52 protein-coding genes and 1 pseudogene (2 of these 53 cut by a window edge) are annotated in these 57,671 nt (G+C 50.5%); 32 read left to right on the plus strand and 21 right to left on the minus strand.

What is annotated here, in order from left to right; genetic code table 11:
- Positions 1 to 613 carry the 5' portion of a haloacid dehalogenase type II gene (locus H8L32_RS18605; RefSeq protein WP_186948912.1) on the minus strand. Its footprint begins 71 nt before the window's first position, so only the first 613 of its 684 coding nucleotides appear in the window; it begins with the start codon at positions 611 to 613; its stop codon lies beyond the left edge, outside the window.
- Between the two features lie 163 nt (positions 614 to 776).
- On the opposite strand from H8L32_RS18605, the gene H8L32_RS18610 reads away from it, so the two are divergent.
- From H8L32_RS18610 to H8L32_RS27600, 5 genes are all read left to right on the plus strand, one after another.
- Entirely contained in the window at positions 777 to 1,682 is a 906-nt protein-coding gene (locus H8L32_RS18610; protein ID WP_186948772.1) for a LysR family transcriptional regulator, read from the plus strand.
- Between the two features lie 428 nt (positions 1,683 to 2,110).
- On the plus strand, positions 2,111 to 4,699 hold the full coding sequence (locus H8L32_RS18615) for a DUF6531 domain-containing protein (protein ID WP_186948773.1): 2,589 nt from the start codon (positions 2,111 to 2,113) through the stop codon (positions 4,697 to 4,699).
- Positions 4,696 to 6,204: an RHS repeat protein gene (locus tag H8L32_RS18620; protein ID WP_186948774.1), complete on the plus strand. Its 1,509-nt coding sequence runs from the start codon at positions 4,696 to 4,698 to the stop codon at positions 6,202 to 6,204. Before H8L32_RS18615 ends, H8L32_RS18620 begins: the two co-directional genes overlap by 4 nt.
- A gap of 100 nt (positions 6,205 to 6,304) precedes the next feature.
- A complete protein-coding gene (locus tag H8L32_RS18625) occupies positions 6,305 to 8,860 on the plus strand; it encodes an RHS repeat-associated core domain-containing protein (RefSeq protein WP_186948775.1) in 2,556 nt (851 codons plus the stop codon).
- Between the two features lie 43 nt (positions 8,861 to 8,903).
- Entirely contained in the window at positions 8,904 to 9,185 is a 282-nt protein-coding gene (locus H8L32_RS27600; RefSeq protein WP_222619415.1) for a hypothetical protein, read from the plus strand.
- Between the two features lie 229 nt (positions 9,186 to 9,414).
- Here the strand turns inward: H8L32_RS27600 and H8L32_RS18630 are convergent.
- Positions 9,415 to 9,560 (minus strand): annotated as a pseudogene (locus H8L32_RS18630) (IS5/IS1182 family transposase); the annotation flags it as partial.
- An 88-nt stretch (positions 9,561 to 9,648) separates the two neighbouring features.
- Here H8L32_RS18630 and H8L32_RS18635 point away from each other — a divergent pair.
- From H8L32_RS18635 to H8L32_RS18670, 8 genes are all read left to right on the plus strand, one after another.
- Positions 9,649 to 10,440 (plus strand): hypothetical protein, encoded by a 792-nt coding sequence (locus tag H8L32_RS18635; protein WP_186948776.1) that lies wholly within the window; start codon positions 9,649 to 9,651, stop codon positions 10,438 to 10,440.
- Positions 10,441 to 10,675: 235 nt separating this feature from the next.
- On the plus strand, positions 10,676 to 11,179 hold the full coding sequence (locus tag H8L32_RS18640) for a hypothetical protein (RefSeq protein ID WP_186948777.1): 504 nt from the start codon (positions 10,676 to 10,678) through the stop codon (positions 11,177 to 11,179).
- Between the two features lie 199 nt (positions 11,180 to 11,378).
- Complete coding sequence (locus H8L32_RS18645) at positions 11,379 to 11,816, plus strand: hypothetical protein (protein ID WP_186948778.1); 438 nt, start codon at positions 11,379 to 11,381, stop codon at positions 11,814 to 11,816.
- Between the two features lie 40 nt (positions 11,817 to 11,856).
- Positions 11,857 to 12,312 carry a hypothetical protein gene (locus tag H8L32_RS18650; RefSeq protein WP_186948779.1) on the plus strand — a complete coding sequence of 152 codons (456 nt, stop codon included), beginning with the start codon at positions 11,857 to 11,859 and terminating at the stop codon, positions 12,310 to 12,312.
- A 66-nt stretch (positions 12,313 to 12,378) separates the two neighbouring features.
- The gene (locus H8L32_RS28370) at positions 12,379 to 12,483 is read left to right on the plus strand and encodes an Ig-like domain-containing protein (RefSeq protein ID WP_186948913.1); all 105 of its coding nucleotides are present in this window, start codon (positions 12,379 to 12,381) and stop codon (positions 12,481 to 12,483) included.
- Positions 12,480 to 12,782, plus strand: a complete 303-nt coding sequence (locus H8L32_RS18660) for a hypothetical protein (RefSeq protein WP_186948780.1) — start codon at positions 12,480 to 12,482, stop codon at positions 12,780 to 12,782. Before H8L32_RS28370 ends, H8L32_RS18660 begins: the two co-directional genes overlap by 4 nt.
- Before the next feature lie 194 nt (positions 12,783 to 12,976).
- On the plus strand, positions 12,977 to 13,423 hold the full coding sequence (locus tag H8L32_RS18665; protein WP_186948781.1) for a tetratricopeptide repeat protein: 447 nt from the start codon (positions 12,977 to 12,979) through the stop codon (positions 13,421 to 13,423).
- 823 nt (positions 13,424 to 14,246) lie between these two features.
- Complete coding sequence (locus tag H8L32_RS18670; RefSeq protein ID WP_186948782.1) at positions 14,247 to 14,930, plus strand: hypothetical protein; 684 nt, start codon at positions 14,247 to 14,249, stop codon at positions 14,928 to 14,930.
- Between the two features lie 352 nt (positions 14,931 to 15,282).
- On the opposite strand, the gene H8L32_RS18675 is transcribed toward H8L32_RS18670, so the two are convergent.
- Positions 15,283 to 16,566, minus strand: coding sequence for a DEAD/DEAH box helicase (locus tag H8L32_RS18675; protein ID WP_186948783.1), 1,284 nt, complete (start codon positions 16,564 to 16,566; stop codon positions 15,283 to 15,285).
- Between the two features lie 198 nt (positions 16,567 to 16,764).
- Here H8L32_RS18675 and H8L32_RS18680 point away from each other — a divergent pair, with 198 nt between their 5' ends.
- Both H8L32_RS18680 and H8L32_RS18685 read left to right on the plus strand, forming a co-directional pair.
- Positions 16,765 to 17,292 (plus strand): GNAT family N-acetyltransferase, encoded by a 528-nt coding sequence (locus H8L32_RS18680; protein ID WP_186948784.1) that lies wholly within the window; start codon positions 16,765 to 16,767, stop codon positions 17,290 to 17,292.
- Between the two features lie 25 nt (positions 17,293 to 17,317).
- Positions 17,318 to 17,737 carry a VOC family protein gene (locus H8L32_RS18685; RefSeq protein WP_186948785.1) on the plus strand — a complete coding sequence of 140 codons (420 nt, stop codon included), beginning with the start codon at positions 17,318 to 17,320 and terminating at the stop codon, positions 17,735 to 17,737.
- 172 nt (positions 17,738 to 17,909) lie between these two features.
- On the opposite strand, the gene H8L32_RS28015 is transcribed toward H8L32_RS18685, so the two are convergent.
- The 4 genes from H8L32_RS28015 to H8L32_RS18705 form a co-directional block, all read right to left on the minus strand.
- On the minus strand, positions 17,910 to 19,622 hold the full coding sequence (locus H8L32_RS28015) for a methyl-accepting chemotaxis protein (protein WP_186948786.1): 1,713 nt from the start codon (positions 19,620 to 19,622) through the stop codon (positions 17,910 to 17,912).
- Between the two features lie 233 nt (positions 19,623 to 19,855).
- Positions 19,856 to 20,059, minus strand: a complete 204-nt coding sequence (locus tag H8L32_RS18695) for a cold-shock protein (protein WP_007878889.1) — start codon at positions 20,057 to 20,059, stop codon at positions 19,856 to 19,858.
- Between the two features lie 275 nt (positions 20,060 to 20,334).
- Complete coding sequence (locus H8L32_RS18700) at positions 20,335 to 21,120, minus strand: enoyl-CoA hydratase/isomerase family protein (RefSeq protein WP_186948787.1); 786 nt, start codon at positions 21,118 to 21,120, stop codon at positions 20,335 to 20,337.
- 70 nt (positions 21,121 to 21,190) lie between these two features.
- Positions 21,191 to 21,670, minus strand: a complete 480-nt coding sequence (locus H8L32_RS18705) for a thioesterase family protein (protein WP_186948788.1) — start codon at positions 21,668 to 21,670, stop codon at positions 21,191 to 21,193.
- Between the two features lie 215 nt (positions 21,671 to 21,885).
- Here H8L32_RS18705 and H8L32_RS18710 point away from each other — a divergent pair, with 215 nt between their 5' ends.
- From H8L32_RS18710 to H8L32_RS18725, 4 genes are all read left to right on the plus strand, one after another.
- On the plus strand, positions 21,886 to 23,088 hold the full coding sequence (locus H8L32_RS18710; RefSeq protein WP_186948789.1) for an acetyl-CoA C-acetyltransferase: 1,203 nt from the start codon (positions 21,886 to 21,888) through the stop codon (positions 23,086 to 23,088).
- A 24-nt stretch (positions 23,089 to 23,112) separates the two neighbouring features.
- Positions 23,113 to 25,266 carry a 3-hydroxyacyl-CoA dehydrogenase NAD-binding domain-containing protein gene (locus H8L32_RS18715; RefSeq protein WP_186948790.1) on the plus strand — a complete coding sequence of 718 codons (2,154 nt, stop codon included), beginning with the start codon at positions 23,113 to 23,115 and terminating at the stop codon, positions 25,264 to 25,266.
- 101 nt (positions 25,267 to 25,367) lie between these two features.
- Entirely contained in the window at positions 25,368 to 25,898 is a 531-nt protein-coding gene (locus H8L32_RS18720) for a hypothetical protein (RefSeq protein WP_186948791.1), read from the plus strand.
- On the plus strand, positions 25,895 to 26,902 hold the full coding sequence (locus H8L32_RS18725; protein WP_186948792.1) for a CapA family protein: 1,008 nt from the start codon (positions 25,895 to 25,897) through the stop codon (positions 26,900 to 26,902). The genes H8L32_RS18720 and H8L32_RS18725 overlap by 4 nt, the downstream gene beginning before the upstream one ends.
- Before the next feature lie 39 nt (positions 26,903 to 26,941).
- On the opposite strand, the gene H8L32_RS18730 is transcribed toward H8L32_RS18725, so the two are convergent.
- Positions 26,942 to 27,265, minus strand: a complete 324-nt coding sequence (locus H8L32_RS18730; protein ID WP_186948793.1) for a 2Fe-2S iron-sulfur cluster-binding protein — start codon at positions 27,263 to 27,265, stop codon at positions 26,942 to 26,944.
- Between the two features lie 123 nt (positions 27,266 to 27,388).
- Here H8L32_RS18730 and H8L32_RS18735 point away from each other — a divergent pair, with 123 nt between their 5' ends.
- Complete coding sequence (locus tag H8L32_RS18735) at positions 27,389 to 27,727, plus strand: hypothetical protein (protein WP_186948794.1); 339 nt, start codon at positions 27,389 to 27,391, stop codon at positions 27,725 to 27,727.
- A gap of 181 nt (positions 27,728 to 27,908) precedes the next feature.
- Here H8L32_RS18735 and H8L32_RS18740 read toward each other — a convergent pair whose 3' ends face one another.
- From H8L32_RS18740 to H8L32_RS18755, 4 genes are all read right to left on the minus strand, one after another.
- Positions 27,909 to 28,205: an SCP2 sterol-binding domain-containing protein gene (locus tag H8L32_RS18740; RefSeq protein ID WP_186948795.1), complete on the minus strand. Its 297-nt coding sequence runs from the start codon at positions 28,203 to 28,205 to the stop codon at positions 27,909 to 27,911.
- Between the two features lie 70 nt (positions 28,206 to 28,275).
- Complete coding sequence (locus H8L32_RS18745) at positions 28,276 to 28,929, minus strand: class I SAM-dependent methyltransferase (RefSeq protein WP_186948796.1); 654 nt, start codon at positions 28,927 to 28,929, stop codon at positions 28,276 to 28,278.
- Complete coding sequence (locus H8L32_RS18750; protein ID WP_186948797.1) at positions 28,922 to 29,725, minus strand: HAD family hydrolase; 804 nt, start codon at positions 29,723 to 29,725, stop codon at positions 28,922 to 28,924. The genes H8L32_RS18745 and H8L32_RS18750 overlap by 8 nt, the downstream gene beginning before the upstream one ends.
- A complete protein-coding gene (locus tag H8L32_RS18755; RefSeq protein WP_186948798.1) occupies positions 29,722 to 30,663 on the minus strand; it encodes a CysB family HTH-type transcriptional regulator in 942 nt (313 codons plus the stop codon). Before H8L32_RS18755 ends, H8L32_RS18750 begins: the two co-directional genes overlap by 4 nt.
- 333 nt (positions 30,664 to 30,996) lie before the next feature.
- On the opposite strand from H8L32_RS18755, the gene H8L32_RS18760 reads away from it, so the two are divergent.
- Both H8L32_RS18760 and H8L32_RS18765 read left to right on the plus strand, forming a co-directional pair.
- Complete coding sequence (locus H8L32_RS18760; RefSeq protein ID WP_186948799.1) at positions 30,997 to 31,422, plus strand: patatin-like phospholipase family protein; 426 nt, start codon at positions 30,997 to 30,999, stop codon at positions 31,420 to 31,422.
- 69 nt (positions 31,423 to 31,491) lie between these two features.
- Positions 31,492 to 33,213, plus strand: a complete 1,722-nt coding sequence (locus H8L32_RS18765; RefSeq protein WP_186948800.1) for a patatin-like phospholipase family protein — start codon at positions 31,492 to 31,494, stop codon at positions 33,211 to 33,213.
- Between the two features lie 18 nt (positions 33,214 to 33,231).
- Here H8L32_RS18765 and H8L32_RS18770 read toward each other — a convergent pair whose 3' ends face one another.
- Entirely contained in the window at positions 33,232 to 34,398 is a 1,167-nt protein-coding gene (locus H8L32_RS18770; RefSeq protein WP_186948801.1) for an ABC transporter substrate-binding protein, read from the minus strand.
- 59 nt (positions 34,399 to 34,457) lie between these two features.
- Positions 34,458 to 35,444: a fumarylacetoacetate hydrolase family protein gene (locus H8L32_RS18775; protein ID WP_186948802.1), complete on the minus strand. Its 987-nt coding sequence runs from the start codon at positions 35,442 to 35,444 to the stop codon at positions 34,458 to 34,460.
- A 242-nt stretch (positions 35,445 to 35,686) separates the two neighbouring features.
- Between H8L32_RS18775 and H8L32_RS18780 the strand changes: the two genes are divergently transcribed.
- The gene (locus H8L32_RS18780) at positions 35,687 to 37,450 is read left to right on the plus strand and encodes a methyl-accepting chemotaxis protein (RefSeq protein WP_186948803.1); all 1,764 of its coding nucleotides are present in this window, start codon (positions 35,687 to 35,689) and stop codon (positions 37,448 to 37,450) included.
- An 82-nt stretch (positions 37,451 to 37,532) separates the two neighbouring features.
- Here H8L32_RS18780 and H8L32_RS18785 read toward each other — a convergent pair whose 3' ends face one another.
- Positions 37,533 to 38,627 (minus strand): VCBS repeat-containing protein, encoded by a 1,095-nt coding sequence (locus H8L32_RS18785; RefSeq protein ID WP_186948804.1) that lies wholly within the window; start codon positions 38,625 to 38,627, stop codon positions 37,533 to 37,535.
- Positions 38,628 to 39,085: 458 nt separating this feature from the next.
- Here H8L32_RS18785 and H8L32_RS18790 point away from each other — a divergent pair, with 458 nt between their 5' ends.
- A complete protein-coding gene (locus H8L32_RS18790) occupies positions 39,086 to 40,930 on the plus strand; it encodes a DUF885 domain-containing protein (protein ID WP_186948805.1) in 1,845 nt (614 codons plus the stop codon).
- A gap of 304 nt (positions 40,931 to 41,234) precedes the next feature.
- Entirely contained in the window at positions 41,235 to 42,119 is an 885-nt protein-coding gene (locus tag H8L32_RS18795; RefSeq protein WP_186948806.1) for an HDOD domain-containing protein, read from the plus strand.
- Between the two features lie 80 nt (positions 42,120 to 42,199).
- Here the strand turns inward: H8L32_RS18795 and H8L32_RS18800 are convergent, their stop codons facing one another.
- The 6 genes from H8L32_RS18800 to prpB form a co-directional block, all read right to left on the minus strand.
- Positions 42,200 to 44,089 carry a propionate--CoA ligase gene (locus H8L32_RS18800; RefSeq protein ID WP_186948807.1) on the minus strand — a complete coding sequence of 630 codons (1,890 nt, stop codon included), beginning with the start codon at positions 44,087 to 44,089 and terminating at the stop codon, positions 42,200 to 42,202.
- Positions 44,090 to 44,332: 243 nt separating this feature from the next.
- Entirely contained in the window at positions 44,333 to 45,517 is a 1,185-nt protein-coding gene (gene prpF / locus H8L32_RS18805; protein ID WP_186948808.1) for a 2-methylaconitate cis-trans isomerase PrpF, read from the minus strand.
- A 77-nt stretch (positions 45,518 to 45,594) separates the two neighbouring features.
- Entirely contained in the window at positions 45,595 to 48,189 is a 2,595-nt protein-coding gene (gene acnD / locus H8L32_RS18810; protein WP_186948809.1) for a Fe/S-dependent 2-methylisocitrate dehydratase AcnD, read from the minus strand.
- A 68-nt stretch (positions 48,190 to 48,257) separates the two neighbouring features.
- Positions 48,258 to 48,731 (minus strand): GNAT family N-acetyltransferase, encoded by a 474-nt coding sequence (locus H8L32_RS18815; RefSeq protein WP_222619416.1) that lies wholly within the window; start codon positions 48,729 to 48,731, stop codon positions 48,258 to 48,260.
- A 29-nt stretch (positions 48,732 to 48,760) separates the two neighbouring features.
- On the minus strand, positions 48,761 to 49,909 hold the full coding sequence (prpC, locus tag H8L32_RS18820) for a bifunctional 2-methylcitrate synthase/citrate synthase (protein WP_186948810.1): 1,149 nt from the start codon (positions 49,907 to 49,909) through the stop codon (positions 48,761 to 48,763).
- A 96-nt stretch (positions 49,910 to 50,005) separates the two neighbouring features.
- Positions 50,006 to 50,896: a methylisocitrate lyase gene (gene prpB / locus H8L32_RS18825; RefSeq protein ID WP_186948811.1), complete on the minus strand. Its 891-nt coding sequence runs from the start codon at positions 50,894 to 50,896 to the stop codon at positions 50,006 to 50,008.
- Positions 50,897 to 51,244: 348 nt separating this feature from the next.
- Between prpB and prpR the strand changes: the two genes are divergently transcribed.
- The 7 genes from prpR to H8L32_RS18860 form a co-directional block, all read left to right on the plus strand.
- Positions 51,245 to 52,861 carry a propionate catabolism operon regulatory protein PrpR gene (gene prpR, locus H8L32_RS18830; protein ID WP_186948812.1) on the plus strand — a complete coding sequence of 539 codons (1,617 nt, stop codon included), beginning with the start codon at positions 51,245 to 51,247 and terminating at the stop codon, positions 52,859 to 52,861.
- 169 nt (positions 52,862 to 53,030) lie between these two features.
- Complete coding sequence (locus H8L32_RS18835; RefSeq protein WP_186948813.1) at positions 53,031 to 53,396, plus strand: response regulator transcription factor; 366 nt, start codon at positions 53,031 to 53,033, stop codon at positions 53,394 to 53,396.
- The gene (locus H8L32_RS18840) at positions 53,393 to 54,004 is read left to right on the plus strand and encodes a chemotaxis protein CheC (RefSeq protein WP_186948814.1); all 612 of its coding nucleotides are present in this window, start codon (positions 53,393 to 53,395) and stop codon (positions 54,002 to 54,004) included. Before H8L32_RS18835 ends, H8L32_RS18840 begins: the two co-directional genes overlap by 4 nt.
- Positions 54,004 to 55,035 carry a GGDEF domain-containing protein gene (locus tag H8L32_RS18845; protein WP_186948815.1) on the plus strand — a complete coding sequence of 344 codons (1,032 nt, stop codon included), beginning with the start codon at positions 54,004 to 54,006 and terminating at the stop codon, positions 55,033 to 55,035. The genes H8L32_RS18840 and H8L32_RS18845 overlap by 1 nt, the downstream gene beginning before the upstream one ends.
- 126 nt (positions 55,036 to 55,161) lie before the next feature.
- Positions 55,162 to 56,043 (plus strand): putative selenate ABC transporter substrate-binding protein, encoded by an 882-nt coding sequence (locus H8L32_RS18850; protein ID WP_186948816.1) that lies wholly within the window; start codon positions 55,162 to 55,164, stop codon positions 56,041 to 56,043.
- Positions 56,044 to 56,090: 47 nt separating this feature from the next.
- Complete coding sequence (locus tag H8L32_RS18855; RefSeq protein WP_329605202.1) at positions 56,091 to 56,927, plus strand: phosphonate ABC transporter ATP-binding protein; 837 nt, start codon at positions 56,091 to 56,093, stop codon at positions 56,925 to 56,927.
- Positions 56,928 to 56,932: 5 nt separating this feature from the next.
- Positions 56,933 to 57,671: the 5' portion of a PhnE/PtxC family ABC transporter permease gene (locus H8L32_RS18860; protein WP_186948817.1), read on the plus strand. The gene runs 101 nt beyond the window's last position; only the first 739 of its 840 coding nucleotides appear in the window; the start codon lies at positions 56,933 to 56,935; its stop codon lies beyond the right edge, outside the window.

A 57,671-nucleotide genomic window follows, 5' to 3' on the forward strand; every position in this document is an offset into this window, starting at 1 on the left:
CCAACTGTTCCAGCGGCGCATTTTGCCGGTTAACCCAGAATGTGGTGTAACCAAACCAGGTGGCGCAACAGGCATCCCAGCAATTGCTGGATACAAACAGGATATTCTTGGCCGGCACACCAAATACATCAGGTGCCATCTGGTAGGCTTCGGGCGCTGTCTTGAATTTTTTGACGACTTCAACCGACAGCAAATGACTGAACAGACCCTGCATGCCAGCCGCATCAACCGCTGACTGTAGCATGTGCAGATTACCGTTCGATAAAATCGACATCTTCAAACCCTGCTTGTGCAAATCTTGCAGTACGGGCAGGTTTTCAGGGAAGGCTTGCAGGCGCGCATACTGGCCCATCAAGGTATTTTGTGCATCCAGACTCAGTTCCAGCCCCAGCTTCTGGCAACAGAAAATCAAGGCATCCTGCGTCACTTCCCAAAATGGCTTGTACATGCTGCACATGGTACGCAGACGTGTGTATTCAATCTGCTTGTCACGCCATAATTCTGCCAACAGCTGCCCCTTGCCGGGAAACAGCTTGTCTGCCTGTTCACTGATGGAATACACATCGAACAAGGTACCGTAAGCGTCAAAAGCGATGGCTGATATGGGCATGATTTTCAGTTAAGGTATCAAGAATGCATTAAAAGTAGCGTTTCAAAAATTTAATCGCCATTAACATGAAAGCAGTATATTCAATATAAAATCACATAATCATCGAATTTCATCACTACATCTTTTCATTTTAGTTGCAAATGGAAGATTAACCAGCCAGGTTGCCATGGATCAGTTCAAACAAATCTCGACTTTTGCCGAAGTGGCAACACGCGGCAGCCTGTCAGCCGCAGCAAGGGCCGAAGGCGTCGCCCCCGCCATGATAGGCCGCCGCCTGGACGCGCTGGAAGAACGCCTGGGCGTCAAGCTCTTGCAGCGTACCACCCGCAAGCTGGCACTGACGAATGAAGGCGAAGCCTTTCTGGAAGATTGCCAGCGCATACTGGCTGATCTGGAAGCGGCAGAAGGCGCCGTGTCTGAACGTAGTGCCCGCGCCAGCGGCACGTTGACGATTTCAGCCCCGGCAGGTTTTGGCCGCCAGCATGTGGCGCCACTGATGCCATCTTTTCTGAGTGAGCATCGCGATGTCAAACTGACGCTGAGCCTGAATGACCGTGTGGTGGACTTGATCGGTGAAGGCATAGACGTGGCGATACGCATCGCCGCCCTGACCGATTCCAACCTCATCGGCGTCAAGCTGGCGGACAACAAGCGCGTGGTAGTCGCCTCACCTGCCTACATCAAGCGCCATGGCACACCAAATACGCTGGATGAACTCAGCAAGCATAACTGCCTGGCTTTCAGCGCCGATGGCAGCCAGCGCGGCTGGACCTTTCGCCAGAACGGCAAAAATGTCACGCTGAAGGTGGAAGGCAATATGGTCTGTAATGATGGCGAGGTCCTGCATGACTGGGCGCTGTCAGGCAAGGGCCTGGCCTGGCGCTCGATGTGGGAAGTGGGGGCAGAAATTGAAAGCGGCAAACTGGTCACCGTACTGGATGAATTCAATGCACCAGGCAACGATATCTACGCCATATTCGCCCAGCGCCGCCACCTGCCCCTGCGCATACGCGCCTTCATCGACTTCCTGCGGCATGCCTACAGCCAGCCGAATTACTGGAAGAAATCGTGATGCCACTTTTATTTTTCTGGCACTAACAGCGCTCACATATTTATATCGAAACCAAGGGATTGAGTAAATTGAGTAAGCCAGATCAAGGCCATGAGAATCAGGCCAGACGGACTTGCGACGAGCAGTTACGAATAGCCTGCATCAACACATTCATCAATATTATCTTTACACCATCAAACAATCCCGAATAAATACCGCACTGCAAAATTTTTGTAACAAATATTAACATTGAAGACTTTTTCATAATATAATTGTTGCGACTTTTTATAGCAATTCGGGCGCAAATGTAATCATGGTTTTGCGCGTGCGTGTCTTCAATCCCCTCCTGCTTGGCGGTGTTGATCTACATCGCCATATCGATCAAGTTCTAATGATCATGCATCCTCGATGTATGAAACCCTTCTTGTGTCAAATTTTTAAATTCTGGTATGCGTAAACTTATATTCTTCATGTTTTTGCTGTTGCTTCAGTCTGTCGCGTTTGCACTTGGTTCGACTGCACCTGGTCCCAAAGTTGGCTGGGCGGATGTAGATGGTCACGATCCTCTTTTCGGGACGGCTGAGGCGTACTGCGCCTTTAAAACTAAAGACAATACCAATCCGCTACGTGTATTTGGTATTGCGCCAGTGGGAAGTCCATACCCGAATACTGACGAGCAGAAGACTTGTGTAGAGCATGAAATAGATGCTCAGGGCAATCCAATTGGATTGGCGAATTATTTGTTCTATGTACTTAAACTTAGAATTTGTCCAGGCGGTAGTCAGTTAAGTGAAAGCAAAACCTCATGCAATTGCCCGACACCAGCAGTGTGGGTCGAAGCCAATGCCTGGGCGCCAGCAGGTTGTGTAGTCCCCAAACCCAAACAACCGGAACCGAAAAAGAAACCGGATTGCCCAAATCCGCCACCTGAACCAGAACCCAATCCAGGTCCTGAAGCGGACCCCAATCCTGGTTGTGGCGACCCCATCTACCCAGCAACCGGAAGCGTTACTGAAAATGAAGTTGACTTCACCGTGAACACGTCCGGGTTTAACTTCATGCGTTCATATAGCAGCAATCGGACTGACGTTGATGACTTTACCGTGCGCTTGTTTGGACGTCACTGGGTAAGCCGTTTCGATTCACGCATTGTGCAAGAGCCTGCGCGGGCCGCCAATACCACAGATAATTCTTACTGTTTTTCTGGCGCTGACGGTGGTATTTTTTGCCCTGATCAATCGCAAAAACTAAGCGGCTTGACTATACCCGACACAGTATCCGTAGCCAGGCCAAATGGTAGTCGCAATGTATTCACCATGGTTAATGGCGTGGGGGTAAGTGACTCCGACATAAACAACCGACTAAGTACAAGCCTTGATGCCAATAATAAAATACTCTGGACTTTTGTTAATACTTCAAATGATCAGGTTGAAAAATATAGTGCTGATGGCAAATTGCTTTCTATTACTTCACGCTCAGGTGTCACGCAGACGTTGACATACAGCACGGGTGTCAGCAATGACACTACTGTGTCACGCTTCCCTGCAAATGCACCTGCCTGTAGCAATGTCTCAACAGGCCCCATTTCCCCCGCAGATCGTCTGTTATGTGTCACAGATAGCTGGGGCAAGCAAATCCAGTTTGAATATGACATCACAGGACGTATTGTTAAAACAATTGCGCCAGACAATCAAGTCTATACATATGCGTATGACGGCCCATCGGGTGGATGTGTGACAGTCAACAACATCAACCCCGCTTGCGCTGCAAGCAATTTGACCAGTGTGACTTACCCGGGCGGCAAAACCAAAACATATCACTATAACGAATCCGCATTGATTAATGCAGGCACCCCTTGCCGGGTCGAATTGGTCGGCAATGGTTTTGGCAGCTTGATGAACTCCTTGACAGGCATCACCAATGAAGACGGCGTTCGTTCTTTGTCATGGGGCTATGACTGCAGTGGCAAGGCCGTGATGTCCCAGCATGCTGACGGTATAGAAAAAGTCACCATCAACTATTCCTACAGTGAAGACGGCTCCAACGACGTGCATAGCCTTAAGTTTTTTGGGGGAACTACTGCAGCGCCCACCGCTAGTGAAACGAATTGGGTGTTCAAGAGCGTGCTTGGCGTTTCACGTTTTGTTGGTACCTACGCCAACTGCTCTGGTTGTCCTGGAACAACGGGCTACTCGTATGACGCCAACGGCAATGTGATCAGTTTCAGTGATTTCGTGAATACAACTACATTTGAATTTGACCTGAATCGCAACCTGGAAATAAAACGCACAAGGGGAGCTGGTTCGGCACTCGCGTTAACTACAACAACCTCCTGGCACCCCACTTATCGCCTTCCGGTACAAGTGAATCAACCTTTGCGCCGCATCACTTATACCTATGACGCAAAGGGAAATATACTCACTCGCACCGAACAGGCAACCAGTGACACCAATGGCAATCAAGGCGCCAATGCCGCAGTCGTTGGCGTTCCTCGTACATGGACCTATACCTACAATACCCTTGGTCAGGTTCTCAGCCTTACTGGCCCGCGCACGGACATTACCAGCAAGACTGTGTATAGCTATGACAGCCAGGGCAATCTGGCCAGCATTACCAATGCACTTGGTCATATCACTACCTTGTCCAATTATGATGCAAATGGCCGTTTAGGCAGCATCACCGACCCGAACGGCGTCGTCACCAATCTGAGTTATTCACCGCGCGGCTGGCTGACCCAGCGTGCGACGACTGGCGGTGGCATCACTGAAACCACAGGCTATCAATACAACGGCGTCGGCAAGATTACACAGATTACCTTGCCCGACCAAAGCGTCATTACATTGACCTACGATGCTGCCTCACGCCTGATTAAAATCAGCGACAGCCTGGGCAATAGCATTAACTACACTCTCGATATCAGGGGCAATCGTACCGCCGAAACCGTTACAGATACCGGTGGGAACCTGACACGCAAAATTAATCGTGTGTTCGACCCATTTACAAGTGACCTGACGTCGATTTCAGGAGGTGCGCAATGAACCAACTGCGGACATTTAACATGAGCACTACTCGCCATCAACAAAGCAATCAATCCAAAGCATTTGGAATGATCAAAGGCCTGACCCTGGCCATTGTTGCCATCTGCAACACGGCCCATGCCGACAGCCCAAGCATGACTTATCAGTTTCAGTATGATTATGCGCATAAGGTGACCAAGATAATTAATGGAACTGGGGCAGCAACCACATACCGTTACGATGCTTTGGGACGCCTTGAGATACAGACTGAACCTGTGGCAATTACTACCGGCAACTATGCGATGCCGCTAATCAGCTATGGCTATGACGGGCAAAATCATGTCACAAAGATTGCCAACTTAGGCGTGAGAGAAACGCTTTACACAGTCGATGGCCTGGGTAACCAACTTGCAATCAATAGCGCAGAAACGGGAAGCACCACGTTTACAGTAGATGCAGCCGGCAACGTGCTACGAAAACAAGATGCGAAAGGCCAGCTTACCACCTATAGTTACGATGCAATAAACCGCTTAAGTCGCATCGTCTACAGCGATAACACGTCCACTGAATATAGCTACGACCAGGGTGTCAATGCCAAAGGACGCCTTACCCAGATCAGCGATGCCAGTGGCACAATTCAATACAACTACGATAGCCGCGGCCGGATACTCAGTGAAACACGTAGCATGCCAACAAATGCTGCCGCAGGCCCCAGTACCACAAGCTACACTTACGACAGCGCAGGACGATTGAAAACATTAACCTATCCAAATGGACGGGTTGTGACGTATACACGCGATTCAATTGGCCGCATCACACAGATTGATAGCAGCAAAGATGGCATGCTGGCGACAGTGGCAAGCCAAATCACATATCGCCCCTTCGACAGTGTACAAAGCTATCGCAATAGCGCAGGACAAACCTCTACTCGCGGCTTTGACCTTGACGGAAGAATTTCAAGCTATACCTTGAACAACCAGGTGCAGGAAATTACTTACGATGCAGCTAACCGCATCACTGCCATCAACGAAATCAATAGCGCGGTCCGCCAGGCCACGTATGGTTATGACTTGCAAGATAGACTCACTAGTTATGTAACTCCACAGAACAGCCAAAGCTTCAGTTTCGACGCTTTTGGCAACCGTAAAACGAAAAGTACGGGCACTGCCAACACCACATATAACTACGGCAATAACAATGATCGTCTGGCACAGGTAATCGATAGTCAAAGCAATACCATTGGCACCGACCCCAACGGAAGCATCACCAGCAATGGCAATAATCAATTTAATTACGATGCCAGAGGACGCATGATCTCTGTGAACACCAGCGCTGGTGTGGTGCAATACCTGATTAACGCTTTGGGTCAGCGCATTCAAAAAATACGTCCTGCAACCAGTACCAGTGCGGCCACCACTACCATGTATTTTTACGATAAAAATGGAAAGCTGATCAGCGAACGTACCGGCCAAAGCGACATTGACTACATTTATCTAGAAGGTGTGCCTGTAGTCGTAGCCAAATAAACGGTGATCGCGCACAGTGGTAAAAATAACTTGTTGCCATAAAAAGCGTTGATAAAGTTGGTAAAAACACTTTCGTTAAAAGTTGAAGATAATCAAAAACATGATGCACTCATCAAAGTTTCTCCGTACGGGATTACGGAACTGGCAACTGGCCATACTGGTTGCCGGCAGCCTGCTTGCAGCAACTGCTGCCCCCTCATCACACGCCGCTATCACAAAGCCTGTTGGCATTATCATTGTGCCCGGCGGTGGCGGCACCACACCAGTCGCAACAGGCGGCAGCATATTTAATGTTTTTGATGGCGGTAAAATTACGCTGGGTGATCTGCAAAATACCCAGGCTTTTTGCAACCCCAGCTTTTACGATTCTCCAAAACTGAATGTTGCCACTGAAAATTTACTGGGCACCACACAATGTAAAAACAGCAGTTCGACCACATCTGACGCAGCTACATTCATTGCAGCCACGGGTACCACGTCGCCCCGCATCAGTTTGCCAACTTATCTCAGCACCACCAACCTGCTGGATGTGAACTACGCCAACAGCGCCCAGGTCATCGCCAACAATGGCAGCACCAGCACCACCCTTAATGGTGCCGGGCAACTGACCGTCACCAGCAACAGCGGCGGCACCACAGCATCACAAACCCTGACCCTCAAAGTACAAAGCAGCGTACTCAGCCTGCCTGCCGGAGAATATGCCAAAGTCGCTAGCCAGGCTGGTGGTGTCCTGCACTTCCAGGGCGGCAGTGTCGCCACCCGCATCAAACAACTCAGTGTTGCCAACTGCAACGGCAGTACCATGGAGTTTGAACCGGGTGATTACTATATAGAAACTGCCAGCTGGCAACAAAGCTGCCACCTCGCAGTCAGTCCTGCTGCCAGTGGTAATACTGCCACCAGCGTCAACCTGTATTTTAAAAACGCCTTCACCCTCAATGCCGGCCCCACCTGCTGGAACATCAGCGGCACCTGTGGCAGCACCATGGGCAGCACCCAGATCCAGGCCCAGCAACCGCAAAAGCTCAAGCTCTACGTATATAACGGCAACTTCACCACCGTACAAGGGGCACAGATTGCGGCTGGTATCTATGTAGACCAGGGCGATGTCAGCCTCACCAGTGCCAACAACTTCGCCATCATCGGTGAAGTCTTCGCCAAAAACATTCGTACCACCAACGGTGGCGTAACCGCTTTTGCCTATCGTCAGGTGCTCAGCACCACAACAACGGGTGGTGGCAGCAATCCAGGACCAGGCGCAGCACCCAACATCAGCCTGACGGCTCCGCTAAACAACACCAATTTCAGCGCTCCTGCGAATATCGTGTTGACAGCCGTAGCAGTCCCTCAAACACTGGACGGTAACAATGGCCCTATCGGCCAGGTCCAGTTCTATCAGGGCACGACACTTATTGGCACCGCTAACGCTCCAATAGCACCCGACAGCACCAGCTATAGCATTACCTGGAACAATGTGGCGGTGAACAGCTACAGCATCACTGCCAAAGCGATTGATACCAAAAACAATATTGGCACCAGCACGCCGGTCAATATCAGCGTCGTCAATAACAACGCGCCTGCAGTTGGCCTTACGGCCAGCCCTGTCAATGCAGTGGCACCAGCCACCATTATCTTGAATGCGAATGCAACGGACAGTGACGGCACAATCGCCAAAGTAGAATTTTTCAACGGCACCAATCTGATTGCAACCGTCACTACTGCGCCCTATAGTTTTAACTGGACTGAAGTACCGGGCGGTAATTACAGCCTGACAGCCAAAGCCACAGACAATCTGGGTGTCAGCACCACATCCGCACCAGTGACTGTTTCAGTGACTGCGCATGTCGCAAAATTCTATGACATTCACAGCGATCATCTGGGGACGCCACGGGTCATCACCGACGACACAGGCAGTGAAGTCTGGCGTTGGGACAGTACACCCTTTGGGGAAACGCTGGCCAATGAACAACCAGCTTCCTCTACCAAAAAATTTACTTACAATATCCGTTTCCCTGGGCAGTACTTTGATGCAGAGACGAATCTGCACTATAACTACTTCAGGGATTATGATCCACAGACAGGAAGGTATATTCAGTCTGATCCGATTGGGTTGGCGGGGGGATTAAATACTTATGGGTATGTGGAGGGAAATCCGGTTCGTTATTTCGATGCGTTGGGTCTTGACAAACAAATCGGTGTTAGCGCAAGTGGCACTATATTTGCAGGATTCATTGGTGGTGGTGGCGGTGCTACTTTCGGCATTACGACGGATGGAACAATTTCAGGAACATCTCTTTTTCTTACGGAGCAAGTGAATGCAATGGTTGGTGTAGGCGCATATGCAGGCGTAGGGGCTGCTCCATATGCTGGTCGTACCGATGGCCCTATGACATCTAGTTCTGGCAGCGTGTCAGGTTATGCTGAGGCAGATTTAGGAACTGGACCGGCAGCATTTTCTGGTGCAGTTGCGGCAGATAAAGATGGAAATTGGGGTGCGAACGGCTCAGGACCAGTTAAAGCAATTCCTGGCGTTGGACTTGGTGCAGCAGTTGGAGTCGGAGTATCGTATTCTTCAACTCAGGTGTCACCGAGTTTTGGCGAAATATGGAAAAGAATACGTGATTTAGGGAAAAACAAATCTAAACAATGCAAGTAAATGAAAAATTAGTGTATTTTCAAGAAAAACTTAAGGAAGTGTCATGACTCTATATATTTTTGTTGCTGGAACTTGTTTATTGCCCTTGATATTTTGGTTTCCTGATGCGACAAAATATGTACTTCTTCTGGTAGAAATTTTATGGGGTACTTCTTATTTTCTTGTGGTTAATCAAAACTATAGAAAAAAGCTACCTATACATACACGTGGTGGGATGGTCAGTTATACAGATAGCCCCAGACAGTATAAAATTTCATACGCAGTAATGTATTTTATTGGGATAGGATTTCTGTTCACAAGTTTGATCATTACGCTATTTTCTTAATGAACAAGCACTATACATTTTCCGGCTAAACTGATGGGTTCATGCGCCCATCCAGATCCGAGCTCAGTCAGGTCAAGGCTCAGAAAATTATTGATCGATGCAGGTGGAGGCGCAGGTCAACTGCACCATTCTGTGAATTATGGAGCTCAAAACTAATTTTCTGAAGATAAAGTATATGTGCCAAACCTTATTGAAACTGAAAAATATTGTATTAGGGGCTGTTGACGTTTCACATAGGCAACCATAAAAAAGCGTAGGCCATGGCGACAGGGCTTTCATAATTGCGTTTAATTTGTTGAATCTTGTCGCCAAAACCCAAAACTGTTTTAGCCGTGCAAACACATTCTCGACGAGTTGACGGTATCGATTTAAGCCAATCAGGTGATTAGCTATTTGCATTTGCAATTAAATTTTTAATTTCTTTTTTAACATCCAAAAAACATACTGTACTCATAACTCCAATATGCGTCTGCTCATTAATATTTTCCTGGTTTTAGGACTTTTCAGTTATTCAGCAATTGCAACGGCCGATTTGTCGGATAGTTCTTTAGCGTCTAAAGAGGAACAGAAATTTGCCAAAGAATATTTGCAGCGTATTCATAACAAAGATTTTGCTTTTGTAAAAAGTAAGATGGATGCTGAGTTACAAGCAAAAGTCACTGACGAAACCTTGTCTCAGCTCGCAAGTTTTTTCCCTCATGGAAAAGTATTGTCTACGGAATTGATAGGAGCACAAATTGATGTCGTGGATTCCGACTGGTTCGGGAATTTCAAGTTTGAGTATCATTATGAGGCGGGATGGGCTGTAGGGCATATTGCATTGAAGCGCAAAAATGATCAACTTACGGTTGTTGGATTTAGCATCAATAAAACTAAAACGTCACAAAAAGAAATCAATCGTTTTACATTTTCTGGTAAGTCAGCAATACACTATGTAACACTTATTGCGGCTGTCTGCGTTTTTCTATTTATTCTTATTACGCTTGTTGTCTGCATGAGAACGACCATGCTTAAGAGAAAATGGTTGTGGGCGCTTTTTATTGTTTTGGGTGTTAGTGCGATTGATGTGAATTGGACCACAGGGGAATATGCATTTCAGCTAATTCGATTCCAGTTATTTGGTGCAGCAATGGTTGCTAATAGCGAGTATTCACCCTGGATTATTACTGCCAGCTTTCCGCTGGGGGCAATTGTGTTTTGGTTTAGACGTTCAAGATTAGTAGCATTTACCAATAGTTCGAAGCAGGACGTGTAAGTTTTATGTCATGCAAGAAGAGTCTATTCACCTATGGTTGCGACATAAAAAGAGATTAAGCTAGTTATACAACTTGGCTTGAATCCACGTTTTGCAAACGTTAAGCGCTAGTCGCTTACGTGTAACACTGAAACTGAAGTAGTAGTCGCCGCAGCATTCGAAAATTATTGATAGGTATAAATTTAAGCGTGCTACAAAAACAGCGTATTACGCTCCTTGATGGGTTAGACACACAGTGAAAACATCCACCACGAAATTATATCGATCAATTCTTGTCGGAATACTTCTGTGCCTGATCGTTTTTTTGGGTGCGATGCCGGCGTACCAATATGTTTCAAAAAAATCGATTTCGAAGGAAGTTTCGCATCTTATTGATGAGCTTACACAAAGTCCAAAACGACAAGAGGCAGCTTTTTTGCATCTTGAATCGATGGGGACAAGCGCTGTGCCACATATCGTGGCTCATTTATCGGATGTGCGGCCACTTGCTGAGAGAACAGTGCGGTTGCCTAATAATTTTCCATCCGCGAGAGAACCTTCTCGATACTATGAGGCGGAACAAGTTCACGAAGCACTATCCGCGTTGTTAAATCAAATGACAAATGAAAAGTTTCCAGTTTTCTACGATGGCGCCACCTTTCAACAGAAGATGGCCAATCGTGACAAATGGGTCTCGTGGTGCAGAACTCATTATCCTGATGAGGTTTCAATTTGTGAGGGCAAGGAAGGACTGAATTAAGCCACAGAGTTCAAACCGTTTGAGTCATCATTGACACAAGTAAAACTACAGCTAACCAATTGACGAAAGATGCAGCCGACGCGTATCTTAAGCTAGCGAAGCGAATAATTGATAAGTACAAAAAAATTAGCAATCTTCCGGGTATAAAAACACAAGAAGAACGAATCAAAATATTGAAGAAAATATGCGAGGAAAATAGATGAGTCATACAACTATTACTCATTTGCTTGTACCTGATATTAATGAGCGAAACTTCCAATGCAAATCAACAGATCCGTTCCTAATAAACAAAAATGTATGGATACCTGTCCGGGATGTATCCCTTGGTGGTTTCTTTTATGACTATATTCGCAATTCAGCTAATGTTGTTTTAGGAGTTCGCTATTGGCTGATCAACGAAACGGTTTTTGATCGCCATCAAGTATTCAAATTTTTCCTAAACGACTCTCGCTTCCTTTTCAATCATAAAGATTCTTTTGTGGACATACTCTTTGACAAAGCAAGTGTTTTTGATTTTGAGAATAATTTATTATTTATAGATAACGCACAGGATTTTGGCGGTGAAATTGTAATAAAAAACGAACAAAAATATGGCATCGCATTTCAGAGAGTCAGTGTCGAATCTCAAGAGATTTAAACTCGCCATAGCGCCAGTAAAAATATAGGTGTAGATTTATATGATCCTTGATATTTTCAAGAAAGAATGGTTTGGTTTCATATTCACTCCATTTTTATCAGCTACGGCTGTCGCTTTTATTTATTCGAGTACAGTTCGCGGCGCTTCAAATTTTAAGAATTGGTGGATATTTTCTTTGGCAAGCGCTTATGCACTCACCTTCTTACTCGCGGTTCCGATTTATTTTCTGATTAAACGATTCTACGTATTAACTTTTTTCCGTGTTGTCTTACTTGGATATCTTGTTGTTCTTGTCCCCTCATGCATTCTCAATTTACCGATCTCAGGTAGTTTGACCTTGATAATCAATAATCATCAAATTATTTCCGAAGGACGCTACACTGAGTACGGCCTTCTGAGGATGGTTCTGTATCAAATGGAAATTGCCTTGGCAGGAGGATTTACAGGGGCCATATTTTGGTTTTTTGTGAAACCAAGTAATGATCTGAGTAAGTAACATGCGGCATCTACAATTGTAGATGACATGGTGATGTATGTATCGTGTTGAAGCAGTAAGTGCACGATCGCCAAAGTAGAATTCTTCGACGGTACCAGTCTTATCGCCACCGCCACGACTGCTCCCTATCGTTTTAACTGGAGTGACGTTCCGTTCGGGAATTGCAGATGATAAAAAAATTTAATGAACTATTTGACGAGATTATTTCGCTATGGCCAGAAACTCTAGACACGTCTGAGAAAAAGCACCACAAAAGTGGTGGGGCGAATATCCCTATTTTGACATTAACTCATGAAGAAATAGAACTCAAGATATTTGCCCTTGATCAAAATGATTTGCTCATTCAAGTTGACTGGGCAATTTATACTGTCTTGCATCAATTAGCGAGAAGCCAGGATAGCATCGTACCAAAAGATGTTGATCGCGAAGCCGTGCGTGCTATTTTTGAGAGAAATGTAAACTTAGAATAAATTTACATGCAATAAAAAATAGAAAACCTTGTGCCTACCGCACAAAGCCTTGAAGTATTCAAGCATGTTTGGATATGGAGATTGCAAACAATCACTTGCTTTGAAAAAGAATACAAATTACATCAAAGAAAGATTCGATATTGTTTACCAGAGACTTGAATATTTCTTAAAGGAGAAAAACATGGATAAGCGCATTGAATACAGCTTATGAACTGGCATCCGATGCTCACAAAGGTCATGTTGCTATGCAAATTGCAGTGTTAGTCAAAGACTTTCAATCTTCTCTGGAAGCTAAAAAATGGTTTGAAATTGGCACTACACATTTAGGAAATGATTTTGGGTGGCCTTGGATAATCAGCGGTTCAAATTTAGTTTCATTAGGAGAATTCGAGGCTGCAATTACATGTTTTGAAACGGCGCTCAACGGCAACCATGAAGAAAAGGATGAGGCTTACTTTAACTTAGGCTTAGTTTACCGAGCATTGGAACGCTATGAGCTAGCAAGCATCTGCTTTGAAAAAGCAATACAAATTACACCCAATTATGATGATGCGATCAATGCATTAGATGGCATGAGACATATCGGTGAAACGTTAAAATCGACATTAAAACTGAAAAGTATTGCTGGTCAAGTACATTGAATTTGATGAGTGTGCCGCAGCTTAAGATAAGGTTTGCCAATGAAGACTTCACCAAGAAAAAATTTCTTTTATGCACTATTTCTTATTTATTGTAATTTGTAATTGCACTAATTATTGGTGTTTTTATGTTTGATAATAAGTCAGATTTTTTGTTTTATGCTTTTTTCGGATGGATTCTGATCGGGAATTTTTTACTTTTGAAAATCCGATGTCCGAACTGCGATACGCCGTTGGTATATCAGGGGAAATTCGGTGGTATTTCTATCTACAGTGCGTTCGCAAATAAGCAGTGTAAGAATTGTGGTTGTGACTTAAGCCAAGTAAGTGATTAGTTAGTTGATCTAATGGCTCTTGTTGTTATCTTATGAGCCTGTAAAAACGTATTTTTATGAGGCGTCATATCATGCCCCTATATTTTTTTGTTGCCGGGACTTGTATATTGCCCTTGATACTTTGGTTTCCTGACGCTACGAAATATGTGCTTTTTCTGGTGGAAATTTTATGGGGTATTTCTTATTTTCTTGTAGTTCATCAAAACTATAGAAAAAAACTTCCTGTACCTACACGTGGTGGAATGATAGTTATACGGATAGTCCCCGGCAATATACAATTTCATACGCAGCAATGTATTTTATTGGATTAGGATTTCTGTTCACAAGTTTGGTCGTTACGCTATTTTCTTAATGAACAAGCACTCTACATTTTCCAGCTAAACTGATGCGCTCTTGCACCCTTCCGGGCCCGAGCTCAATCAGCTCAAGACTCAGAAAATTATTGATCAATGCAGGGGGAGGCGTAGGTCAAACGCACCATTTTGTGAATTATGAAGCTCAAAACTAATTTTCTGAAGACAAAGTATATGTGTCAAACCTTATTGAAACTGAAAAATACTGTATTAGTCTTCAGCTTGCCATTGATATTTCTGGGTTCATGTGCCGTCCAAACTCGCAATCCAGAAATTGAAATTAATTGGATTGATTTTAATCTGGATAAAAATTATCCGATGCATATACACAATGAATCCATCGACGTAGTGGTTAAAAATCCGATGCTTGCTGTGTCTGCGCCTGCGAAGAATGAAATTTTATTTACTGCCGATTTGGAAATTGCGTCTAAACCAAAAACCAAGTTGTGGACTAGCGGGATTAAAATGTCAGGTGAGTTCAAAATTCTTGAACAACATGATGATCAAAAATCGATTGATAAGCAAATAGAAGGAAAACCTCATCGCTTTATTTCCTTCGCTCAAAGTGATATTCGTTTTGTCGCACAAAAAATTGAGATTTTTCCTGCATGTGACTTAAACAATATTTGTACGGATGATTTTAAACATCAATTAGAAGATATTGGAAGTGAGCGATTAAAGATTATGATCGTTTATCTTTTTAATGAACATGATCTATGTCATTCAGGAAGAGTGTATTCACCTGCGACTGTCATAGAAAAAGAAGGTAAGCTCGTGATACAACTTGGCCTCAATCCACGTTTTACAAACGTTAAGTGTTAGTCTCTTACATGCATATTTTAATGAAGTAAAATCAAACCATGCTTGATTAAATTCAGAACAGAAATCAGCCCGCGCAACCTGATTTCTGTTTAATCTCATTCAATCCCAATCACTCAAGTTTTTCTATTCCCGGTTCTTTATGAATATTCTTGAAGCAGCGGGTATTTCTTTGACGGCATAGCCTTCAAGAAAACAGAACATTCATCCAACGTTCTAGAGCCAATCCAGGTTATGAGGCAAGCGCGTCTCACCGCTATTAATGAAATGACTTCTGACTACTTTAATTTCAAAGTTAACAGCATTTTTTCAGTTGCTTTAATTTCGCAGCAGCCTTTAAATTGAAACCCAGACTTTAGCCAGGCTGCCCGTTTTTGGCAGCCTGCTCACGCAGCTTGTCTTTCTTGCTTTTACGCTTGCCCTTGATGCCGCCCGTTGGTGCGTCAAGAGTAGCTTCAGGCTCTGCCTTGTCTGTTGTAATTGCCGCAGGTTCAAAACCGGCGATGGTCTCGCGGGGCACGCGTTTGTCCTGGCGTTTTTCTATCAGACGGAAATGCATTTCATGCTCGGCCACGATAAAACTGATCGCCGTGCCACTCGCGCCAGCGCGACCCGTGCGGCCTATGCGGTGGAGGTAATCATCCGCCGAGCGTGGCAAATCATAATTAATAACCGCAGGCAAACCGGCAATATCGATACCACGGGCTGCCAAATCAGTGGCGACCAGTACCTGTATGCGGTTTGCCTTGAAGTCGGTCAGCATGTGTTGGCGCGCGCCCTGACTGGCATCGCCGTTAAATGCCTCGGCCTTGATACCTGCTTTTTTCAATTTATTGCTGACTGTGTCACTCGCATATTTGGTGGCGACAAAGACCAGCACGCGTTCCCATTGCTGATCTTTGATCAGATGAACCAGCAGGCGGGTGCGTTTGTCACCATCAACTGCTATCGTCCTTTGTGCGATATCAGGCAGGTTTTCAGCCAGGTCGGCAATCGCAATGCGCCTGGGTTCATGCAGCAATGCCAGTGCCAGTTTTTTGACTGCGGGTGAGAACGTGGCAGAGAAAAACAGGTTCTGCCGTTTAGCAGGCAACTGCTCAAGGATACGTTTGATTTCATCGGCAAAGCCCAGGTCCAACAGGCGGTCTGCCTCGTCCAGTACCAGTGTGGCCACGTCTTTTAAAGACAGGGCATTGTTATCCAGCAAATCCAGTAAACGCCCCGGCGTGCTGATGACGATATCAGCCCCACCACGTAAATGCATCATCTGCGGGTTGATAGCTGCACCACCATGTATCACGGCCACCTTCAACTTCGTTGGCAAGTGTGCTGCCAAAGCCTCGATTGTTTGGCCTACCTGCCCGGATAATTCACGGGTAGGTACCAGCACCAGGACACTGACTTTACGTGCCTTATTACCCTCTTCCACCGCTTGTTGCATGCGTTGTTGCATACGCTGTAATAACGGCAGAGCAAAGGCAGCCGTCTTGCCAGAGCCAGTCTGTGCCAGTGCCATGACATCCTCACCAGTCAATACTGCCGGAATAGCCGCAGCCTGCACCGCAGTCGGTGTCTGATACTGACGTGCGGCAACAGCTTGCAAAAGTTCCGGGATCAGGCCTAAGGATTCAAAAGTCATGGGTACATTGGAGAAGGGAAAAAAAGAAATGCTGTATAGCGCGTTACACTCGAACTCATTTCATAAAAAGAATGAGTTCTATAAGTATCATCATGCGGGGATGTCACCCCGTCAATGCGCATTGTAGTGCAAAACTGTCCTGTATCTGTAGAACCTGCCTTTACAATAGATGTGCTTACCCAATATGGAGTCAGTGTTTTGACAACAATTACTTTCATCCGGGCAGATATTGTCCAGCACAAAGATGTGTTACTCGCCATGAATCTTGAATACATGAGCTGGGTAGCGGCACACATCCAGCAGGATTTTGGTATTGCCACTGAAGATTTACTTGGCATGCCGCTGGCAGATTATGTCGCTGGTGCGCTGGACAAAATCTGTGGTGCAGATACACTGAATGGCATGTTTTATCTGGTGGAGGCAGACGGCCAGATTGCTGCCATGGGCGGCATGCGTGAGATACAGGCAGGCGTGGCCGAGATCAAGCGCCTGTTTGTGCTGCCAGCTTTTCGTGGACTGCATCTGGGCGATGCTCTTTTACAACGCCTGCTCAGCGATGTAGACAACCAGGGCTATGAATGCGTCCGTCTGGACAGCGCACCCTTCATGCATGCAGCCCACAGGCTTTATGAAGCTGCTGGCTTTAAGAATTGCCAGCCCTACGAGGGTGCGGAGGTGCCAGCAGTACTGCACCCACGCTGGCGTTTTATGGAATTGATACTGTAAGCAGAACTCACCTTGAGGAAACCCCATGCAAATCCAGACCATTCTGGCCTTTGGCGGCCATAGCGAAGCAGCGATACAGTTTTATCAGGCAGCCATTGGCGCAGAGGTACAAGTCATGCTGCGCTGGAAAGACAGCCCCGACCCGGCCATGCGCACCGTCTCATCCGATCCAGAAAAAATCATGCATGCCTCGTTCCGCATAGGTGACACCATACTGATGGCAACGGACGGCATTGAAACCCTGGCCCAGCCTGACATTAAAGGTATCACGCTGAACCTGGAAGCCAGAGATGACAGCGAAGCCCGGCAATTATTCGCTGCACTCAGCAATGGCGGCAACGTGCAGATGCCCTTGACCAAAACCTTCTGGACCTCGCTGTCCGGCATGCTTACAGACCGCTTTGGTGTGTCGTGGATGGTGAATGTGGCGCAGCCGGCATCGTAGTTGGTTTGACATACCAGGAAATAGCAGGCAATACCAGGCAATACCAAGGAACACCATAGCGCCTTTGCAACGCATATCTAATCGATAAGCAAAAATATCTGGCAAGCGCACAGCACTCACCAGATATTTGCAAAAGAACGCGCAGAATTACAGGTTCGATTTACAGGCTCAATTAAAACTCTTCCCAATCATCCTGTGTTGCCGTCGGGGCTTTCCTGACGGTTTTCTCTGGCGCACTTGCAGGCAGTGATTTGACTGCCGGGCGCTTGGCCAGTGGATTTTCTTTTACAACTGCCCGAGCTGGGGCGATCGCTGCTGGTTTGGCAGCGGCGGCATTGTCATTGGCATCCAGTTTGAAAATACTGACGGCATGATTGAGGTTGCTGGCCTGGTCGCGCATGCTGCTGGCGGCGGCGGCGGCCTGTTCCACCAGGGCGGCATTTTGCTGCGTGGCTTCATCCATCTTGGTGATGGCCTGGCTAACCTGGTTGATACCGTCTCTTTGTTCGGCACTGGCAGAGGTAATTTCAGCCATGATGTCGGCCACGTTTTTAATGGACACGACAATCTCGTCCATGGTCTTGCCCGCATCATCTACCAGGCGGGAACCGATTTCCACCTTGTCAACAGAATTACTGATCAGTTCCTTGATTTCCTTCGCAGCATTGGCAGAGCGTTGCGCCAGGTTACGCACCTCGGTCGCCACTACGGCAAAGCCACGGCCCTGTTCACCTGCACGGGCAGCTTCGACAGCGGCATTCAGGGCCAGGATATTGGTCTGGAAAGCGATGCCATCGATAACGCCGATGATGTCGACGATTTTCTTCGAGCTTTCCTTGATCGACGACATGGTGTGGACCACATCTCCCACTACCTGCCCGCCCTTGCTGGCGACTTCTGATGCGTTTGATGCCAGGGTATTGGCCTGACGTGCATTGTCGGCATTTTGCTGGACGGTAGAAGTCAGCTCTTCCATAGAAGAAGCGGTTTCTTCAAGGCTGGCCGCCTGTTGCTCAGTACGGCTGGACAAATCCATATTGCCGGTCGCGATTTCTTCCGAGGACACGGCGATGGAACCACTCGATTGACGCACCATCATCACCGTCTGCATCAGGCTTTGGCGCATATTTTCCAGTGCAGATACAAGCTGCCCCATCTCATCACGAGAAGAAGGCTTCAATTGCTGTGTCAGGTCACCATTACCGATGGCTTCAAACTGGGTAATCGCCAGCTTCAGCGGGCGGGAAATAGCCGCCAGCAAGAAATAAGCCGACACAAATACAGCAACCAGGCCACCAATCACACCAATCGCATCGACCCAGACAAAAGTATTGAATGCCTGTTCGCTTTCCTTCAGTGATTCGGCGGCACCGGTAAACTGGTAGTCACTCAATTTCTCTATCTTGTCGGAATAGGCACTATAGGCAGGTGGCACCACTTTCATGTTCAGGCTGTCTGCCTCATCCTTGTTGCCCGCCTTGATGGCATTGAGCATGGGCATGTGCGCATCTTTGATGTATTTATCTCTTAAGGCAGCGACTTCGTCGGAAATTTTCTTTTCTTCGGCGTCTTGCGGCAAGGCCAGATATTTTTTCCAGTAGACATCTGACTGGTTCAGAAAGTCTTCAGATTTTTTGATGGTTTCAGCGTTATCAGGAGCTTCAGGGTGAGCGATGGCGCGGTCAAGAGAAGTGCGGGCACGCAGGATAAGAACCCGGGACTGACCTAACACTTCAACGGACGGCAATTGATTGGTGAATATTTCCTTGATGACAGCATTGCTGCTGCGGACACCATAAACCCCCATCAAACCGCCAATGGCCAGCATGACTGCCATGAAAGACATGGCACCGATCAGTCTTAATCTGATTGTCAGATTGAACATTGTGACTTCCCCTTTTATTTTCCGATTCAGTTTGGCACAAGAATACAAAGATTCCTGCTTCGAATATTGATAAGGGACAACTTTAATGCATGATTACCGTTCGAGTATAAATAACTTTATAAGTTGCGCACAAAATTTTTGTTCATGGATACAAGTTCATACAAAAATTGGCGAAAAAAAATCCCCGACGAATCGGGGATTTTTATCGCAAAACTAGACTAACATCTCAGCAATTAGATTGCCTGGATGTTGGAAGCTTGCTTGCCTTTAGGGCCTGTCGTTACTTCGAAAGAAACGCGTTGGTTTTCTTTCAAAGATTTGAAGCCGTTAGATTGGATAGCGGAGAAATGAGCAAACAGATCTTCACCGCCTTCATCTGGAGTGATGAAGCCGAAACCTTTTGAATCATTGAACCATTTAACAATACCTGTTGCCATTACAATTTCCTATTTCAGTTAATGTGGGCATATGCCCGATAGATCGTTTCAACCAAGTAAGAAATGACAGACTGATACTGCACTACCACTTTGAATCTCAACGACCGAATGATTATACGCAGAATTTCATGAAAAAGTAAAATAAAACACGTAGTCATGACGGAAACTTCAACTTTCTATGCTGCGCCACAGAAAATCAGTGGTTTTAAGCGCAGTTTGCTGCTTTGACCTTGGCTTTCACGGCCTGCACTTCCAAAACCGCCTCAAATTGTTGTTCAATTTAGCTTGCTGCCAAAATGTGCCGCGCGTTTCCCTAAAAATGCAGAAACGCCTTCGGCAAAGTCTGGCGTCATGGTCACCGAGGCAAATGCTTCAATTTCATCCGTGACCTGCTGTTCCAGAGAGGTTGATTCTGACTGGTAAATCAGGCGCTTCATACGGGCATAGGTTTCATGTGGGCCACGCAACAGGCGCAAGGCCAGTTTTTCTGTCACGTCTTTCAACTGTTCAGGCGGCACCACCAGATTGATGAGGCCAAATGCCAGCGCTTCATCGGCATCAAAATTTTCTGAAAACAAGAGCCATTCAAGCGCTTTACGGTTGCCCACCAGCCGCGGCAAAAACCAGGTATTACCTACATCGGGGCTGGCACCGATTTTTGCATATGCCATATTGAAACGCGTACCCTTGGCCGCCACCACCAGGTCAGCCGCGTTCATGGTGCCCATGCTGCCACCAGCAATGGCACCATGGACGGAAGCAATCACGATGGCTGGTAAATTGTGCAGTCGCAAAATGGCCTGATTCAATTCAGCACCAATTTCGCGTATGGTTTCTGGCGAGGCCGGATCGCCGGGGCGAAAACTGGAAATATCGCCCCCTGCCCCAAACACCTTGCCTTCAGCACGTATGATGACGACGCGCAGACTGCGGTCATCAGCCAGTTCTTCCGTCAGTCTGTTCAAACTGCGTATCTCGCTGATGCCCATCACATTCATGCTATCGGGATTGTCAAATATCACGGTTGCCAATCCATTGGCTTTTTCCAGACGTATGCTCATGTCAACCTCCACTGGTGTTTTATATTCTGGCTGCTCCTTTCATCGTAGTAAGAATGTCGCAGAAAGGCAATCAGGCGCGACCATGTAGCATGAAGGCGGCGGCACCAGTAGCGATGCGCTCGCCTTTTTCGTTGCGTAAATCCATCAATACATTGGCGACGCGCTTGCCCAGACGGGTGACTTCTGCCGTAGCAACAAAGCGTTTGCCGCGCCCCGGTTGGAGATAATCGATGCGCAGGTCTATGGTACTCATCTTGCCAAATTCCCTGATTTGCGCGGGCACATCATCCTGCGGGCTTAATTGCGCCATTTTCAGCAGGATGGCAAAGCCTGCCACGCTGTCCAGCACAGAGGCAATCACACCGCCATGCAACATGCCCTGGGCAAAGTTGCCCAGCAATTGCTCGCGCATGTCTATGCCCAGTTGCGGCGCATCGGGATCGAAACTGTCAAGCTTCATGCCCAGCAAATGACAAAATGGGATTTTTTCTTCAATGACAATTTTCAGCATGTCTTGAAATTCAGGGTTAGTCAGAATGTTTTGCGTCATGATTATCCAGTCCTGTGAGATTTCCTTGAGCGGCGCGCAACGAATCCATGCGTCGCCCGGCCTTGCTACCTGATCGAAATTGCCATATTGCAATACATGATCATTTGCATAGTCTTGAAATTAATTTAATCAAGCATTTGATTTAATAATTGTATCATCCTACACTTCATGTCAAGAAAAGCCGGATACGCCCCCCCTCTACAACGGAGAATGAAATGACAGAAGCCTATCTTTTTGATGCCCCGCGCACCCCACGCGGCAAAGGAAAAAAGGATGGTTCACTGCACAGCGTCAAACCCGTATCCCTGTTATCCGGGCTGATGCAGGATATGCAGCAGCGCCTGGCGCTGGACACGGCATTGATCGATGATGTGGTGCTGGGTTGTGTGACGCCCATCGGCGACCAGGGCGCCGATATTGCCAAAACTGCCGCCCTGGCTGCGGGCTGGGATTGGCAGGTGGCTGGCGTGCAGTTAAACCGTTTTTGCGCGTCTGGCCTGGAAGCAGTTAACCTGGCGGCACAAAAAGTACGCTCGGGTTGGGAAGACCTGGTGGTCGCAGGTGGTGTCGAATCAATGTCGCGCGTCCCCATGGGCTCAGACGGCGGTGCCTGGGCAGCAGACCCGCAGACCAGCCTGCAGACCGACTTTTTGCCGCAAAGCATAGGCGCCGACCTGATCGCCACGCTGGAGGGCTTCAGCCGCGACGACGTAGATGCCTTTGCCATGCGCTCACAACAAAAAGCCGCAGCCGCCAGAACAGCAGGACGCTTCACATCGCTGCGGCCGGTGCATGACCTGAATGGCCTGATGATCCTGGCGGAAGATGAATTCATCAAGCCGCAATCCAGCATGGCCGCACTGGCAGCGCTGAAACCTTCTTTCGAGATACCGGGCAAGATGGGATTTGACAGCGTGGCCATACGCAAATATCCACAAGTTGAACGCATACAGCATGTACATACGGCGGGCAATTCATCCGGCATCGTTGATGGTGCGGCACTGGCACTGATAGGCAGTGAAGCCATGGGCAAGCGCCTGGGCTTGCAGCCACGTGCACGCATAGTCGCCACAGCTGTCACAGGTACTGACCCGACCATCATGCTAACCGGCCCTGGCCCCGCCACCTTAAAAGCACTGGGCAAAGCTGGCCTGCGCATCGAAGACATCGATTTATTTGAAGTCAATGAAGCCTTTGCCGCCGTCGTCATGAAGTTCATGAAAGACCTGCATGTGCCCGAAGAAAAAGTCAATGTGAATGGAGGTTCGATCGCTCTGGGGCATCCTCTGGGGGCGACCGGCTGCATGTTGCTGGGCAATCTGATCGATGAACTGGAGGCACGCCGCCTGAAGCGCGGGCTCATCACGCTGTGTGTGGGTGGCGGCATGGGTATTGCCACCATCATAGAACGTAGCTGAACTATCCTGAGGAAAGCAAACATCATGATCCATTACAGCAAAGATGCACATCAGATAGTCACGCTCTGTATCGATATGCCCGGCATGTCAGTCAACACCATGAATGCCGCCTTTCGTGCTGCACTCGCGTCCGCAGTGACAAGGCTGGAAAAAGAGCAAGAACAGATCAGTGGCGTCATCATCAGCTCCGGCAAGGACAGTTTCTTTGCCGGTGGTGATCTGCGTGAACTCATAGGCATACAGAATGCCGCATCCTGTTTTGCCATGCTTGAACAAAACCATGCCGTACTGCGCCGACTCGAAAAACTGGGCAAACCCGTGGTGGCAGCCGTCAATGGCAGCGCACTGGGTGGCGGCCTTGAACTGGCACTGGCCTGCCACTACCGCATAGCCCTTGACAATCCCAGGGCAAAAATCGGTTTTCCCGAAGTGACACTGGGCTTGTTGCCCGGTGCAGGTGGTGTGGTACGTAGTGTACGCATACTGGGCTTGCAGGCAGCCATGCCCTACCTGCTGGAAGGCAAGCAGCTTTCCCCCGCAAACGCAGTGAAGGCCGGATTTGTGCATGCCCTTGCCAGCAGCCATGCCGACATGCTGCAACAAGCCCATGCATGGATCATAGCCAACCCGCAGGCGCAACAAGCCTGGGATAGCCCTGCTTACAAAATGCCCGGTGGCACACCGCACTCCGCTGCATTGCTGCCCTTGATCATGGCAGCACCAGCCATGCTGCGCGAAAAAACCCGTGGCAATTATCCGGCACCGGAAGCCATACTTGCCGCCATGGTAGAAGGTGCACAGGTTGATTTTGAGAATGCACTGAAAATAGAAGCGCGCTACTTTACCCATCTGGTGACCGGCCAGGTCGCCCGGAACATGACTGGCACCCTGTTCTTTCAAATGCAGGATATCGCCAGCGGCAAAAGTCGCCCGCCAGAAATACCCAAAACAAAAATCAACCGGCTGGGCATCATTGGTGCTGGCATGATGGGTACGGGCATTGCGTCTGTCAGCGCCACACGCGGCATACAGGTAGTGCTGAAAGACCAGACGACAGACCTGGCACAGCAAGGCAAGGCCGTCATCGCTGACAAACTGGACAAGAAAATCAGCCAGGGTGGTTTGTCCACAGCGCAGGCACAGGCAATACTTGAGCGCATTCAGCCAGGCGCCCAGGCCAGCGACTTCGCAGGCTGTGAACTGATCATCGAAGCCGTCTTTGAAAACCGCACCCTGAAAGCCAGCGTCAGCAGCGAAGCAGAAACCTGGCTTGGCGATACAGGGGTCATGGCGAGCAATACCTCTACCCTGCCCATTTCTGGCCTGGCGACAGCGGTACGCCACCCGGACCGTTTTATCGGCTTGCATTTCTTTTCCCCGGTAGAAAAAATGCAGCTGGTAGAAATCATCAAGGGCAGGCAAACCAGTGCAGCTACCCTGGCACTGGCCTATGATTACGTGCTGCAGATCGGCAAGACACCCATCGTTGTAAACGATGCCCGTGGCTTTTTCACCAGCCGCGTGTTTGCCAGTTTTGTCAACGAAGGTCTGAGCATGCTGGCAGAAGGCCTGCCTGCTGCGCTGATAGAAAATGCCGCCCTGTCTGTCGGCATGCCGGTGGGGCCACTGGCGGTACAGGATGAGGTTTCATTGAACCTGTCGCGCCATGTCGCACAACAGACCAGGGCTGACCTGGAAGTCGAAGGCATTGCCTGGCAAGCACCGGCGTCTTCGACCATCATCGACATCATGCTGGACCAGTACCAGCGTGCCGGCAAGGCTGCCGGTGCTGGCTTCTATGACTATCCGGCCGATGGCAGCAAAAAATATCTGTGGCCAGAATTGGACAAGCTGCTGGGCAAACTGTTTGGCAAGTCTGGCGTCAGCCTGCCTTATGCCGATCTGCAAGACCGCTTCCTGTACCGGCAAACACTGGAAACCCTGCGCTGTCTGGATGAAGGCGTGCTGGAATCGAGCCGGGATGCCAACATCGGGTCCATATTTGGCATAGGCTTCCCGGCCTGGACCGGAGGCGCCGTACAATTCATCAACCACGTCGGGCCTGCGCAATTTGCAGCCAGGGCCATCGAATTACAGGCCCGTTACGGTGATGGCTACACGTTGCCGCCCAGCTACCTGCATCATGCCAACGAAAGCCGTCACTGTTCTCACTATTGAAAACCGGATCCATATCAGGTCCTCAGCCCCGTTAAAACTGGTTCCCTGCATACGCAAATCCTGTGATAATCGACGCTCGACTAATAATGGGCATAGAAGCTATGTGGTCAGTTGAAGAAAATGCAGGAAGAAAGAAAAACCGTGTCAGGCTTTTTGTATTCAGCAGTCTATTACTGATAGCCAGCCAGTTACCATGTGCCGCCAAGCCGCTGCTGCGCTGCTATGTCAGCTACGCCGGCAGCATGCAGGTTATTGAAAGCGGGACAGTACAGGACCCATATGGCGTCATTGGTACCAATATCGGCGAACGCTTCCGCTTCAAAGCCGTCATGAAAGCCGACGGCAACAACAGCAACAACAACAACAACAACAACAACAACAACAACAACAACAACAACAACAACAACAACAACAACAACAACAACAACGACAGCAAGACCATAGAATATATCAAGCTGTATGCCTACTTTCAGACGCGGCGCAGCGACATTCCCATTCATCAGGCCACCTATCTCCCACCCTTTCATGTCAGCACAACAGAGACAGCACTGACACCGCAAAACTCGCTGTACGCCGGTGATGTGGAAAGAGAATTGCAATATCGCTGCACACTGCAAGAGGTGGCACCATGAAGTGGATCAATTCCCTGTTTTTCAAACTGGTGGCCGTATCGGCATGTGCACTGTTGCCAGCCGCAGTGGTTCATGCAGACAATGACAGTGTCAGTATCCTGTTTGCTGGCGATGTGGTACTCGATGGCACACCGGGCAAGATGATCGCCGAAGGCAAAGACCCTTTTCATGCCTTTGCCAGCCTGTTCAAAACTACGGATATCCGTGTCGTGAACCTGGAATGTGTAGTGGCGACAACAGGCGACGCCGCTGACAAGAATTTTACCTTCCGCGCCCACCCGCGCACGCTGGCCGTATTGAAACAACACGTGGATGCAGTCTCGATAGCGAACAATCATTCCGGGGATTTTGGACGTGCCGCTTTTCAGGAAATGCTGGGCTTGCTGGATCAACAGCAACTGCTGCGTTTTGGTGGGGGTAGCAATCTGCGCGAAGCACACACACCGCTGATCATAGAAAAGAAAGGCTTGCGTATCGCCCTGCTCGGCTATAACGAATTTATGCCACGCAGTTTTGAAGCAGAAGCCCAGGCAGCGGGCGTTGCATGGAGCGAAGATGAACAGGTGATCGCCGACATCAGACAGGCACGTCAGCATTATCATGCCGACCTGGTCATTCCTTTCATGCACTGGGGCTGGGAAAACGACAAGGTGTCAGTACCACGTCAGCGCCAGCTTGCCAGAAAAATGATCGATGCAGGTGCCGATGCCGTCATCGGTGGACACCCGCATGTGATACAGGATGTTGAGCATTATCAGGGCAAACCCATCATCTATAGCCTGGGCAATTTTGTGATGGATGAACTGGACAACGAACCGCAGACACGCGGCTGGGTATTGCGCCTGCAACTGGATAAAAAAGGTGTACTGGCCTGGAACACCAGACTGGCGAAAATTGATGACAACGGTGTACCGCACCCGGTACCGACTGCCAGCACCGCCTGCTGGAAACGCGAAGGGGCCGATGCGGGCAAGATAGGCTCATGCAGCAATGCCATTGACTAAGTTTTCATTGACTAAGCTTCCTGGAGCTAGTCTCATTGACTAAAGCCTGACCGCCGTCTCGTCAAAGATATTGACTGCCGCTGGCACATCCAGGCTGACATCACTGCGGGCCTGGGCGACGCAGGGCAGGATCCAGCCTTCCTGCTTTTCTTCCAGGCTCAGCCCCGGCCATTCCACGCTATAGGCAATGTTGCCAGACAGCATTTTGCACAGACAGGTGCGACAGGTCCCGTTGCGGCAAGAATTTGGCAAGCGCACGCCTGCCATCAGTGCGGCTTCCAGCAAACTGGTTTCTTCGTCAGCTTCACATGTCCATGCATGCGGCTGCAGGCTCAGCGTCCATGCGTTCTTGGGCAGTGTCATATTTGTCGTTTTCCACCTTGTTTTCAAGACTGAATTTTACTAGATTGAAAGTCTGCCCGGCCTTGCATGACGCAATATCATGATTGAAGAGGCTGGTGCATAAAGTCATATCAGGAGCAAACCATGACGACAGCCAGTGCTATCCGCAACCCAGTTCAACAAGATATTTATTCAGAAAGGCGTAATTTACGTGCACCCGATTTTACCCTGGTGCAATTAGATCCCAGAGATGTCATAGAAGGAATCATGATACAGGAAGGCTATCAATCAGAAGATGCGCCTTCGGCAGGCAGTATGCGTGAACATTGCCCCTATTGCAGCGGGGTGCAACTGCAATTGATATTGCGTTACAAATTTGTCAAGCGATCCCATTTATTATGCACCAGTTGCACCCGCTGCTACGACGCCCTGTATCCCGACGGTACATCGGCGCTGGCACTGGGGGCTATGTCTCTGGTGTGATGGCAGAGCAGACTTCTTTTACATGCTTGCTGTACATGTTTTCTGCACATATTTATCGTGAGGTGAAAATTGAAAACGGCATTTCTCATCGCTTGCGCAATAGTGAAATGCCGCTTTAATAGTCCAGATCTGGTACAGATCGCTGAAACTGCTGTTCTTACGCAGTCTGCGTCAATAAATCTTACACCACAGTTTGCAAACGCATGGCCACACCCATGTCGCCAGACACTTTCAGTTTGCCCATCATGAAACCATTCATAGGATTCAGTTGTCCGGTCAGCAAGGCTGCCAGGTTTTCCAGGGAAATACTGATGGTGCAGGCGGCTTCCTGATTGTCGTTGCTGACGGTATTAGGTGTCGCCACGGCATCAACAAAAACCACGCCTTCGCTACCGCAATCAAATTTCAGCGTCGCATTCAAACCGCTGTTATCACCAACTTTAGCGCGTATCGCTTCTGTGCATGCTTGCAAGTCCATGAATTACTCCTGAAAAATTTAAACGACTTGCAATGTAGCACAGCTAATCTTGGAGGAACAATACTAGAACTCACTTCAATACACAGGTCAGCATCCAGTAATAGGTATTTCTGAAGATGCGGATATCCCGCACGGCAGGGCCAAATTTTTTGCGCAGCGCACTGTCTGTCGGGAAATTCTTGAGAATTTCCACACGACTACCATCTTCCTGCTTGCGCAGCTGGAAAGTATTGCCTTCCAGATCGGTACGGGCGATGACGGTACTGCTGCCTTCGACATAATTATTGTCGATCAGCACCAGTGTTGTGCCCTTGCCTGCTACTTTGCTCAAATGGGCCAGCAAGCCAGTCTGCGCTTCCCGTTTGACATGCGACCAGAAAAATCCGGCGAAGCAGGCTGAATACTGGTCTGCTGTGGCGGCGGGCAATTCATACAGATCAGCCAGTGCAAATGTCACCTTGCCATCAGGATACGATTTCGCTTGCGCCAGGTCGAGCATGTTTTGGTTGTAATCAGTTGCTGCGACGGATGTTGCCTGGGCAGCATAACGTTCAGTCCAGTAGCCGGTTCCGCAAGCCAGTTCCAGCACGCGCTGGTTTTGCAGCACGTCCTGCACACGGGTTTCGATTTCGCGCAGATCTTGCTGGCGTTCAGGCTTCTGATACATCTTCTCCAGCGTCTGCGCTCTTTGCGCATAGTAATCGCGCATGGTATTTTCACTCATCTTTATCTTTCAACAGAAAATCAATCAGCTCGACAAAACCGGCACCATATTCAGCATTACAGACATAGCGCGGGTGAGCTTCAAACCGGTCCAGGAATTTTCGCACATTCGCTACCCCGACCGACAGGGGGTAATGGGCAAACATGCTGGCATCATTCGCAGAATCGCCAATAAACACATGGGTACGACGGGCCTCTGCATCGTCCACGCCATACACTTCATGTAATAAGCGCTGGCTCATGCTCTGCTTGGAAAACGGCAGCACAGAGGCATGCGCATGGATGCTGCTGGTAGTGGCATACAGGCCATGTTCATGTATCAGGGCCACAACCTCATTCAATTGCGTCATGGGTATGGCCGGGATGTTTTCGGCAATATCAAAAGCCAGGTCGCCAATGCGCTGCGGCGCATCTGCTGCCGGCAAGATAGCGGGAAAATGGCGGCGCATGACATGGGAAAAGGCTTCCAGTTGCTGCCGATGCTGCTGACGTGTCGCGGCGTCGGCATAATACAGTGCCTGCTGTCGTCCCTGCCCGTCCAGCCAGAAGGCGCTGGCACCATTCTCGGCAATGACGGCATCAAAATCACATAACTTCAATAATGGCAGTGTCCAGTATGTCGGCCTGCCGGTGACTGCGATACGTCTTAAACCCGCAGTTCTGGCACGGTCCAGTGCATCCAGGCTGGCCACGGTCAGCTTGCCGTGCGTGCTCAGCGTGTCATCGATATCGGTCAGAACGCCGCGCACCTGACTGCGCTCTGCCGCTGGCCAGGTATGCAGGGCCTGCATGTTCATAAATCGTAGGTATCCTTGTTACCCTGCATGACATTGTCTATCATTTTACGGTTAAGGGTGGGGTTCAGCAATTCAATAAAGGTGTAGATATAGCTACGCAGATACGCGCCCTGTTTGATGGCGACACGCGAAATATTCATGCCAAACAGATGGCCGACAGGAATGGCGCGCAGATTGCGGTCACGTTCTGCGTCAAATGCCATACCGGCAATAATGCCCACGCCCATGCCCAGTTCCACATAGGTCTTGATGACATCGGCATCAATCGCTTCCAGCAAAATATCGGGCTTCAGGTTGCGGATATGGAAAGCGTGGTCGATCTTGGTCCGTCCGGCAAAGGCCGAATCATAGGTGATCAGCGAGTAATTGGCAATTTCTTCCAGCGTGACATTTTTCAGTTTCAGCAAGGGATGCTCGAGCGGCACCACCACCACATGCTCCCACTGATAGCAAGGCAGGGATATCAGGCCGTCAAAACCGGCAATTGCTTCGGTGGCAATCGCCAGATCAGCCTGGTCACGCATGACCATTTCGGCAATCTGCTTGGGATTGCCCTGCAACAGCGACAAACGTACTTTGGGATATTTCTGCATGAAAGCCTGCACCACCTTGGGCAAGGCATATCGCGCCTGGGTATGGGTGGTGGCAATGGTGAAGCTGCCACTGTCTTGCGCAGCAAATTCCTTGCCTATGCGTTTCAGCCCATCAATCTCCTGCATCACCAGCTCAACCGACTTCAGCACTGCCCTGCCCGGCTCGGTCAGGCCGCGTATGCGCTTGCCATGACGGGTAAAGATATCGACCCCCAATTCCTCTTCCAGCTCAATAATTGCCTTGGAAACACCTGGTTGCGAGGTAAACAGCGCCTTGGCCGCCTCAGTCAGATTAAAATTCTGTCTCACAGCTTCACGTACAAAACGCAATTGATGTAGGTTCATAGGTCTTTTGGTAAGGACGATAAAAATCTCGCAGAACCTGTTTGCGATCTGTAGCGAGCGTGCGTCAGCGAGGTTAAGGGTAACAAAAACGCAGCACAAAAAGCGGAATGTACTCTGGTACATGAGCATTTTGAGCAGCACATGAGCCCCGCATGGACTCCGATTACGTACGCGCTTAAGATCACAAATAGGTTCTTATGCAATTAAACATAGGTTAACATGATTTAATATGCATCCATTAGTATATAGACCCTGAGCCCAGAATTCCATGTTTCCACACTGTCTGACATGTATAAACCACTTTTACTGTTAATTTTGAGCTTCACAAGTTGCATGTTGACATCAAATTATGTCCATGCAGAAAGCCTGACTGTACAACCGCCACAGCCAAGAAATCCCCGCATATGCCTGGCCCTGTCGGGTGGCGGTGCCCGTGGCTTTGCACATGTCGGTGTATTGAAGGTACTGGAAGAGTTGCGTATACCCATCGACTGTATCGCTGGCACCAGCATGGGTGCAGTGGTCGGTGGCCTGTATGCTGCCGGCCTGTCAGCCACTGAAATCGAAAGCCGCCTGGATGCCCTGAAGCTCAATGATATTGCCCTGGACCGTGTGGAACGACGCTACCTGCCACAATCCGTGCGTGAGGAAGATGAACAATACCCGCTGGGAGCGACCCTGGGTCTGAGCGCCAATGGCGTGCGTCTGCCAGCCGGTGTGGTACAGGCATCCCAGTTTCAGGAATTATTGCAGAACTAGACTGCGCATCTGCAGCCAGACATCGATTTTGACCGCCTGCCCATCCCCTTCCGTACGGTTGCCACAGATATGGAAACCGGCAAAATGGTGATTTTCAGCAAGGGGCCATTGCACAAGGCCATACGCGCCAGTATGGCAGCACCTGGCGTTTTCGCGCCCATAGAAATTGATGGCCGCCTGTTGTCAGATGGTGGCCTGGTCAGGAACCTGCCGGTGGATATTGCCCGCAAGATGGGCGCCGACATCGTTATTGCCGTCAACATCGGCACTCCCTTATTGCCACGCGATCAGTTGCTGACCCTGTTCAATGTCAGCCAGCAAATGGTCAACATTCTCACTGAACAAAATGTGGAGGCCCAGAAAGCCTTGCTGAACGCGAATGATATTTTGATAGAACCCAATCTGGGCAATATCAGTTTCATGGATTTTGGCCGTTCCAGAGAAGCCGTGGTCATCGGTGAACAGGTCACACGCGAGCTGGAATCCAGGCTGCAAGCCTACAGCCTGTCGCCACAGGTGTATGCCATACGTCATCAAATCCGCCTGAACCCGCAATTGCCGAAGATCGATATCCAGTTTGTCGATGTTGCCACCAATGGTGCCGTGCCTGAAAGCGATATACGGCGCCAGTTGAACATACGCCTGGGCACAGAGTACAAGGCTGAAGATGTCAACCGCAAGCTGTCCATATTGAACAGTGGACGCGACTTTGACAGCATCAACCATGAACTAGTGGAACGCGACGGCGAATATGGTATCCGTGTGAATGCCTACGGGCGTAACTGGGGCCCACATTTCCTGCGCTTTGGTCTGGCGCTCTCGAGTGGATTTGAAGGCACTGGCGGCTTCAAGCTGCAGGTGGGCCATCGTCGCCCCTGGCTGACTGAAGGTGGGCTGGAATGGCGTAACGACCTTGAATTTGGTAACAGTCTCAAGCTGCATACCGAACTGCGCCAGCCCCTTTTTGAGCGTGAGGGCATGTATCTGTCGCCATTTGCCGAAATCGGCCAAAACACCAGGAATCTGTATAGCGGCAATACCCGCGTCGCCGAATATAACTTCCGTAGTGACAAGATAGGTGTGGATCTGGGTATGCGACTGGGTGACCAGGGTATACTGGGCGAGGCCAAACTGGGCCTGAACTTCAACAGTTATCGTGTGCGCCCGAAAATTGGCGGTTTTCTGTATCTGAACCCGGATGGCAGCCTGGGAACAGAGCCCCTGCCCAGCGCCGATCTGCATCAATTGGGCGTGAAGGCGGCATTGGTGATTGACCAGCTCAGCGATGCCAGCTTCCCGCGCTATGGATACAAGTTCGACAGCAATGTCTTTTTGGGTACGGACCGGTCACACAATAATTACCAGGAACTGAGCATCAATACGACCTGGGCAAATAGCTGGAACAACCACAGCATCAACCTGAAACTGAATGGTGCAGGTTTATTCCAGAGTGATACCGAAATACGCGGCATCGGTTCTACCCTGGGTGGTTTCCAGCAATTGTCAGCCTATCAGCCAGATCAGTTCACTGGTAACTACATGCTGTATGGCAGCCTGACGTACTTGCTGCGCGCTGTAAAATTTGACCTGGCGGGGCAAAGCCTGTTCCTTGGCACTTCACTGGAAGCCGGCAATGTCTGGAACAAACGCAGTGAAATCTCCACAGCCTCACTGCGCAAGAGCGCCAGCCTGTTTGCCGGTTTCAACAGCTTCATCGGGCCGATTTATCTGGGCTTTGCAGTGGGTCCGGCAGGTGCCAAGAATGTCTTCTTCCAGATGGGACGGCAATAGACGCAGGATGCAGGCGGTTTAACCGCCATAGGCATACACAAACTTGCCAGCCTGGATCTTGCCCATGACGCGTGAGCGCTGGTCCAGGCCTACGTGGTCAGTCGGACTCATCGTGATGACACCCTGCGGCACCACCAGCTCTTTGGTATTTTCGAGCGCATTGCGTAAAGCCTGCCTGAAAGCTTTGGTGCCAGGCTGCGCGACCTTCAATGCGAGGGGAATCGCATTCGCCATCAGCATATAGGCACCCCAGGCATCACCGGCAAACTGGGTTACAGTGCCCGGCCCATAAGCAGTTTCATATTTTTGGGCGAAATCAACTGAGACTTTCCTGACCGGATTTTTTTCCGGCAATTGCCGGGCCACCACTGCTGGGCCTGTAGGAAAAAGCGTGCCTTCAACATCCTTGCCGCCCAGCTTCAAAAATTCCAGACTGGCGATACCGTGGGTCTGATAGATTTGTGATTTATAGCCACGCTCTATCAGTGTCCTTTGCGGCAATACGGCGGGTGTGCCTGATCCTGCGATCAGGACTGCATCCGGCCTGGCAGACATCATCTTCAATACCTGGCCGGTGACGCTGGTATCCGTCCTGGCAAAGCGCTCATTCGCCACGATAGTGATATGGCGCAGTTCCGCCAGTTTGGAAAACTCACGCCACCAGCCTTCCCCATAGGCATCGGCAAACCCGATAAAGGCGACGGTTTTAATGCCGTGATCCGCCATGTGCTGGGTCAGGATAGTCGTCATATGGGTATCATTCTGCGGCATCTTGAATACCCAGGCACGCTTCGCATCCATGGGTTCGACAATGCTGGCAGAAGCTGCCAGGGCCAGTAGCGGTGTTTCGTTTTCAGCTACCACATCCAGCAAGGCCAGGGCATTCGGCGTGGTATTGGGGCCGATGATGATATCGACTTTTTCTTCTGCGATCAGTTTCCTGACATTCTTGACTGCATTGCCCGGGTCAGTGGCATCATCCAGCAAAATGTATTCAACCTTCTTGCCTGCGATTTCTTTTGGCCACAGCAAAATGGCGTTTTTGGACGACGACCCGATGGCAGCAGCCGGGCCCGTCGTCGACAGATTAATACCCACCTTGATCTGGGCCGTGGCGGACAGACAGGCCATGCTCATGGCGGCCAGCACGGCAGCACGCAAACTGCAGGAAAAAACAGGCGACATACACTACTCCACTAAAAAAGGTCGGGCCGTATCTTGATATCAGCAATTGAAATGGCAGCTCAGCCGTGTTGCTCAACCACGCTTTGTTCTATCGCACCGAAAATCGATTTGCCATTTTTATCCAGCATCTCTATCTTGATGCTGTCACCAAATTTCATGTAAGGCGTGACCGGCTCGCCGACGGCGATCATTTCCAGCGCACGTTTTTCTGCGATACAGCTATAGCCCTTGGCGGCGTCCTTGTTGGATACCGTACCGGACCCGACGATGGTGCCGGCACGGGCATTTCTGGTCTTGCACAAATGGGTAATAAGTTGCGGGAAAGAAAACACCATGTCCACGCCTGCATTCGGCTGCCCGACCAGCATGTTATTGAGGCTGGAACGCAAGGGCAGATGCACTTTACCCTCTTTCCAGGCATCGCCCAGTTCATCCGGCGTCACCGCTACCGGGGAAAAACTGGAGGCTGGCTTGGACTGGAAAAAGCCAAAACCCTTGGCCAGCTCTGCCGGTATCAGATTGCGCAACGACACATCATTCACCAGCATCAGCAGGCGTATATGTTCGGCAGCGTTCTGCACCTTGACACCCATGGGTACATCACCGGTGATCACCGCGATTTCACTTTCGAAATCGATACCCCATTCTTCCGAGGCCATGACGATATCATCCTGTGGCCCGATAAAATCATCGCTGCCACCCTGGTACATCAGCGGGTCATGCCAAAAACTGTCAGGCATGTCGGCGCTTCTGGCCTTGCGCACCAGTTCGACATGATTGACGTAGGAAGAGCCGTCTGCCCACTGAAAAGCACGCGGCAGCGGTGCCATGCACTTGCTGGCATCAAAATCAAAGCTGTTGGCAGCCCGCCCGCCGTTCAGGCGTGCATACAGTTCATCCAGCTGGGGTGCCATGAAATTCCAGTCATCCAGCGCCCGCTGCAAGGTCGGTGCCATGCCATCGGCAATGCAGGCTGTCTTCAAATCGCGGGATACCACCAGCAACTGACCATCGCGCGAACCATCCTTAAGTGTTGCAAGCTTCATAAATCCTCTGTTTTTATCCACATATTCCCGATTTTACATGATCAAAAACCGGAAACTGTCAGGAAACCGACATGCCATACGACTAATCACACATTTAGCTGGCGCTACAGGCCAGTTTTGGTATGCTCGAATGCGCCATCTTCAGTGCCGTTCCATCCATAAAACCGGATAAACCACTGAAGCCAGCAGCCAGAATTGCTCCGTAGTTTCCTAACTCATTGTTTTATATAGGAATCACTATCATGAATTTCAGCAATCTCAAGATCAGGGTACGCCTCAGTTTTGGTTTTGGCCTCACCCTGCTGACCATGCTGTTAATGGTCAGTATCAGCGTCGTCAGGCTTAATGAAATTGCTACGCGCAATAAGCAGATACTGGAAAACGATGCCGTTGGCGTCACCAGTGCTCTGGAAATTTCTGCCATCATCCAGGAAAACGGTAGCCGCACGCTGGAATTGTTCATCACACCGGATCAAAACGCACGCACCCAGCAATATGGCAGCATCGACGCCAATAAAAAGAAAATCACGGCCTTGCTGGACATACTCAAGAAGCTGGCACAAACCCCGAAAGAGAAAGATGCCGTTGACAAACTGGTGGCTTCCAATGCAGCGTTTGTCACGGCCTTCAGCAAGACCGGCGATCTGATAGAGCTTGATCAAAAAGACGAAGCCGTGGCAATGATGGGCAAGATCACCTTTCCTGCCCTGAAACAATCGCTGACCGACATCCAGGCCCTGAGCGACATCAAAAAATCCGACATGGCAGCGAATGGCGAAGAAATCAAGAACATCATCATGTTCTCGCGCAACCTGATGGTCATCCTGGGCATCATCGCCCTCATCCTCAGCGCTGCCGTTGCCACCTGGATTGCACGTTCAATTACCGGACCGCTGGATGCTGCCGTCAAGGTCGCAACCCGGGTCGCCAATGGAGACCTGACAGGCAAGATAGAAGTCCGTTCCCGCGATGAAACCGGGCAATTGCTGAGTGCCCTGGCCGACATGAACAATAGCCTGGTGATGACCATCAGCCAGGTACACAACAGCACCGAAATGATTTCCACCGCCTCCAGCGAAATCGCCTCCGGCAATGCCGACCTGTCTGGCCGCACCGAATCGCAGGCCAGCTCGCTGGAAGAAACCGCGTCATCGATGGAAGAACTGACATCAACCGTCAAACAAAATGCGGACAATGCCCGTCAGGCCAATCAACTGGCGATATCGGCATCTGAAGTGGCAACCAAGGGCGGCCATATCGTTGGCCAGGTAGTCAACACCATGGGTTCGATCAAGGATAGTTCGGGCAAGATTGTCGATATTATCGGTGTGATCGACAGTATTGCCTTCCAGACCAATATCCTGGCCCTGAATGCCGCTGTCGAAGCAGCACGTGCCGGTGAACAGGGACGCGGCTTTGCCGTTGTGGCCGCCGAAGTCAGGAACCTGGCGCAGCGTAGCGCCAGTGCTGCCAAAGAAATCAAGACCCTGATCGATGACTCGGTAGAAAAGGTCAACCTCGGTAACAAGCTGGTCGATGAGGCCGGCATGACCATGGATGAGATTGTGACCTCCATCAAGCATGTGGCCGACATCATGAGTGAAATCACTGCTGCCAGCCAGGAACAAAGTGCAGGCATAGAGCAAGTCAATCTCGCCATTTCCCACATGGATGAAATGACGACACAAAACGCCGCACTGGTTGAACAGGCATCGGCTGCGGCCGAAAGCATGCAGGAACAGGCCGGCGCACTGGCACAGGCCGTCAGTGTATTCAAACTGGATGTTACCCAAAAAGCCACGGTGCCGCTTAGTATCAACACTATCCGCACTACCAACACTATCAGCACTATCAACAACTCGCACACCGCTGCCAGGCCTGTCCAAGCACAGTCAAAATCGGGCCAAACGATAGCCAGGTCCACCGCTTCAGTCAAACCTGCGCTAAAACAATCTTCCATGGAAAAACCGGCTACGGGCGCAAATTCAGACTGGGAAGAATTCTAAACAATATCCAGATCGCAGATAGAAAAACAGCTCCCTAATCCGGAGCTGTCTTCAGTTTAACCATTCACATCACTGATATTCTCTACACCGACAAATCCACTTGCTGCAGACTATGCGCCTTGCCATCTTCACTCAACCACACGCCGGAAGAACGGATTTGTCCATCCGATTTATTTTGCGCATTGTTCAGAGAAAACTGGGTACTGGCATTGCCCAGATACAGGGCGCCGACATTCGCCTGTTTCAGTGTTTGCAACTGGTCATGACCGGCACTGTCCTTGGTCCATACTTTCAGCTTCTGGTAGATCGCATCATTTTCATCTATCCAGTGATTGCCGTCGCTGTCGTAAGCCGCCAGCTCAGCAAAACCATTGCCGGTGCCAGGCCCAAATAATTCAGATCCATTATTGATCTTGCCGTCATTGTTTTTATCCAGCGCCAGAAAACCCGCGCCCTGGACAAAGGAGATATTTTCTTTGGTGCCGTCACCATTCAGATCAAAGGCAAATTTCTGTGATGTCAACTGAGCAGAATTGCCGGCAAAATTGATGACCAGGGGATCCACTTTTTTGGCATCACCAAGACGGATGTGGGTATCGCTTTCTTCGTGATAACTGCGGTTTAGTTCGAAAGACAGATCAAAACTGATTTCCTTGTTGTCGGCTGTGACGATTTTTCCGCTGGCCTTGAAAGAAGTCTGCTCGGTTTCGGTATAAGACTCGTGCGTATCGACCTCGACACCCCAGCCTGCCTTGGCGGCTGCTGATGGCTGCGCCGGTGCTGCTGCCGTTGTATCGCCGGCTGGCGAGGCTGTACCTGCCGCGGCGCTTGACTGCACATCGGCACTGCTTAAGGTATTGATTTTCTTGCCGGTCATCAGCTCGATGATGTATCTGATCAAACGTATGCGTGGGTCATTGTCGGCCTCGTCAGTCGCCTTTTGTACTGCATCAGCCTCAGCAGTCGAACTTGCCGGTGCCGCCTGGGCGGCACGTGCAGCATCAGAAATCTGCACACTGCTGGACGCATTCTGCAAATTTGCGGGTAAAGCCGTATTGCGCCCTTCAAAATCGGGACGCGTATCACCTATCCAGGCACGCAGTTTTTCTTGGGTCTCCAGTGTACTGCTGGCGACATGACTGGATGACAGGGATATGTCAGAGGAAACAATTTTCACGATGCGCTCCCGCCTTGCACTAAAAATACATATTGAATATCGAGAACTGGCAATGACAGTTTGTTGTGCTACTTTTCAAACCACAATACCTTGCCATCGCAGCCCATGCAGGGACGCGACCACGCATGACGTGCATGCCTGATGCCAGTTTTAAGGGCACGCAAACCCTGGTCTGATGAGCGTCCAGACGAAATGTGCGTGATCACATGTTCTAACGGTCAAAGTTGAAAAAGCTTTATAGAAAAATGCAAAGAAAGACTGACTTTGTTGATGAACTGAATGGAACCTCTGACATATTGCATGGTCTATCAACGCACCGTGGAGCACCAGAACTCACTTCAAAAATAAATTTGCGCTTAATACAAACAAGAAAATGCGAAATAAGAAAATGCAAATAAGGAAATGAGTTCTGCTAAGCTTGCCAATTATTTTTCAATCTACTTTTCCAGAAAGTTCACATGAGCAGATTACGCTCCTTAAGCAGCATCCTTCTTTCTGCAGGCTTACTGAGTTCAGTCAGTCTGCTGGCGAATGCCGCAACAGAACAAGCCATGCCCGCAAGCAAAGTCAGTGCAAAAGTCAGTGCTGAGGTCAGCGCCAAAGCAAGCAGGCAACTCAATGCCCTGGCTGAACAGTATTACGACAAACAGGCTGCCTTCGAGCCCATAGGGGCATCCTACAATGGCGATACCCGCTTTGACGACAAGCTGCCCATGACCATTGCACCTGCAGTCAAGGCGAAACAGGTCGTCATGTGGCAGGATATCGCTACCAGGCTCGCCAGCATCAATCGCCATGCGCTGACCGTTGCCGATGCGGTCACCTATGATTGCCTGGATTTTGAAATCCATGCCAATCTCGACATGAGCAAGTTTGATAATCAGTTATTGCCACTGAATCAAATGGACAGCCTGCCGGTCACATTGGCACAATTTGCCTCCGGTCAAAGTGCCCAGCCTCTGAAAACGGTTAAACAATACCGGATATTCCTGCGTCGCCTGCAGCAATTACCGCTATGGCTGACGCAGGCCAGCAGCAATATGCGTGAAGGCATGCAGCGTGGCGTCGTATTGCCCAAAGCACTGGTGGTCTCTGCCTTGCCGCAATTTGCACAATTGGCAAGTGGCAAAGTCGACGATCATGCCTATTACGCCCCGATCAAGAATTTCCCTGCCGGCTTTTCAGCGACTGAAAAGCAAGCCTTGAGCAAAGAATACCGTCTGGCACTAAACAACCAGATCTTGCCGGCGTTGCGCCAGTTCAATCAGTTTCTGTCTACGGATTACCTGGCCGGTAGTCGCAGCAGCAGTGGCTGGAGCGCCCTGCCCAATGGCGATATCTGGTACCGCGCCTGGGTCAAAGACCAGACCACAACCGATATGACGCCAGAACAAATCCACGCTCTGGGCCAGAAAGAAGTGGCACGCATACAAAGTGAGTTTGTTGCCCTTGGACCCAAACTTGGCTACCAGGGTGACCCGGTTGGCTTGCCCGCATGGATAGACACGCAACGCCAGTATCGCCCTTACAAGACAGAGGCCGAGGTACTGGAAGGCTATCGCCAGATAGAAAGCAAGGTCAAAGCCAAACTGCCTGCCCTGTTTGACAAGATGCCCAAGGCCCCGCTGGATATTCGTGCCGAACCTGAAATCAGCCGCCAAACGGCATCCGATCATTACACCCAGCCTGCGTTTGACGGTTCCCGTCCTGGCGTATTCTGGGCGGTCATCAATGATCCGGCCGATTACAGCACGACAGGCATGACGACCCTGTATCTGCATGAAGGCCAGCCCGGCCACCATTTTCACCTGGCAAGATCACAAGAACTGGATATACCCAAATTCCGCAAGTTTGGCGGCAACAATGCATATACCGAAGGCTGGGCCCTGTATGCAGAAACCCTGGGCAGGGAAATGGGCTTGTTTGAGAACGATCCCAATGCCTACCTGGGTCACCTGACCGACGAGCTGCTGCGTGCCACCCGCCTGGTGGTAGATACCGGCCTGCATTCCAAAGGCTGGACACGTGAACAAGCCATCGCCTACCAACAGGCTACCCTGGGTTACAGTGAAGCCGCATCACGCCAGGCAACAGAACGTTATATGGCCTGGCCGGGTCAGGCACTTGGCTACAAGATAGGCTCGCTGAAAATCATGGAATTGCGCCAGAGAGCCAGCACGGCACTCGGTCCGCGCTTCGATTTACGACAGTTCCATGACGTCATTCTCAGTGATGGCACCTTGCCGCTGGCCTTGTTGGAAGCCAAGGTGGATAAATGGATAGCCAGCCAAAAGACAAATTGATGCAGATTTGACTTATTTTGCATTGCTTGATTGACCTGCAACATTATCTGAAGCAGAATGAAATGAAATAAACGGGACTTACAAAAACCACTCCATCTGCGTTACAGCTGCTGGCCGTACTGTTGGGACTGCCTTCACCGCTGTACTTTGATGTGACAATGTTGTGTAAGTCCTCATCAATTCATTCTGTTTAAGATACATGGGGACCAGGTCACAAGCAGTTGCAAGGCCACGCCTCCCTGACGGACGGGCAGAAGATATGCCCACACTCATGTTTGTTTAATTTGTGCAAAAGACATCTGCGATGAATAAAATCGATGCACTCAACAGCATAGCCGAACAAGCACAACGCGGAGAACTGGTGTTCCCGACGAATGTGGCGGCTTCCCTCAAGCTTCAACAAACGCTGGATGACCCGGATTGCAGTATTGATACGGCCACCAAGCTGGTACTGAACGAGCCCTTTCTTGCCGCCCGGATGGTGGCGATTGCCAATTCTGCGGCCTATAGCCGGGGTAGCGACGTCACCAATGTCAAGGCAGCCATCAACCGGCTGGGGTTTCGTACCTTGCGTGCCGTCGTGGCGTCACTAGTCGTACGACAACTAGCTGGCACCAGCAAGAACAAGCAATTGCAGATCATGACCAACAAGCTGTGGGAACATACGGCCCAGGTGGCTGCCCTGTCTCAGGTGATTGCACGTCGCATTACCAAGCTTGACCCTGACACCGCCATGTTTGCCGGTATCGTGCATGAGGTGGGTAATTTTTACCTGCTGTCGCGGGTGGATGAATATCCATCACTGATAGAACGTGATCTGCCTGCCCCGGATTCCAGCCCTGATGATTTGCCGTCTTTTTCGGATACCATCATCGACCGTGAATCGTCAGAAACCCAAATCGGTTCTGCCGTCATACAAAGCCTGAAGTTGCCACAGGCCGTGGTAGAAGCGGTGCAAGCCCTGTGGTTTGGCTTGCGTGCCATGCCACCAGAGACCCTGGGTGATACCCTGCTGCTGGCAAACGAACTGGCTACCACGCATTCCCCCATGGACATTCATTCCTACGCCGAAGAATCAGAACAGTATTCATCAGAAATTGATTTCGTCGTCGGTGATGGTACGCTCAACAGCATCCTTGAGGAATCGGAAGAAGAAGTCAAAACCCTGGCTGCCGCCTTGCTGGTCTGAACCAATCCACATTAAAAAAGGGAAGGCAGCTATTGCTCCCTCCCTTTTTGTTTTAGGGCGCGTCCTGGTTCATCAGCCGTTCAGGCTTTCAATGCAGCCATAATTTGCTGCAATGAAGATGGATCTTCTATCGTCGTCAAATCACCGGCATCACGCCCTTCACAGATCGCCTGTATCGAACGGCGCAATAATTTGCCGGAGCGGGTTTTCGGCAGCATGCTGACAAAATGCACGCGTGCAGGCCGGGCTACGCCACCGAGTTGCTTGTCAACGACACCCATCACTTCCCCTTCCAGTACACGCTTTTGTTCTGGCGTCGCGGCCAATTCTGGATGCCTGAGTATCGCAAAAGCCACCGCTACCTGACCTTTGAGCTTGTCTTCCACCCCAACCACCGCCACTTCAGAAATTTGCGGATGACTGGAAATACTTTCTTCTATCTCGCGTGTGCCCAGGCGGTGTCCCGCAACATTGATGACGTCATCGGTACGTCCGAGGATGAAGTAATAACCATCCGCATCCCGGATACCCCAGTCAAAGGTGGAATACAACTGCTCGAGCGAAAAATTGGACCAGTAGGTTTGTACAAAACGCTGGTCATCCCCATACACGGTCTGCATGCAACCTGGTGGCAAAGGTCCCTTGATGGCGACCACGCCTTTTTCATTGACACCACATTCCGCACCGGTGTTTTCATTGATGATGCGCACGTCATAACCATACATGGCAATACCCGGGCTGCCCAGTCGGGTCGCAGTCTGTTCCACGCCACGTGCCACAGTCAAAATTGGCCAGCCGGTTTCGGTCTGCCAGTAATTATCGATGATGGATACACCCAGTTCATCAGCGATCCAGCTGGACGTGGTTTCATCCAGTGGTTCACCAGCCAGGTACAGGGCTTTCAGTGAAGACAGGTCATATTTACGCATCAGCTCAGGCGGATGTTTCTTCAAGACCCGCACGGCAGTCGGTGCTGAAAACATGCGTGTTACCTTGTACTTTTCAACGATGCTCCACCAGATGCCCGCATCCGGACGTATCGGCGTGCCTTCATACATGATGGTGGCCATACCGGCAATCAAGGGACCATAGACGATGTAGGAATGCCCTACCACCCAGCCTATGTCCGATGTTGCAAAATAGGTTTCTCCCGGATTGGCACAGAAGATCTGTTTCATCGATGAAGCCAGTGCCACCGCATAACCACCGACATCGCGTTGCACACCCTTGGGCTTGCCAGTAGTGCCGGACGTGTACAGGATATATGACATGGCATTCGAATCCAGCCAGGTAACAGCTACCTGCGCATCCATGTGTTGTGTCCTGGCTGTCGCATAATCGACATCACTCCCTGCCACCAGTTGCATGGCATCCAGACCGCGGTTCACCAGCAAGACATGGGCGGGTTTGTGTTCAGCCAGTGCAATAGCTTCATCCAGCAAGGGTTTATAAGGCACAGCCTTGCCACCGCGCATACCGGCATCGGCTGATACCACCAGCACTGGCCTGGCATCATCAATCCGCGTGCCCAGGCTTTTTGAGGCAAAGCCACCAAACACGACCGAATGCACGGCACCTATGCGGGCACAGGCCAGCATGGCAAAAGCTGCTTCGGCGATCATGGGCATATAGATCAATACCCTGTCACCCTGCTTGACCCCCAGGTCCAGCATGATGGCCGCCATGCGCTGCACCTCGGTGTGCAGTTCGGCAAAACTATAGGTTTTTTCGGTATCGGTTTCGGTAGAAATGGCGATCAGCGCCGGCTGATCTGCTTGCGTCGCCAGCCAGCGGTCCACCGCGTTGTAGCAGAGATTGGTTTCACCTCCAACAAACCATTTTGCAAATGGTGGCTTGCTGTAATCGAGCACCTGCTCATAAGGCTTGTGCCAGTCTATCAACTGCGCTTCTTTGCTCCAGAACCCTTGCGGGTCTTGTATCGATTCCTGATAAAACGCTGCGTAAGTCATGCTGTCTCCTGTTTTTCGCAAAATGTTTTTACCTGTCACGACAACGCTTTCAGCTTATTTTTTTATTCTTGAACAGCAGCGCTGGTGCGTGACCCTGCCTGCACCTTGCGGCGCATAAATGCTCACAATTCAAAATTTTTTAATAGGGCTTGTGCAAAATTGTCCCAACAAGGCGCAGCGACGAAGACAGTACTTTAGTACGGCTAGGAGCTGCAACGCAGTTGGGGCGGTTTTGCGCAAGTCCTATGTTGGTGGAATTCGCACCCAGCCTTCCATGAGCACCCGCGCGCTGCGGCTCATGATGGCCTTGGTGACACTCCATTCGCCATTGACCTGTGTAGCCTCAGCCCCTACCCGCAAAGTGCCGGACGGGTGACCAAAACGCACAGCAGTGCGTGCACCACCGCCAGCAGCGAGGTTCACTAGGGTGCCCGGTATCGCTGCCGCAGTACCAATCGCCACGGCTGCCGTACCCATCATCGCATGGTGCAGTTTGCCCATGGACAGGGCGCGTACCAGCAAATCCACATCAGCAGCCTGGACTTGCTTGCCACTTGAAGAAGTATAGTCAGCCGGTTTGGCAACAAAGGCCACCTTGGGTGTGTGCTGACGTTGTGCGGCTTCGCTGATATCCTTGATCAGCCCCATGCGCAATGCGCCATACGCACGTATGGTTTCAAACATGTTCAACGCCTTGGCATCACTATTGATGGCGTCCTGCAATTCGGTACCGGTATAGTCTATCGCCTCTGCATTCACAAAGATCGTGGGAATACCGGCGTTGATCATGGTCGCTTTGAGCGTACCCACACCTGGCACGTCAAGATCATCAACCAGATTACCGGTCGGGAACATGGAGCCACCAGCGCCCTCTTCATCTGCTGCCGGGTCCATGAATTCAAGCTGGACTTCTGCTGCCGGAAAGGTCACGCCATCCAGCTCAAAATCACCCGTCTCTTGCACTGCCCCATCAGTCACCGGCACATGGGCAATGATGGTTTTGCTGATATTCGCCTGCCAGACACGGATGGTGGCTATGCCGTTTTGCGGCACACGTTCAGCATCGACCAGCCCGGCACTGATGGCAAAGGCACCGACAGCGGCAGACAGGTTGCCGCAATTGCCGCTCCAGTCTACAAAAGCCTTGTCTATAGCTACCTGACCAAACAGGTAATCAACATCATGATCCGGCTTGCTGCTTTTGGACAGGATGACGGTTTTGCTGGTGCTGGAAGTTGCACCACCCATGCCATCGATCTGTTTACCATAAGGATCGGGGCTGCCTATCACACGCAACAACAAGGCATCGCGTGCGGCGCCCGGCTGTTGGGCAGCTTCGGGCAAATCCTGCAGGCGGAAAAACACGCCCTTGCTGGTGCCGCCGCGCATATACGTCGCCGGGATTTTGATCTGTGGAAGATGGGCCATGTATTTACTCTTTAAAATTTGAATCATATGCAGCACTACTCTATCAAGACTAGCGCTTGCAAACAGTATCAGTGAAATTATGCAGCCTTGGCAGACTCCAGAAAGTCTTGCGCAAAACGCTGCAAGACACCACCGGCTTCATAAATCGACACTTCTTCTGCCGTATCCAGGCGGCACAGCACAGGCACGGCCACTGATTCACCATTCTTGCGGTTGATGATCAGGGTCAGGGTTGCGCGTGGCATGCGATCACCGATGACGTCAAAGGTTTCTGTGCCGTCTATGTTCAGCGTCAGACGGTTCACGCCCGGCAAAAATTCCAGTGGCAAGACACCCATGCCGACCAGGTTGGTGCGGTGTATGCGCTCGAAACCTTCAGCAACAATCACTTCTACACCGGCCAGACGCACACCCTTGGCCGCCCAGTCACGTGAAGAACCCTGGCCATAATCGGCACCAGCGATTACGATCAAAGGCTGCTTGCGTTCCATGTAAGTTTCGATCGCTTCCCACATGCGCGTGATCTGACCTTCTGGCTCTATACGTGCCAGTGAACCTGCCTTGACCTTGCCATCAACGACGACCATTTCATTCTTCAGTGTCGGGTTGGCAAAGGTGGCGCGTTGTGCTGTTAAATGATCACCACGATGGGTTGCATAAGAATTGAAATCTTCTTCTGGCAAACCCATTTTGGCCAGGTATTCACCAGCGGCACTGTCGAGCATGATGGCATTTGATGGTGACAGATGGTCAGTCGTGATATTGTCACCCAAGACTGCCAGCGCACGCATGCCCTTCATGCTGCGTGCGCCGGCCAGTGCACCTTCCCAATATGGTGGACGGCGGATATAGGTAGTCTGTGGACGCCAGTCATACAGAGGGCTGACTTTTTCACCATCATCTGCCTGCCTGGCAAACATGGGGATATAGACCTTGCGGAATTGCTCAGGCTTGACGCTGGCAGCAACCACGGCATCAATTTCTTCATCCGTAGGCCAGATATCTTTCAAGGTCACCGGCTTGCCAGATGCATCCAGGCCCAGCACATCTTTCTCGATATCAAAACGTATCGTGCCAGCAATCGCATATGCCACGACCAGCGGTGGCGAAGCCAGGAAAGCTTGTTGCGCATACGGGTGGATGCGGCCATCAAAATTGCGGTTACCCGACAACACAGCCGTCGCATACAGATCACGGTCTATGATTTCTTTCTGGATGACAGGGTCAAGCGCACCGGACATGCCATTGCAGGATGTGCAAGCATAGGCAACCACACCAAAGCCCAGTTGCTCCAGTTCCGGCATCAAATTAGCTTCTTCCAGGTACAGGGTCACGGCCTTGGAACCCGGGGCCAGTGAACTCTTGACCCAGGGCTTGCGCGTCAGGCCCAGCTTGTTGGCATTGCGTGCCAGCAAACCTGCGGCCACCATATTGCGTGGGTTATTGGTATTGGTGCAACTGGTGATGGCAGCAATGATGACTGCGCCGTCAGGCATGAGGCCAGGCTCATTTTCTACCGTACCACTGATGCCGCGTGCAGCCAGCTCAGACGTTGGTACACGTTTATGCGGGTTAGACGGGCCAGCGATGTTGCGCACAACAGAAGACAGATCAAACTTCAGTACGCGTTCATATTCTGCATTCTTCAGGGTATCTGCCCACAGGCCAGTTTCCTTGGCATAGGTTTCTACCAGCTTGACCAATTCATCATCACGGCCTGTGAGTTTCAGGTATTTGATGGTTTGTTCATCGATGTAGAACATGGCGGCAGTGGAACCAAATTCTGGTGCCATATTGGAAATGGTAGCGCGGTCACCCAGGGTCAGGTGGGATGCACCTTCGCCATAAAATTCCAGGTAAGACGAGACCACTTTTTGATTGCGCAAGAATTCTGTCAATGCCAATACCGTGTCTGTTGCAGTGATGCCTTCCTGCGGCTTGCCGGTCAGTTCTACGCCGATGATGTCTGGCAAACGCATCCAGGATGCACGACCGAGCATGACGCTTTCTGCTTCCAGTCCACCGACACCAATCGCGATCACACCCAGCGCATCCACCATAGGCGTATGGCTGTCGGTACCGACCAGAGTATCCGGATAAGCCACGCCGTCTGTGACCTGTACGACTGGCGACATGCGTTCCAGATTGATCTGGTGCAGGATGCCATTACCTGGCGGGATCACATCGACATTCTTGAATGCCTTCTTGGTCCAGTTGATGAAGTCAAACCTGTCTTCATTGCGTCTGTCTTCAATGGCACGGTTTTTGTCGAAAGCATCCGGATCAAAACCACCGCATTCAACCGCCAGCGAATGATCGACCACCAGTTGGGTAGGTACGACCGGATTGACCAGTGCCGGGTCACCACCCTGCAAGGCTATCGCATCGCGCAAGCCAGCCAGATCGACCAGCGCAGTTTGGCCGAGGATGTCATGACAAACCACCCGTGCCGGAAACCACGGAAAATCCAGGTCACGCTTGCGTTCTATGAACTGACGCAGGGAATCAGTCAGCGTTGCCGGATCGCAACGACGCACCAGGTTTTCTGCCAGTACGCGTGAAGTGTATGGCAGCTTGTCATAGGCACCTTTCACGATGGCATCTACTGCTTCACGTGTATCAAAGTAATCCAGAGTAGTGCCGGGTAGTGGCTTGCGGAATTGAGTATTCATGGCTCGCTATTTTTTTCGCTATTTTTTAAATATTAGTATTCGGTGTTCAGAAGAGATCAGGCAACAACTCAGAGCTGCAACTTGAAACCTTCATGTGACGCGGTGAAACCCATGCTTCCATAGAACCTGTGTGCCTGTATGCGTTTTTTATCGCTGGTCAGTTGCACCAGTTGGCAACCGCGCTCACGTGCCAGAGCTATGGCCTGCTCTATGAACCAGTGGCCTATGCCCTGCCCGCGCAAGTAGCCATCAACCCGCACGCTTTCTATCATGGCGCGGGTAGAACCTTTTCTGCTCAGACCTGGGATGAAAGTGACCTGCTGCATGGCGATGATGCGACCATCCAGCTCGGCCACCATAAGAAACTGATTGTTATCGGCTGTTATGCGTTCAAAAGCTTCGGCATAACATGCGTCCTCCGAGCCCACGCCTTCACGGTTCTTGCCCAGGTCATCATCGGCGATGAGCTCCAGCAGGCGCGGCAGATCCTGCCTCACAGCGCGTCTGACACTTAGCCGGGACAGGTCTGCCTGCTCTTTCATATTGCAACCTCTGGTTTGTTTATGTTTGCTTATTTACGTTTATTCAATGGAACAAATTTCAGGTCTTCAGGGCCTACATAATTGGCACTAGGACGAATGATCTTGTTATCGATACGCTGCTCAATGATGTGTGCCGCCCAGCCTGATGTACGCGCAATCACGAATAAAGGCGTGAACATGGCAGTCGGCACACCCATCATGTGATAGGACACGGCAGAGAACCAGTCCAGGTTAGGGAACATCTTTTTGATATCCCACATCACGGTTTCCAGTCGTTCAGCAATATCAAACATCTTCATTGCGCCTGCTTCTTTGGACAGGCCGCGCGCCACTTCCTTGATGACCTTGTTACGTGGATCAGAGATCGTGTACACAGGGTGACCGAAACCGATCACCACTTCCTTGTTTTCCACGCGCTTCTTGATATCCGCTTCTGCTTCATCCGGATTGTCGTAACGCTTCTGGATTTCAAACGCGACTTCATTCGCGCCACCGTGTTTAGGTCCACGCAAGGCACCAATCGCCCCGGTGATGGCTGAATGCATGTCAGAACCTGTACCGGCAATCACGCGACCGGTAAAGGTAGATGCATTGAATTCATGTTCTGCATACAGTATCAATGAAGTATGCATGGCTTTTTCCCACGAGGCACTTGGCTTTTCACCGTGCAGCAGATGCAGGAAATGGCCGCCTATGGAATCATCATCGGTTTCGGTTTCTATGCGTTTGCCATTGTGGCTGTAATGGTACCAGTACAGCAGCATGGAACCCAGCGATGCCATCAGGCGGTCGGCAATATCACGTGCGCCAGGAGTATTGTGGTCATCTTTTTCTGGCAATACGCAACCCAGCACAGATACGCCAGTACGCATCACATCCATAGGGTGCGATGACGCCGGCAGCCATTCCAGCGCTGCTTTCAAATTGGCTGGCAAGCCACGCAGGGCTTTCAGCTTGGCTTTATAGGCGCGCAGTTCGGCAGCGGTCGGCAATTTTCCATGCACCAGCAAATGGGCAATTTCTTCAAACTCGCAGGCATCCGCCACGTCCAGAATATCGTAACCACGGTAATGCAGGTCATTCCCGGTTTTGCCTACGGTACACAGAGCAGTGTTGCCGGCAGTGACGCCAGACAGGGCGACGGATTTCTTGGGTTTGAAAGGAACTGCTTCAGTCATGATTTTTTCTCCATTATTTCATTAGAAGTGCTATTCCCATTGACTGGCTTGATGCAGCACAATAAGGGAACAGCCTATATACGTATTATTTACGTACTATTTGGTCTTTTGCTGTGCAAAAAGGGCATCCAGCTTTTGTTCGAAATCGTGATAATTGATGCGTTCATACAATTCCATGCGGGTTTGCATGGTGTCGACGACATTTTTTTGCGTACCATCACGACGTATCGCACCATAAACGTTTTCTGCTGCCTTGTTCATGGCGCGGAAAGCGGACAATGGATACAAGACCAGGCCCACATCCACTGCGGCCAGTTCCTCGACGGAATACAAAGGAGTCGCACCAAATTCAGTGATATTTGCCAGAATAGGCACTTTGACGGCATTGGCGAATTGCTTGTACATCGCCAGTTCAGTGATCGCTTCCGGGAAGATCATGTCAGCGCCCGCCTCTACGCAAGCTTGCGCACGATCAATCGCTGCTTCCAGGCCTTCAACTGCCAGCGCATCGGTACGTGCCATGATGACGAAATTGTCGTCAGTACGGGCATCGACGGCAGCTTTCACGCGATCTACCATTTCCTGCTTGCTGACGATTTCCTTGCCCGGACGATGGCCGCAACGCTTGGCACCCACCTGGTCTTCGATATGAATGGCAGCGGCACCAAACTTGATCATGGATTTGACGGTACGTGCCACATTGAAAGCGGAAGAGCCAAAACCGGTATCAACATCCACCAGCAAAGGCAGGTCGCAGACATCGGTGATGCGACGCACGTCGGTCAGTACATCGTCAAGATTGGAAATACCAAGGTCTGGCAACCCAAGGGATCCGGCAGCAACACCGCCACCAGACAGGTAAATTGCCTTGAAACCGGCACGCTTTGCCAACAAGGCATGGTTGGCATTGATTGCGCCGACGACTTGCAGAGGGGATTCTTCCTGCATCGCCTTGCGGAAGGCGGCACCTGCGGAGTATGTACTCATGTGTATGCTTTCAGGTTAATGAACAGATTCTGGCAGGCACATTGCAATCGGCGTGCCACCTTTGACTACGTAGAGAGGCAGAAAAACTGAAATGCATACAAATCAACTACTTATCATTAAAAACCCTGAAACAGGGCTTGAGACAAATGGGCAATACGGCGCAGAATGATGTTTCATATTAAAAACTGAAACAATATTGAAACATAAAATGAAACATAATTTGAAACATCAATTAAAATGCCTTCTGAAACACGCAATCAGACAAATCTGCGACCAAAGCATGGCACAGGCACCCGACATCCAAGCAAAACACTGAAGACACCGAATACACTGAATACACTACCAACCATGAAACACCCTGCACCGCAACGCGACAACAGCGATAAACCCGTAATCTGGACGGTGTCCATTTCGCGTCTGTTCGACATGTTCCGCGACATCATGGTCGAATACGACGGCCGCGCCGATATCGAACCCATACACATGGGTTTTGAAGAAGCGGCGCAATACCTGAAAGAACGCCTGCAAACGGAAAGATGCGATGCCGTCATTGCCGCTGGTTCAAACGGTGCCTACCTGAAAAACCGCCTGCCAGTGCCGGTCGTCATCGCCAAGGCCAGCGGCTTCGATGTCATGCAGGCCCTGGCCAGGGCACGCAAGGTATCCCCCGCCATCGGTCTGATCAATTATCAGGAAACCATGCCGGAACTGGCGGATTTCAAAACCACCTTCGGCTTCCCGCTGGAACAACGCACCTATGTCACGGAAGAAGATGCGCGTGCCCAGATCAGTGAACTGAAAGCGGGTGGCATCCAGGCCATCGTCGGTGCTGGCCTTATCACTGACCTGGCAGAAGAAGCCGGGCTGACTGGTATCTTCATGTATTCGGCAGGGTCGATACGCCAGGCCTTTGATGACGCATTGGAAATCGCCCGCCTGACCCGGCTGGAATCTGCCCGTGGCCGCCAGCATCCGGCGGCAGATGCTCTACGCGCGCGCCACAACCTGAATGATTTGCGGGGTGACTCAGCCATCATGCAGGCAACACGCAAATCAATCGCCCTGTTTGCCCGTTCACCCGCTACCGTGCTGCTGCAAGGCGAAACCGGCACCGGCAAGGAACTGGCGGCCCAGGCCCTGCATCGCGAAAGCACCAGGGCACGCCAGCCTTTTGTTGCCGTCAATTGCGGGGCCATTGCTGAAAGCCTGCTGGAATCCGAGTTATTTGGCTATGAAGATGGCGCATTTACCGGATCAAAACGGGGCGGCCATGCCGGCCTGTTTGAAACCGCCCATCGTGGCACCGTATTCCTGGATGAAATTGGTGAAATGCCCCTGGGTTTGCAAACCCGGCTATTGCGTGTGCTGGAAGAACGTGAAGTGATACGCGTCGGCAGCATGCGCCCCATTCCGGTTGACGTGCGCATCATCAGCGCTACGCATTGCAATCTCGACGAGAGGATCAGGGAAGGAAAATTTCGCGCCGACCTGTATTTCCGTCTTGCCGTACTAAGACTGCATCTTCCCTCACTGCGCACACGCCAGGATGACCTGCTTCCGCTTGCTGAATGGTTTCTCAAACATGCCCTGGCCGGGATGGGCACGCGACCTCATGCCAATTTGCATGCAGAAATCACCTCTTGCGGCAGCTTGTTGCAGCAATACAGTTGGCCCGGCAATGTACGGGAACTGCGCAATCTGATGGAACGCCTGGCCCTGTTCCTGGCCGCCGAACCCTTGCAAGCCCTGACGCCGGGCTTTGTGGCCAGAACCTTGCCGGAACTGGTAGCCGGCAGTATGTCTGCTGATACGTATGCGCTGGCAAATTTGGCAAATCCGGCAGACTTGACGGACAAGACAGAATCACTGGAACAGATCATGCAAAAATTTGGCAATAACCGTGAAGCGGTGGCAGATTATTTGGGTATCAGCAGGACCACTTTGTGGCGACGGCTGAAAAATTGAGGTTGGCAGCAACAGTAGAAAATAAGCGGTGCAAAATAAGCTGTGCAAATACCACCGAGGAAACATTTATTGAACATCTTGACCACTCAATTTTCATTACGGTAAGGTAAAATGAAATTGAGCTGCAACTCACTATCAATGGGTGCATTTGTTTGCATAAAAAAATATTATGAAAAAATTACTAATTGTTGATGATAGCAAAGTGTCACGCATGGTCATACGTGCCCATGTCAAGGCAGCGCAGCCTGATTGGGACATCATCGAAGCCAGTACTGGCGAAGAGGCGATGAAATCCGTCAACGAAAACAAGCCAGACTATTGCACCATGGACATCAACATGCCTGGCATGCTGGGAACTGATGCCGCAGAGAAAATTTTAAAAGACCACCCACATATTCGTATTGCCATCTTCTCTGCCAACGTGCAAGATAGCATGCAGACACGGGCCAATTCCATAGGCAGTATTTTCGTGGCCAAGCCCGTTACTGAAAAATCGATCACCATCGTCCTCAATTATTTCGCGAGCGGTCAATGAACACTCTGACTGAACTTCATCTTGATGCACTGAGTGAAGTTTTCAATGTCGGCGCTGGCAGGGCAGCAGCCAGCCTTAGCGATATCGTCGGCGAAGAAGTTCGCCTGTCGGTTCCTTCGGTAGAAATTCGCAAGTCGTCCGAGATTGACGTGTCCATCATGGGCATGCAAAGTGACAAGTTTGGTGCCGTCCACCAAACCTTTAGCGGCACGTTTGAAGCTGACGCCATACTCCTGTTCACCGAATCCCATGCACTGGAAATCGTGCGCGACATGATGGGGTCGCAGATCAGTATCGAAGACCTGGCAGAGTTCGAACAGGAAGCCATGTGCGAGCTGGGCAACATCATACTCAATGCCTGCCTGTCGGCGATGGCAGATATGCTGAATATACCGCTCAGTTGTTCCCTCCCCGATTATTCGGTCGCCACCACGGAAGAAATCTTCCGGCGTGTCAGTGATGATCTTGAACAACCTTATGTTTTGCTGCTGCATATAGACCTGACGATAGAAAGAAGGCATTCCGAAGGCCATCTGATTTTCCTGCTCAGCTCAACCTCATTGGCTGATTTGATCACTCAAATAGAACGTTTCCTGGGGGAAACCTGATGGTGCAGTTCTTGTCCACCAGCCCGGTCGCTGTGGAGCAAATTTTGAACTCCATCAGCCTTGGTCTGATACTGGTCGATGCAGAACAACATGTCTGCATGTGGAACGGCTGGATAGAAAGACATAGCGGCGTTGTCGCAGAGCAGGCACTGGGCCGCCATATTTCAGAAGTTTTTGAAGAATTGCCCAGTCGCGCCATCCTCAATGCCATCAGCAATACCCTGAATTACGGCCTGCCTGTTGTCCTGTCGAATGCCCTGCATCGCTCTCCGCTGCCACTGTTTGAGCGGGTTGAGCACGACGAGGAAAAAAAGCGCATACACCAGTCCATCACCATTACGCCACTCCATGCAGACGATGGCAGCAGGCTATGCCTGATACAGGTCAGCGATTCCTCTACCTCAATCAAGCGCGAGAAAATCCTGCGCACCCATTCCGAAGCATTGAAGCGCGAAGCCACCACCGACAGCCTGACCGGTATCTATAACCGCCGCTTCTTTGATGAACATTTCAAAATTGCGATGGGCCATGCCGTACGTCACAATGTGCCGTTATCCATTTTCATGCTGGATATCGATTTCTTCAAGGAATACAACGACAGCTACGGCCATGTGGCCGGTGACAAGGCACTGATACAGGTGGCAACCGCATTGCGCAAGCAATTGCTGCGGGCCACCGATGTGCTGGCACGTTTCGGTGGGGAAGAATTCATACTGATACTGCCGAACATGGTACCCGAGCTGGCCATGCAATTTGCAGAAAAACTGCGTTGCGCTGTCTGGGACTTGAATATACCGCACATCAACTCGCGTGTCGGCGATCGCGTCAGTATCAGCATAGGTTTCAGCAATTACCACAAACATCCGGATATAGACCAGCACTTGCTGCTGAAGTGCGCGGATGCTGCTTTATATCAGGCGAAAAAAACAGGCCGTAATCAAAGTTACTATTTACCATTACAAGATTTTCAGGTGTCATCAGCCAGCACCATGGAACCCAGCGATAGTCATGACGAAGGCCTGCTGAACTAATTGCTTGATGTTTAATGTTGTAAGTCCGGCTTAATTTCGATCAGGTTTTTCTTGCTTGTCAATTCCTGGCATAGGTTTTTGCCTGCTGATGACTGGTTAAACCGCACCCACCAACAAGGCACCAGAATGCGTAAATCATTTTCAGTATTTTCTCCTGCACGTCGCACTATGCATCACCTGATCGCTGCCGGTCTGCTGGCTTTTTCTGGCCTGGCAAGTGCACAGCAAGTATTGCGCGTATCTGCCATACCCGATGAAGCCCCAACAGAATTGCAACGTAAATTCAAACCTCTGGGCGCACTGCTGGAGAAAAAACTGGGCATGAAAGTGGAGTTCATCCCCGTCACCGATTATGCAGCTTCGGTCGAAGGCCTGATCAGTAAAAAACTCGACATGGTCTGGTTTGGTGGCTTTACTTTCGTGCAGGCCAAAGTCCGCAGCAAAGACCAGGTCATACCACTGGTGCAGCGTGAAGAAGATGAAAAATTCAAATCAGTGTTCATCACCACCGACAAAAGCATCACCAGACTGGAAGACCTGAAAGGCAAGACCTTTACCTTTGGATCCGAATCATCCACTTCCGGCCATCTGATGCCACGTTCCTATCTGCTGGCCGCGAAGATCAACCCTGACACGGACATGAAACGCATCGCCTTTTCTGGCGCGCATGATGCGACTGTGGCTGCGGTATCGGGCGGCAAGGTAGATGCAGGCGCCCTGAATATTTCAGTCTGGGAAAAACTGCTGGCGCAGGGCAAGGTCGATACCAAACTGGTGCACGTGTTTTACACCACCCCAGGTTATTTTGACTATAACTGGTCAGTACGTGCCGACATGCCTGCAGACTTGCGCAAGAAGATCACCGATGCCTTCCTGAACCTTGATCCAGCCAATCCACAAGACAAGGAAATCCTGGATCTGCAACGCGCAACACGCTTCATCCCTACCAAGGCTGACAACTACAAGGCCATCGAAGCGGCAGCGCATAATGCCGGCCTGCTGAAGTAATGCCGGTAACAATGAGGGCAGCACAGCTACGTTTACAACAGTTAAGCGTGGCTATTCCCGGTGCAGCCCAGGCTGCACCAACAGGAGCAGGGCAAGGACAGCAGCAACATATTCTTGAGAATATTGATCTGGCAGTGACACAGGGTGAACAGATTGCCATCATAGGCCCATCCGGTGCGGGCAAAACTACCCTGCTGCATACCCTGGCTGCGGCGCATCAGCCAGCAAGTGGTCAATTCCAGTTCATGGACAAGGATGTCTGGGCACTGTCGCATACGGCACGTCATGTATTGCGCCGTCATCTGTTCCTGGCGCCACAAACACCGCCACTACCGGCACGCCAGCGCGTTGTCACGGCGGTGCTGGCTGGTCGCCTGCCACGCTGGACGCTGACGCAGGCACTACGTAATCTGATCAAACCCACAGACCCACTGGCTGCCTGGCAAGCCTTGCAACGCTTTGACCTGCAACACAAGCTTTATGCAAGGGTAGATAAACTGTCTGGTGGTGAGCGCCAGCGCTGTGGCCTGGCACGCCTGTTATTGTCCGATGCCAGCCTCTTGCTGGTAGATGAACCCCTGTCTGCGCTAGACCCCACGCTGGCCCTGCAAACTCTGAACACTCTGCAGCAGGAAGCAAAACAACGCAATGCGACGCTGATCTGTAGCCTGCATCAGGTAGAGCTGGCACGCCTGCACTTCCCGCGCATCATCGGCCTGCGTGCCGGCAAAGTTCTGTTCGACAGCGACAAGGTGGATGATCAGATGCTCGCTGACCTCTATCGTAATACTGGGAATGAGGGCAATCCTCAGCAGTCATTGGATGTAGCGGTACTGAGCCAGCCTGGCTCGCCCGGTTTTGCTGATGCACCTCGCTGCTTTTAAGCACGATGACACACCAGACAAGCCCTGCTGATATACCGCATGATCCTGCCTGGCGCATGCGGGTGACAGCCACGCTGTGTATGCTGGTGCTACTCTGGCCCATGCTGCTGGTCACTGAATTCAAACCCTGGCAACTGATTGATGCGCAAAGCCTGGGGGCGACCTGGCGTTTTTTGTCCGGCTTTTTTCCACCTGCACATTCCACAGAGTTTTTACTGATCGTGCTGGAAGCCACCTGGCAAACCATCGCCATTGCCACGGCAGGCCTGACACTGGCCTTGCTGGGCGCGATACCCATGACCCTGATCGTCAATGAGCATTTATCGATTTCACGCATAGGCAGCGGACGCATGCATGGCATGGCCAGGCTGTTGCGCCAGATCGTGCGCTGGAAGCTGGTCTTGCTACGCAGTGTGCCCGAACTGGTGTGGGCCCTGCTGTTTGTGCGCCTGGTGGGGCTGGGGCCAACTGCTGGTGTATTTGCCATCGCCCTTACTTATGCGGGCATGTTGGGCAAGGTCTATGCAGAAATACTGGAAGCCAATGATGCCCACGCCACTGACAGCCTGCTCAGGAACGGCAGCAGCCGCCTGACGGCATTTCTGTACGGGGCATTGCCAAATGCCGCACCGGAACTGATTTCCTACACCATCTATCGCTGGGAATGTGCCATACGTGGCTCGGTCGTCATGGGTTTTGTCGGTGCTGGCGGCCTGGGGCAGCGTATGGATGAATCGATGAAAA

This window comes from Undibacterium hunanense (genome assembly GCF_014284335.1).
Classification (GTDB): Bacteria; Pseudomonadota; Gammaproteobacteria; order Burkholderiales; family Burkholderiaceae_D; genus Undibacterium; species Undibacterium hunanense.

What these genes read in the sequence shown, in the direction of transcription:
- H8L32_RS18610 (WP_186948772.1), top strand. Translation starts at nt 777, where the DNA reads ATGGATCAGTTCAAACAAATCTCGACTTTTGCCGAAGTGGCAACACGC.
- H8L32_RS18615 (WP_186948773.1), top strand. Translation starts at nt 2,111, where the DNA reads ATGCGTAAACTTATATTCTTCATGTTTTTGCTGTTGCTTCAGTCTGTC.
- H8L32_RS18620 (WP_186948774.1), top strand. Translation starts at nt 4,696, where the DNA reads ATGAACCAACTGCGGACATTTAACATGAGCACTACTCGCCATCAACAA.
- H8L32_RS18625 (WP_186948775.1), top strand. Translation starts at nt 6,305, where the DNA reads ATGATGCACTCATCAAAGTTTCTCCGTACGGGATTACGGAACTGGCAA.
- H8L32_RS27600 (WP_222619415.1), top strand. Translation starts at nt 8,904, where the DNA reads ATGACTCTATATATTTTTGTTGCTGGAACTTGTTTATTGCCCTTGATA.
- H8L32_RS18635 (WP_186948776.1), top strand. Translation starts at nt 9,649, where the DNA reads ATGCGTCTGCTCATTAATATTTTCCTGGTTTTAGGACTTTTCAGTTAT.
- H8L32_RS18645 (WP_186948778.1), top strand. Translation starts at nt 11,379, where the DNA reads ATGAGTCATACAACTATTACTCATTTGCTTGTACCTGATATTAATGAG.
- H8L32_RS18650 (WP_186948779.1), top strand. Translation starts at nt 11,857, where the DNA reads ATGATCCTTGATATTTTCAAGAAAGAATGGTTTGGTTTCATATTCACT.
- H8L32_RS18660 (WP_186948780.1), top strand. Translation starts at nt 12,480, where the DNA reads ATGATAAAAAAATTTAATGAACTATTTGACGAGATTATTTCGCTATGG.
- H8L32_RS18670 (WP_186948782.1), top strand. Translation starts at nt 14,247, where the DNA reads ATGAAGCTCAAAACTAATTTTCTGAAGACAAAGTATATGTGTCAAACC.
- H8L32_RS18675 (WP_186948783.1), bottom strand. Translation starts at nt 16,566, where the DNA reads ATGACTTTTGAATCCTTAGGCCTGATCCCGGAACTTTTGCAAGCTGTT.
- H8L32_RS18685 (WP_186948785.1), top strand. Translation starts at nt 17,318, where the DNA reads ATGCAAATCCAGACCATTCTGGCCTTTGGCGGCCATAGCGAAGCAGCG.
- H8L32_RS28015 (WP_186948786.1), bottom strand. Translation starts at nt 19,622, where the DNA reads ATGTTCAATCTGACAATCAGATTAAGACTGATCGGTGCCATGTCTTTC.
- H8L32_RS18695 (WP_007878889.1), bottom strand. Translation starts at nt 20,059, where the DNA reads ATGGCAACAGGTATTGTTAAATGGTTCAATGATTCAAAAGGTTTCGGC.
- H8L32_RS18700 (WP_186948787.1), bottom strand. Translation starts at nt 21,120, where the DNA reads ATGAGCATACGTCTGGAAAAAGCCAATGGATTGGCAACCGTGATATTT.
- H8L32_RS18705 (WP_186948788.1), bottom strand. Translation starts at nt 21,670, where the DNA reads ATGACGCAAAACATTCTGACTAACCCTGAATTTCAAGACATGCTGAAA.
- H8L32_RS18710 (WP_186948789.1), top strand. Translation starts at nt 21,886, where the DNA reads ATGACAGAAGCCTATCTTTTTGATGCCCCGCGCACCCCACGCGGCAAA.
- H8L32_RS18715 (WP_186948790.1), top strand. Translation starts at nt 23,113, where the DNA reads ATGATCCATTACAGCAAAGATGCACATCAGATAGTCACGCTCTGTATC.
- H8L32_RS18720 (WP_186948791.1), top strand. Translation starts at nt 25,368, where the DNA reads ATGTGGTCAGTTGAAGAAAATGCAGGAAGAAAGAAAAACCGTGTCAGG.
- H8L32_RS18725 (WP_186948792.1), top strand. Translation starts at nt 25,895, where the DNA reads ATGAAGTGGATCAATTCCCTGTTTTTCAAACTGGTGGCCGTATCGGCA.
- H8L32_RS18730 (WP_186948793.1), bottom strand. Translation starts at nt 27,265, where the DNA reads ATGACACTGCCCAAGAACGCATGGACGCTGAGCCTGCAGCCGCATGCA.
- H8L32_RS18735 (WP_186948794.1), top strand. Translation starts at nt 27,389, where the DNA reads ATGACGACAGCCAGTGCTATCCGCAACCCAGTTCAACAAGATATTTAT.
- H8L32_RS18740 (WP_186948795.1), bottom strand. Translation starts at nt 28,205, where the DNA reads ATGGACTTGCAAGCATGCACAGAAGCGATACGCGCTAAAGTTGGTGAT.
- H8L32_RS18745 (WP_186948796.1), bottom strand. Translation starts at nt 28,929, where the DNA reads ATGAGTGAAAATACCATGCGCGATTACTATGCGCAAAGAGCGCAGACG.
- H8L32_RS18750 (WP_186948797.1), bottom strand. Translation starts at nt 29,725, where the DNA reads ATGAACATGCAGGCCCTGCATACCTGGCCAGCGGCAGAGCGCAGTCAG.
- H8L32_RS18755 (WP_186948798.1), bottom strand. Translation starts at nt 30,663, where the DNA reads ATGAACCTACATCAATTGCGTTTTGTACGTGAAGCTGTGAGACAGAAT.
- H8L32_RS18760 (WP_186948799.1), top strand. Translation starts at nt 30,997, where the DNA reads ATGTTGACATCAAATTATGTCCATGCAGAAAGCCTGACTGTACAACCG.
- H8L32_RS18765 (WP_186948800.1), top strand. Translation starts at nt 31,492, where the DNA reads ATGGAAACCGGCAAAATGGTGATTTTCAGCAAGGGGCCATTGCACAAG.
- H8L32_RS18770 (WP_186948801.1), bottom strand. Translation starts at nt 34,398, where the DNA reads ATGTCGCCTGTTTTTTCCTGCAGTTTGCGTGCTGCCGTGCTGGCCGCC.
- H8L32_RS18775 (WP_186948802.1), bottom strand. Translation starts at nt 35,444, where the DNA reads ATGAAGCTTGCAACACTTAAGGATGGTTCGCGCGATGGTCAGTTGCTG.
- H8L32_RS18780 (WP_186948803.1), top strand. Translation starts at nt 35,687, where the DNA reads ATGAATTTCAGCAATCTCAAGATCAGGGTACGCCTCAGTTTTGGTTTT.
- H8L32_RS18790 (WP_186948805.1), top strand. Translation starts at nt 39,086, where the DNA reads ATGAGCAGATTACGCTCCTTAAGCAGCATCCTTCTTTCTGCAGGCTTA.
- H8L32_RS18795 (WP_186948806.1), top strand. Translation starts at nt 41,235, where the DNA reads ATGAATAAAATCGATGCACTCAACAGCATAGCCGAACAAGCACAACGC.
- H8L32_RS18800 (WP_186948807.1), bottom strand. Translation starts at nt 44,089, where the DNA reads ATGACTTACGCAGCGTTTTATCAGGAATCGATACAAGACCCGCAAGGG.
- prpF (WP_186948808.1), bottom strand. Translation starts at nt 45,517, where the DNA reads ATGGCCCATCTTCCACAGATCAAAATCCCGGCGACGTATATGCGCGGC.
- acnD (WP_186948809.1), bottom strand. Translation starts at nt 48,189, where the DNA reads ATGAATACTCAATTCCGCAAGCCACTACCCGGCACTACTCTGGATTAC.
- H8L32_RS18815 (WP_222619416.1), bottom strand. Translation starts at nt 48,731, where the DNA reads ATGAAAGAGCAGGCAGACCTGTCCCGGCTAAGTGTCAGACGCGCTGTG.
- prpC (WP_186948810.1), bottom strand. Translation starts at nt 49,909, where the DNA reads ATGACTGAAGCAGTTCCTTTCAAACCCAAGAAATCCGTCGCCCTGTCT.
- prpB (WP_186948811.1), bottom strand. Translation starts at nt 50,896, where the DNA reads ATGAGTACATACTCCGCAGGTGCCGCCTTCCGCAAGGCGATGCAGGAA.
- prpR (WP_186948812.1), top strand. Translation starts at nt 51,245, where the DNA reads ATGAAACACCCTGCACCGCAACGCGACAACAGCGATAAACCCGTAATC.
- H8L32_RS18835 (WP_186948813.1), top strand. Translation starts at nt 53,031, where the DNA reads ATGAAAAAATTACTAATTGTTGATGATAGCAAAGTGTCACGCATGGTC.
- H8L32_RS18840 (WP_186948814.1), top strand. Translation starts at nt 53,393, where the DNA reads ATGAACACTCTGACTGAACTTCATCTTGATGCACTGAGTGAAGTTTTC.
- H8L32_RS18845 (WP_186948815.1), top strand. Translation starts at nt 54,004, where the DNA reads ATGGTGCAGTTCTTGTCCACCAGCCCGGTCGCTGTGGAGCAAATTTTG.
- H8L32_RS18850 (WP_186948816.1), top strand. Translation starts at nt 55,162, where the DNA reads ATGCGTAAATCATTTTCAGTATTTTCTCCTGCACGTCGCACTATGCAT.